Source organism: Pseudomonas arcuscaelestis, assembly GCF_016881005.1.
Taxonomy (GTDB): Bacteria; Pseudomonadota; Gammaproteobacteria; order Pseudomonadales; family Pseudomonadaceae; genus Aquipseudomonas; species Aquipseudomonas arcuscaelestis.
On the sequence record NZ_JACOPV010000021.1, the window covers coordinates 1 to 57163 of the forward strand.

Annotated in this window: 54 protein-coding genes and 2 pseudogenes (1 of these 56 cut by a window edge); 32 read left to right on the top strand and 24 right to left on the bottom strand. The window is 58.4% G+C overall.

Translation table 11 applies throughout. The features are described from left to right. Window positions 1-495: 495 nt before the first annotated feature. Together H8F21_RS26010 and H8F21_RS26015 are read left to right on the top strand one after the other, a co-directional pair. Window positions 496-1302, top strand: coding sequence for an aminoglycoside phosphotransferase family protein (locus H8F21_RS26010; RefSeq protein WP_203585639.1), 807 nt, complete (start codon window positions 496-498; stop codon window positions 1300-1302). Between the two features lie 49 nt (window positions 1303-1351). Then, the gene (locus H8F21_RS26015; RefSeq protein ID WP_203477538.1) at window positions 1352-2242 is read left to right on the top strand and encodes a formate/nitrite transporter family protein; all 891 of its coding nucleotides are present in this window, start codon (window positions 1352-1354) and stop codon (window positions 2240-2242) included. Between the two features lie 8 nt (window positions 2243-2250). Here H8F21_RS26015 and H8F21_RS26020 read toward each other — a convergent pair whose 3' ends face one another. Next, window positions 2251-3351, bottom strand: a complete 1101-nt coding sequence (locus H8F21_RS26020) for an MBL fold metallo-hydrolase (RefSeq protein ID WP_203585640.1) — start codon at window positions 3349-3351, stop codon at window positions 2251-2253. Between the two features lie 126 nt (window positions 3352-3477). Here H8F21_RS26020 and H8F21_RS26025 point away from each other — a divergent pair, with 126 nt between their 5' ends. Next, window positions 3478-4545, top strand: a complete 1068-nt coding sequence (locus H8F21_RS26025; protein WP_203477548.1) for a diguanylate cyclase — start codon at window positions 3478-3480, stop codon at window positions 4543-4545. Window positions 4546-4568: 23 nt separating this feature from the next. On the opposite strand, the gene H8F21_RS26030 is transcribed toward H8F21_RS26025, so the two are convergent. Then, on the bottom strand, window positions 4569-4892 hold the full coding sequence (locus H8F21_RS26030) for a DUF2025 family protein (protein ID WP_203477550.1): 324 nt from the start codon (window positions 4890-4892) through the stop codon (window positions 4569-4571). Between the two features lie 155 nt (window positions 4893-5047). Between H8F21_RS26030 and H8F21_RS26035 the strand changes: the two are divergent. Then, a pseudogene (locus H8F21_RS26035) lies at window positions 5048-5137 on the top strand (oxidoreductase); the annotation flags it as partial. Between the two features lie 12 nt (window positions 5138-5149). On the opposite strand, the gene H8F21_RS26040 reads toward H8F21_RS26035, so the two are convergent. From H8F21_RS26040 to H8F21_RS26060, 6 genes are all read right to left on the bottom strand, one after another. After that, window positions 5150-6007 (bottom strand): efflux RND transporter periplasmic adaptor subunit, encoded by an 858-nt coding sequence (locus H8F21_RS26040; protein WP_203543464.1) that lies wholly within the window; start codon window positions 6005-6007, stop codon window positions 5150-5152. Between the two features lie 11 nt (window positions 6008-6018). After that, the gene (locus H8F21_RS26045) at window positions 6019-6225 is read right to left on the bottom strand and encodes a DUF1656 domain-containing protein (protein ID WP_203585641.1); all 207 of its coding nucleotides are present in this window, start codon (window positions 6223-6225) and stop codon (window positions 6019-6021) included. Continuing rightward, window positions 6212-8200 carry an FUSC family protein gene (locus tag H8F21_RS26050; protein ID WP_203477554.1) on the bottom strand — a complete coding sequence of 663 codons (1989 nt, stop codon included), beginning with the start codon at window positions 8198-8200 and terminating at the stop codon, window positions 6212-6214. The genes H8F21_RS26045 and H8F21_RS26050 overlap by 14 nt, the downstream gene beginning before the upstream one ends. Window positions 8201-8379: 179 nt before the next feature. Next, window positions 8380-8496, bottom strand: a complete 117-nt coding sequence (ccoM, locus tag H8F21_RS29875; protein WP_305956107.1) for a cytochrome c oxidase subunit CcoM — start codon at window positions 8494-8496, stop codon at window positions 8380-8382. A 132-nt stretch (window positions 8497-8628) separates the two neighbouring features. Next, window positions 8629-8790, bottom strand: a complete 162-nt coding sequence (locus H8F21_RS26055; RefSeq protein ID WP_168198438.1) for a hypothetical protein — start codon at window positions 8788-8790, stop codon at window positions 8629-8631. 77 nt (window positions 8791-8867) lie between these two features. Continuing rightward, window positions 8868-9197, bottom strand: coding sequence for an aspartate-semialdehyde dehydrogenase (locus tag H8F21_RS26060; RefSeq protein WP_203477561.1), 330 nt, complete (start codon window positions 9195-9197; stop codon window positions 8868-8870). Between the two features lie 201 nt (window positions 9198-9398). Here H8F21_RS26060 and rapA point away from each other — a divergent pair, with 201 nt between their 5' ends. Both rapA and H8F21_RS26070 read left to right on the top strand, forming a co-directional pair. Then, entirely contained in the window at window positions 9399-12245 is a 2847-nt protein-coding gene (rapA, locus tag H8F21_RS26065; protein WP_203543466.1) for an RNA polymerase-associated protein RapA, read from the top strand. 226 nt (window positions 12246-12471) lie between these two features. Then, entirely contained in the window at window positions 12472-14748 is a 2277-nt protein-coding gene (locus H8F21_RS26070; RefSeq protein WP_203585642.1) for a putative bifunctional diguanylate cyclase/phosphodiesterase, read from the top strand. On the opposite strand, the gene H8F21_RS26075 is transcribed toward H8F21_RS26070, so the two are convergent. Then, entirely contained in the window at window positions 14648-15535 is an 888-nt protein-coding gene (locus tag H8F21_RS26075; RefSeq protein ID WP_203477577.1) for an NAD(P)-dependent oxidoreductase, read from the bottom strand. The two genes, H8F21_RS26070 and H8F21_RS26075, sit on opposite strands and share 101 nt — an antisense overlap. Window positions 15536-15735: 200 nt before the next feature. Between H8F21_RS26075 and H8F21_RS26080 the strand changes: the two genes are divergently transcribed. Further along, on the top strand, window positions 15736-17919 hold the full coding sequence (locus H8F21_RS26080; protein ID WP_203477580.1) for a hypothetical protein: 2184 nt from the start codon (window positions 15736-15738) through the stop codon (window positions 17917-17919). A 232-nt stretch (window positions 17920-18151) separates the two neighbouring features. On the opposite strand, the gene H8F21_RS26085 is transcribed toward H8F21_RS26080, so the two are convergent. Then, window positions 18152-18451, bottom strand: coding sequence for a DUF2288 domain-containing protein (locus H8F21_RS26085; RefSeq protein WP_203477584.1), 300 nt, complete (start codon window positions 18449-18451; stop codon window positions 18152-18154). Between the two features lie 320 nt (window positions 18452-18771). Between H8F21_RS26085 and H8F21_RS26090 the strand changes: the two genes are divergently transcribed. The 7 genes from H8F21_RS26090 (at window position 18772) to H8F21_RS26120 (ending at window position 26314) form a co-directional block, all read left to right on the top strand. Continuing rightward, the gene (locus H8F21_RS26090; RefSeq protein ID WP_203477586.1) at window positions 18772-19902 is read left to right on the top strand and encodes a branched-chain amino acid ABC transporter substrate-binding protein; all 1131 of its coding nucleotides are present in this window, start codon (window positions 18772-18774) and stop codon (window positions 19900-19902) included. Between the two features lie 225 nt (window positions 19903-20127). Beyond that, window positions 20128-21051, top strand: coding sequence for a high-affinity branched-chain amino acid ABC transporter permease LivH (livH, locus tag H8F21_RS26095; RefSeq protein WP_128324136.1), 924 nt, complete (start codon window positions 20128-20130; stop codon window positions 21049-21051). Beyond that, complete coding sequence (locus H8F21_RS26100; protein ID WP_203477587.1) at window positions 21048-22304, top strand: high-affinity branched-chain amino acid ABC transporter permease LivM; 1257 nt, start codon at window positions 21048-21050, stop codon at window positions 22302-22304. Before livH ends, H8F21_RS26100 begins: the two co-directional genes overlap by 4 nt. Next, entirely contained in the window at window positions 22301-23068 is a 768-nt protein-coding gene (livG, locus tag H8F21_RS26105) for a high-affinity branched-chain amino acid ABC transporter ATP-binding protein LivG (protein ID WP_136474912.1), read from the top strand. The genes H8F21_RS26100 and livG overlap by 4 nt, the downstream gene beginning before the upstream one ends. Next, window positions 23069-23770, top strand: coding sequence for an ABC transporter ATP-binding protein (locus H8F21_RS26110; protein WP_203477589.1), 702 nt, complete (start codon window positions 23069-23071; stop codon window positions 23768-23770). It begins immediately after the preceding gene. Window positions 23771-23922: 152 nt separating this feature from the next. Continuing rightward, complete coding sequence (locus tag H8F21_RS26115; RefSeq protein ID WP_203477591.1) at window positions 23923-24594, top strand: COG3650 family protein; 672 nt, start codon at window positions 23923-23925, stop codon at window positions 24592-24594. Between the two features lie 106 nt (window positions 24595-24700). Continuing rightward, window positions 24701-26314 carry an NAD(P)/FAD-dependent oxidoreductase gene (locus H8F21_RS26120; protein ID WP_203477593.1) on the top strand — a complete coding sequence of 538 codons (1614 nt, stop codon included), beginning with the start codon at window positions 24701-24703 and terminating at the stop codon, window positions 26312-26314. A 47-nt stretch (window positions 26315-26361) separates the two neighbouring features. Here H8F21_RS26120 and H8F21_RS26125 read toward each other — a convergent pair whose 3' ends face one another. Further along, window positions 26362-27456 carry a PLP-dependent cysteine synthase family protein gene (locus H8F21_RS26125; RefSeq protein WP_203477602.1) on the bottom strand — a complete coding sequence of 365 codons (1095 nt, stop codon included), beginning with the start codon at window positions 27454-27456 and terminating at the stop codon, window positions 26362-26364. A 220-nt stretch (window positions 27457-27676) separates the two neighbouring features. On the opposite strand from H8F21_RS26125, the gene nhaA reads away from it, so the two are divergent. Beyond that, window positions 27677-28855 (top strand): Na+/H+ antiporter NhaA, encoded by a 1179-nt coding sequence (gene nhaA, locus H8F21_RS26130; RefSeq protein ID WP_203477606.1) that lies wholly within the window; start codon window positions 27677-27679, stop codon window positions 28853-28855. Between the two features lie 68 nt (window positions 28856-28923). Here nhaA and H8F21_RS26135 read toward each other — a convergent pair whose 3' ends face one another. Next, window positions 28924-29388 (bottom strand): outer membrane lipoprotein, encoded by a 465-nt coding sequence (locus H8F21_RS26135; protein WP_136474906.1) that lies wholly within the window; start codon window positions 29386-29388, stop codon window positions 28924-28926. A 145-nt stretch (window positions 29389-29533) separates the two neighbouring features. Here H8F21_RS26135 and H8F21_RS26140 point away from each other — a divergent pair, with 145 nt between their 5' ends. Next, entirely contained in the window at window positions 29534-29770 is a 237-nt protein-coding gene (locus H8F21_RS26140; RefSeq protein ID WP_203477609.1) for a hypothetical protein, read from the top strand. Here H8F21_RS26140 and pdxH read toward each other — a convergent pair. The 5 genes from pdxH to dinG all read right to left on the bottom strand — a co-directional run bounded on the left by pdxH (window position 29767) and on the right by dinG (window position 37256). After that, a complete protein-coding gene (gene pdxH, locus H8F21_RS26145) occupies window positions 29767-30414 on the bottom strand; it encodes a pyridoxamine 5'-phosphate oxidase (RefSeq protein WP_203477621.1) in 648 nt (215 codons plus the stop codon). The genes H8F21_RS26140 and pdxH overlap by 4 nt on opposite strands. A gap of 18 nt (window positions 30415-30432) precedes the next feature. Beyond that, on the bottom strand, window positions 30433-31404 hold the full coding sequence (locus tag H8F21_RS26150) for an OmpA family protein (RefSeq protein WP_203477624.1): 972 nt from the start codon (window positions 31402-31404) through the stop codon (window positions 30433-30435). A gap of 97 nt (window positions 31405-31501) precedes the next feature. After that, a complete protein-coding gene (locus H8F21_RS26155; RefSeq protein WP_203477627.1) occupies window positions 31502-32647 on the bottom strand; it encodes a serine hydrolase domain-containing protein in 1146 nt (381 codons plus the stop codon). A 126-nt stretch (window positions 32648-32773) separates the two neighbouring features. Next, window positions 32774-35029: a beta-galactosidase gene (locus H8F21_RS26160; RefSeq protein WP_203585643.1), complete on the bottom strand. Its 2256-nt coding sequence runs from the start codon at window positions 35027-35029 to the stop codon at window positions 32774-32776. 82 nt (window positions 35030-35111) lie between these two features. After that, window positions 35112-37256, bottom strand: a complete 2145-nt coding sequence (dinG, locus tag H8F21_RS26165) for an ATP-dependent DNA helicase DinG (RefSeq protein WP_203477635.1) — start codon at window positions 37254-37256, stop codon at window positions 35112-35114. 97 nt (window positions 37257-37353) lie between these two features. Here dinG and H8F21_RS26170 point away from each other — a divergent pair, with 97 nt between their 5' ends. Then, window positions 37354-37818: a CopD family protein gene (locus H8F21_RS26170; protein ID WP_203477637.1), complete on the top strand. Its 465-nt coding sequence runs from the start codon at window positions 37354-37356 to the stop codon at window positions 37816-37818. 42 nt (window positions 37819-37860) lie between these two features. On the opposite strand, the gene H8F21_RS26175 is transcribed toward H8F21_RS26170, so the two are convergent. The 4 genes from H8F21_RS26175 to H8F21_RS26190 form a co-directional block, all read right to left on the bottom strand. Then, window positions 37861-38619, bottom strand: coding sequence for a collagen-like protein (locus H8F21_RS26175; protein WP_203477639.1), 759 nt, complete (start codon window positions 38617-38619; stop codon window positions 37861-37863). After that, the gene (locus tag H8F21_RS26180) at window positions 38612-38887 is read right to left on the bottom strand and encodes a DUF1145 domain-containing protein (protein ID WP_203477641.1); all 276 of its coding nucleotides are present in this window, start codon (window positions 38885-38887) and stop codon (window positions 38612-38614) included. Before H8F21_RS26180 ends, H8F21_RS26175 begins: the two co-directional genes overlap by 8 nt. A 94-nt stretch (window positions 38888-38981) precedes the next feature. Beyond that, window positions 38982-39689: an OmpA family protein gene (locus H8F21_RS26185; RefSeq protein WP_203477643.1), complete on the bottom strand. Its 708-nt coding sequence runs from the start codon at window positions 39687-39689 to the stop codon at window positions 38982-38984. Window positions 39690-39779: 90 nt separating this feature from the next. Further along, complete coding sequence (locus H8F21_RS26190; RefSeq protein ID WP_203477646.1) at window positions 39780-40469, bottom strand: OmpA family protein; 690 nt, start codon at window positions 40467-40469, stop codon at window positions 39780-39782. Between the two features lie 159 nt (window positions 40470-40628). Between H8F21_RS26190 and H8F21_RS26195 the strand changes: the two genes are divergently transcribed. The 7 genes from H8F21_RS26195 to H8F21_RS26225 all read left to right on the top strand — a co-directional run bounded on the left by H8F21_RS26195 (window position 40629) and on the right by H8F21_RS26225 (window position 48330). Then, entirely contained in the window at window positions 40629-41123 is a 495-nt protein-coding gene (locus H8F21_RS26195) for a DUF6231 family protein (protein ID WP_203477650.1), read from the top strand. A 4-nt stretch (window positions 41124-41127) separates the two neighbouring features. Further along, window positions 41128-41604, top strand: a complete 477-nt coding sequence (locus H8F21_RS26200; protein WP_203477658.1) for a YchJ family protein — start codon at window positions 41128-41130, stop codon at window positions 41602-41604. Window positions 41605-41609: 5 nt separating this feature from the next. Then, complete coding sequence (locus tag H8F21_RS26205; RefSeq protein WP_408004478.1) at window positions 41610-42080, top strand: LEA/WHy family protein; 471 nt, start codon at window positions 41610-41612, stop codon at window positions 42078-42080. Window positions 42081-42086: 6 nt separating this feature from the next. Further along, window positions 42087-42287 carry an SEC-C metal-binding domain-containing protein gene (locus H8F21_RS26210; RefSeq protein WP_203585644.1) on the top strand — a complete coding sequence of 67 codons (201 nt, stop codon included), beginning with the start codon at window positions 42087-42089 and terminating at the stop codon, window positions 42285-42287. A gap of 110 nt (window positions 42288-42397) precedes the next feature. Continuing rightward, window positions 42398-44839: a penicillin acylase family protein gene (locus H8F21_RS26215; protein ID WP_203477661.1), complete on the top strand. Its 2442-nt coding sequence runs from the start codon at window positions 42398-42400 to the stop codon at window positions 44837-44839. 187 nt (window positions 44840-45026) lie between these two features. Then, on the top strand, window positions 45027-47069 hold the full coding sequence (locus tag H8F21_RS26220) for a c-type cytochrome (protein ID WP_203585645.1): 2043 nt from the start codon (window positions 45027-45029) through the stop codon (window positions 47067-47069). A 145-nt stretch (window positions 47070-47214) separates the two neighbouring features. After that, entirely contained in the window at window positions 47215-48330 is a 1116-nt protein-coding gene (locus H8F21_RS26225; RefSeq protein ID WP_203477667.1) for a succinylglutamate desuccinylase/aspartoacylase family protein, read from the top strand. A 20-nt stretch (window positions 48331-48350) separates the two neighbouring features. On the opposite strand, the gene H8F21_RS26230 is transcribed toward H8F21_RS26225, so the two are convergent. Continuing rightward, window positions 48351-48584: a hypothetical protein gene (locus H8F21_RS26230; protein ID WP_203477670.1), complete on the bottom strand. Its 234-nt coding sequence runs from the start codon at window positions 48582-48584 to the stop codon at window positions 48351-48353. 104 nt (window positions 48585-48688) lie between these two features. Beyond that, window positions 48689-49255, bottom strand: a complete 567-nt coding sequence (gene dcd, locus H8F21_RS26235; RefSeq protein ID WP_028943496.1) for a dCTP deaminase — start codon at window positions 49253-49255, stop codon at window positions 48689-48691. A 351-nt stretch (window positions 49256-49606) separates the two neighbouring features. On the opposite strand from dcd, the gene H8F21_RS26240 reads away from it, so the two are divergent. Then, window positions 49607-49816 carry a cold-shock protein gene (locus H8F21_RS26240; protein WP_010221054.1) on the top strand — a complete coding sequence of 70 codons (210 nt, stop codon included), beginning with the start codon at window positions 49607-49609 and terminating at the stop codon, window positions 49814-49816. 161 nt (window positions 49817-49977) lie between these two features. On the opposite strand, the gene apbC is transcribed toward H8F21_RS26240, so the two are convergent. Beyond that, window positions 49978-51072 carry an iron-sulfur cluster carrier protein ApbC gene (gene apbC, locus H8F21_RS26245; protein ID WP_203543482.1) on the bottom strand — a complete coding sequence of 365 codons (1095 nt, stop codon included), beginning with the start codon at window positions 51070-51072 and terminating at the stop codon, window positions 49978-49980. 154 nt (window positions 51073-51226) lie between these two features. Here apbC and metG point away from each other — a divergent pair, with 154 nt between their 5' ends. From metG to nth, 7 genes and pseudogenes are all read left to right on the top strand, one after another. Beyond that, the gene (gene metG / locus H8F21_RS26250; protein WP_203477686.1) at window positions 51227-53266 is read left to right on the top strand and encodes a methionine--tRNA ligase; all 2040 of its coding nucleotides are present in this window, start codon (window positions 51227-51229) and stop codon (window positions 53264-53266) included. Between the two features lie 94 nt (window positions 53267-53360). Beyond that, window positions 53361-53942 carry an Rnf-Nqr domain containing protein gene (locus H8F21_RS26255; protein ID WP_203477689.1) on the top strand — a complete coding sequence of 194 codons (582 nt, stop codon included), beginning with the start codon at window positions 53361-53363 and terminating at the stop codon, window positions 53940-53942. Then, window positions 53939-54763, top strand: a pseudogene (gene rsxB, locus H8F21_RS26260) (electron transport complex subunit RsxB); the annotation flags it as partial. The gene H8F21_RS26255 and the pseudogene rsxB, both read left to right, overlap by 4 nt. 16 nt (window positions 54764-54779) lie before the next feature. Further along, window positions 54780-55766: an RnfABCDGE type electron transport complex subunit D gene (locus tag H8F21_RS26265; protein WP_203477706.1), complete on the top strand. Its 987-nt coding sequence runs from the start codon at window positions 54780-54782 to the stop codon at window positions 55764-55766. Next, window positions 55763-56380 carry an RnfABCDGE type electron transport complex subunit G gene (locus tag H8F21_RS26270; RefSeq protein ID WP_203477716.1) on the top strand — a complete coding sequence of 206 codons (618 nt, stop codon included), beginning with the start codon at window positions 55763-55765 and terminating at the stop codon, window positions 56378-56380. Before H8F21_RS26265 ends, H8F21_RS26270 begins: the two co-directional genes overlap by 4 nt. Next, window positions 56373-56894 carry an Rnf-Nqr domain containing protein gene (locus H8F21_RS26275; protein ID WP_203477719.1) on the top strand — a complete coding sequence of 174 codons (522 nt, stop codon included), beginning with the start codon at window positions 56373-56375 and terminating at the stop codon, window positions 56892-56894. Before H8F21_RS26270 ends, H8F21_RS26275 begins: the two co-directional genes overlap by 8 nt. 4 nt (window positions 56895-56898) lie before the next feature. Next, a protein-coding gene (gene nth / locus H8F21_RS26280) for an endonuclease III (protein WP_203477721.1) crosses the window boundary here: on the top strand, window positions 56899-57163 show its start. Its footprint extends 374 nt past the window's final position; the window shows 265 of its 639 coding nt (coding positions 1-265); the start codon lies at window positions 56899-56901; the stop codon falls past the right edge of the window.

Here is a 57163-nt window from a genome sequence, read left to right on the forward strand (position 1 = left end):
CTAATTCGAAGTCTTTCGACTTCTCGTGCAGTCACTTGTGATGCTGATAATCTTTCTGACTATCAGTCTGAGTCACAAGCACCCACACGAATTGCTTGATTCGATTGTTAAAGAGCGTTGGCTGAAGACTTTCGCTTCAACCGAGGCGCGCATTCTACGCTTTCCTCAGAGTGTGTCAAGCGTTTATTTTGAAGTTTTCAGAATTTCTCTTTCAACTTCAACCGCTTAACTCGCTGTGATCTCTCGTCAGCGGGAGGCGAATTCTACAGCGTTTCAATTCGCTGTCAACCACCTTTTTCACCGCCGCCGGTCTTTCGATCGAAGCACTTCCAGCACTACCTGAAACATCTAACTCATTGAATTTCAAGGAGTTTTCCGTTCCGACTACGCCGGAAGTGGGGCGAATTATAGACACATCCGCAGGGGCGTCAAGGACTTATTACAACTATGTTTCAGAAAGCTATATATAGGTAGGTCAAATACAGGAACCCCCGAATGTTCGAACCCTACCTACAGCGCTGGCAACTGATCGCCGATGGCGCCCCGTTACTCACACACAGCAGCCACCTATTGCCTGTGCGCTATCGCAATCAGCCCGCCATGCTCAAAGTTGCCTGTGTGACCGAAGAAATAAACGGTGGCCTGCTCATGAAGTGGTGGAACGGCCAAGGATCGGCAAAGGTGCTGGCTCATGCCGACAACGCATTGTTGCTCAAGCGAGCACAAGGCCCGGACTCGTTAATCGATTACGCAGAGCATGGACAGGACCAACAAGCCACGCGAATTCTGTGCCAGACGATCGAGCGCTTGCATGCTCATCACGGAGAACCTGAAGTGCCCCTTGTTGATCTGCAGACCTGGTTCCAAGGATTGCGGGAGGCGGCGAAGCTTCACGGCCACTTATATAGACGCAGTGCGCAGATCGCCGACCATCTGCTGGCAAGCCAGCAGGAAGAGCGCGTCCTGCACGGTGATATCCATCACAGCAATGTCCTCGACTTCGGCCCTGACGGCTGGTTGGCCATCGATCCCAAATGCCTTTATGGCGAGCGGACCTTCGACTACGCCAACCTGTTCTGTAATCCCTCCCCTGGCGTAGCGAGCCAAGTGCAGCATTTCACCAGTCGACTGCAGATTGTCTGCGAATTCGCCAAGCTGCCACGCCAACGCCTGCTGCAGTGGATAGTGGCCTGGTGCGGTTTGTCAGCCGCCTGGTTCCAGGAGGACAACATGCAAACGCAAGTCGACCAGCGCCTGGAGTTGACACAACTTGCACTCAATGTGTTGGAGGCAGGCAACTAAACAGCAGTCGCGATGCTCTGTAGAAAATGCCCCCATGCGAGACACTGTCATGAGCGAATCCGAGAGCAGCAAGACACCAGGCCTGTCGGCGGATGAAGAGCAGGAAGTCAGTCAGCACCAGCCACCTCGTGCGGCTGTTTTGCACGAAATCATCCGCTACCAGGGTGATCAGGAGCTTGAGCGCACCCTTGCAGCCTTATGGTGGTCCGCTCTGGCCGCCGGGCTGAGCATGGGACTATCGATGATGGCCATGGGGCTGTTCTACGCGCGACTACCAGAGGGCGATAGCAGCCAGGTCATTGCCAGCCTGGGTTATAGCGCAGGTTTTCTCGCGGTGATTCTGGCCCGCCAACAATTGTTCACTGAAAACACCATCACCGCCGTGCTTCCCGTGATGACCGAACCGACTCTGCGCAAACTCGGACAACTCTTGCGCCTATGGTCGGTCGTGCTGCTCGGCAATCTCGCCGGCACCATTCTGGTGGCTTACATAATGCTGCACTTACCGATCTTCGACAGTAAGACCGATGAAGCCTTTCTTGAGATCGGTCGCAAGGTAATGGAGAACGATCTACGTCAGATGTTTGCCAAAGGCATCGTCTCCGGCTGGATGATCGCCACGATGGTCTGGATGATCCCCTCCATGGAGCACGCCAAAATCTGGATCATTCTGGTAATTACCTACCTCATGGCGCTGGGCGACTTCACCCATATTGTCGTTGGCTCAGTCGAGGTGTCCTACCTGGCTTGGGCCGGCGAGGTCAGTTGGCAGGACTTCTGGCTGGATTTCGCCGCGCCGACATTGATTGGCAACATTATTGGTGGCAGCTTCATCTTTGCCCTGATCAGCCATGCTCAGGTGCGCAGCGACAGCGGCAAGCCACCTTCGCAACTACCAGCTTTAGACAAGGAAATAGCGCGTAACCACCCATCGAAATAACGCGCGCCCTACAGATCCTTCATGGCCATGACCCGCTCGCCAGCCTTGAGTGGTTGGCGCAACGGTTTGGGCAACCACCAGGCCGGGCCGCTGTGAGGCTGGTCAAGACTGATCCGCTCCCCCATCTGTGGAGTACTGAGAGGCACTTGCGCCGCATTGGCCAAGGCCAGGATGCGGTCGAACGGTTCATGCCAGCTATGAACAGAAAGATCGAAGGTTCCGTTGTGCACCGGCAACAGCCAGCGCCCGCGCAAATCCTGGTGAGCCTGCAGGCTTTGCTCAGGCTGCATATGTACGTTGGGCCACTCAAGGTTGTAGGCACCGGTTTCTATCAGGGTCACATCGAACGGACCGTACCGGTCGCCGATTTGTTTGAAGCCTTCAAAGTATCCAGTGTCGCCACTGAAAAACAGGCGCAGGTTTTCTTCCACAATGACCCAGGAAGCCCATAACCTACTGTTGCTATCGAACAGGCCTCGCCCAGAAAAATGCTGGGCTGGGGTCGCCACAAACCGAATGCCGTTTATCTGTGTTTCCTGCCACCAGTCCAGTTGCCTGACCTTCGCTGCGGGTACACCCCACTCAATCAACAGGTCGCCTACTCCCATTGGCGCAAGAAAATGCTCGGTCTTGTCGGCCAGTTGGCGTATGGCCTGCTCATCAAGGTGGTCATAGTGATCATGCGAAAGAATCACCGCGGTCAGCGCTGGTAGCTCTGCAAGCTTGAGTGGTGGCTGGTGAAATCGCTGTGGACCGGCCCATTGCACGGGTGAGGCGCGTTCAGCGAACACCGGGTCGGTAATGAAGAAGTGATCACGCAGTTTCAGTAATACAGTGGAGTGCCCCAAGCGCCATAGGCTTCGGTCTGGGGCCTCGAGCAATTGCTGACGACTCAACGGCTGAACCGGGATTTCAACGTTTGGCCGGGTTTCGGGCGGTTTGCCAAGAAACAGGAACTTGAAGCCTATGCGCAATTTTTTCAGCACGCTGTCCTGAGGCAATTGGCGCAGGTTGTGGTACCGCCCATCCTCATGCGGCGCCGGGTCACCGGCCTTTGGGGTCAAAGGGATCATGAGTAGGAGCACTCCAAGGATAAGGGCTGGTTTCATATTACCCCAGGGTGGCTGGATCACCTGTGAATTGGCTTGTAAGGCCATTTTTCGGTGGCCGCAGATTGTTCAACAATATTCACATGTTTTATGCGATAAACGGCGTCCCGGAATAGACCAGCAACCATGATGGATAACAGAAGCGGCAAGGGACTTTCATTTGTAAGAAGGATATACCTGCCGCGTATTATTGGCCTGGGCATCGGCATGCTCAGTGTCATGGCCGGTATTTCAAACCTGGACCTGCCCTCATGGGCCTGGGGCTTGCTGCTATTCAATGGTCTTGCCTGGCCACACCTTGCTTTTCAGATTGCCCGACGCGCTGCGGTTCCCTATCACGCCGAGTACCGAAATCTGCTGCTCGATTCATTGATGGGCGGGTTCTGGACGGCCGCCGTGCAGTTCAATCCGCTGCTCAGCGTGACGATTCTGGCGATGATGACGATGAACAACTTCGCCGCCGGCGGCCAGCGCTTGTTCTTCAAGGGCTTGGTTGCCCAATGCCTGGGCGCGGGACTGGCCATTGCTCTGTTTGGTGCTGGCCTGCAACTACAAACGTCTTCCCTGCAGATCTACGCGTGCCTGCCAATGCTCACCCTCTATCCGATGGCGGTGGGATGGGTCTGCTACAGCCTGGCCATGAAGCTTTCGGAACATAAACGGCGGCTCAGCGCACTGAGTCGCACCGACAGTCTGACGGGGCTGCTCAATCATGGATCGTGGAAGGATCTGCTGCAGCTCAAATTTCAGATTTGCCAGCAACAGCGCTGCCAAGCGGTGATTGCGCTGATCGACATCGACCACTTCAAGAGCATAAACGACACTTACGGACACGTTGTCGGCGACTGTGTATTAAGCCAACTGAGCAGCGAGCTCAAGCGCAACTTACGTGAAGATGACCTGGCTGGTCGATATGGCGGCGATGAGTTCTGTCTGATCCTCCCCAACACCAATATGGAGCAAGCCAGCCAGGCAATGGAGCGCCTGCGCGAGCGTGTCGGCAACTACCGTAATGCGCAGCTACCTGAACTGCGAATCAGTCTGAGCATCGGCCTGGCGACCTGCCACGAGAGACTGGCAGACGCCGAAGCCTGGCTCGATGAAGCAGATAGAGCCCTGTATACGGCCAAGAAAAGCGGACGCAACCAGGTCACTATTTCCCAGCAGGATGTCAGCACACTGAAGCTTGCGTAGGCTGACCCCACTCCCTTTTTGCCTCAGGCTTTCAGGCGTCGTTGCGCAGCAATCTCCGGCAGGTCCTGACGCCGCAGGTAAACCCGCAAGGGCTCGCTGACATTCAGTCGCTCATCAACATTCTGCGCCAGGAGAATCTCGATGAGTGCACGACTCAACGTCATGACTTCACCCTCGCCTTCCTTCCAGACAAACTCGTTACTGGGAATGATGCTGTCATCAGCTACGTCCATGCCGAACGAATCTTCACTGAAGCGCACGATGTGCTTGCCTAGCTTGCGGTGAAATCCGACAAAACCCTTGAGCTGGTCGGCGGCGGCACAGATGTCCTGTGATGTGATGTGCATGTCAAACCTCACTGAAGCATCCTTGGGATGCAGGGCGAATGGGATTGGCACGCTGGGCAATGTTGGTCGCTCTCTGACGGAGCGACTCGGAGCCCAAGGTTAATGGAAAACCTTGGCCGATGGGTATGGTTTTTCTTGCTGTTCAGTATTCGCCGGTGGCCGAGGCGATTGCCTATGCCTACCAGCAACCTCAGCATGTGTGTATTGGCGAAATCGTTCTCGCCGCCACGCGCCAGCAGCCTTGATCAGCGCTGCAACTAATCTTCGCGAACCTGCACGCTTGCCGTCATACCTGCACTGAGCGTCACTCCCTCGGGAATCTGGTCCAGCTTGATCCGCACCGGAATGCGCTGGGCCAGGCGCACCCAGTTGAAAGTCGGTTCTACTTCGGCCAGCAATTGGCTGTCAGGGTTGGCATTGCGGTCGGTAATACCACGACTGATGCTTTCGACATGGCCCTGCATCGGTTCACCGGCACTCATGAGCCAGACCTTGACCGGGTCGCCAACTCGAATACGGGGCAACTTGGTTTCTTCGAAATAAGCCTGAACATAAAAAGTCGAATCATCGATCAAGGCCATCACCGGCTGCCCGGCATTGACATAGTTGCCTTCAGCCAAGCGCAAGTTGGTGATATGGCCATCGCGCGGTGCCTTGAGCTGACTGCGGGCCAGGTTGATGGCCGCCGCCTTGACATCGGCCTGGGCCTGGCGCAGTTCACCACGGGCCACTGCGGCATTGATCTGGGCATTTTCGCGAAGCTCGGCGCTGATTGCCTGCGGCCCCAGCGCTGCGCGTCGTGAAGCTTCATGTTCTCGCAAGCGCAACTGCTGCTGGCGGGTTTCGGCCACCGCGTTGGCTTTGTCCAGTGCGGCCTCGAAGCGGTCACGATCGATCGACATGAGTAAATCCCCTGCCTCGACCTGCTGATTGTCATGCACCTTGAGCTCGCGCACCCAACCTGAAACATCTGGGGCAATGATCACTACGTCGGCGCGGATTTTGGCATCGCGGGTCCAAGGAGTAAGCATGTAGTACTGCCAAAGTTTCCAGCCGGCAAAAATCGCCACGACTACCAGGCACAAGGTTACTGCTATACGTACCAATGCACGCATGACGACTCTCCTTACAAAGGCCCCAACCCGTGGGTTATCAGGGTCAATACACACACAAACAACGCACAATCAAATAGTGCTTCATGCCATACCCAGCGCCCCAGAGGGGTCAGGCGCAACAACAAGCGCACCACACCGGTGAGTACCAGTGCCAGCACCACATAAATCAGAAACGGGCTGAGCAGAACTCCGCCCAGTGCCCACTCACGCAAGCCCATGAATTTCCTCCTGCCGACGGCACCATTTACTCCAGCTGCGTTGCAACTGCAGCACTGCACCTACCGCCAGACGCAAGGGATCGCTGGCGGGCTGGGTTTGCAAGGCATCAATAAACGCAGCGCTCGCCGCATCCAGGCGTTTGCCTCGGCCCGGTGCCGGGCCGCGAGCCAGTACGTTCTCCAGTTGTTGCATGTACTCGCGCTCAGCGGTTACCAAAGGCAGCTGTGCCACCGCTAGACAATGGCGCAGATGCAACAGTTCGTCGCCGATATCCAGGCCATGCACCCCATCATCCCAGCGAGCGCGCTCATACTCGGGCAAGGCCGAGTAATGGCGCGCCAGTTGCAACAAGCGATCGGCCATGCGGCCACCGAACCAGGTATCGGCACCGCGCAGTTCGCGGCGGGTCAACCGCACCAGATCGCTCTGGGTTGCAGCACGCAGACGACGACCGTGCCAGGCCGGATTGCGCAACACCAACAACTTGAACGCCAGCACCGCTGCACCGACGCCGATTAGCATGGCCTGGGCGCTGTTAAGGAAGGTTGCCACTTCAAAGCTCATGGCATTGAGTGGTGCCACCAATACAATGAAGTGCAGGCAGTAGGACGTCGCCGTGGCACCGATGCGTGGATTGGCCATACCCAAGGCACCAAAGAACAGGGGCACACCCATGGCCATGCACAACATGGCGAAACCGCTCCACTGCGGCAGAAGAATCTGCCCGACAACAAATGCCACAGGTATCGCCAGCACAATCCCGCGCATAAAGCTCATGCCGATCTGCGCACCGTTTTCACGACTGGCGAACAGGCTGCAAACCACACAGGTCAGTACCATGCCTCCGGGAGCGGCCGTCCAGCCGGTAGCCAGCCAGAAACTGGCCATGGCTAAAAATGCCAGGGCACTGCGTGACCCGAACAGTAGCGCCAGGGGAAAATCACGATGCGAGGCGAGACTGTCGGGTATGTCCGGCGGCGCCTTGCCCTCCTCCACCGCACACAATGCGAGTGTTGCGGCCATGGCGTTGTCCAACAGCAAGGTCAGCCGCGCCAGGCAATAGTGTTCTGCCGGGCTGATGCGTTCATCGTGCGCGGCATCCCAGATTCTTTGACGCAATAGCAGCAAACTTGCCTGGTCCGGAGCGGCCAGAGCATCGTGCACTTGATCGAGCCAGGGCTGCAGGGACTGCGCCTGCGGCTCGTCCAGTTGCTGCCACTGGCGTCGCACTGAACGAGCGATGCGCAAAAGAATAAGCAGTTTCTGACTCAGGCCGCGGATAGCCCTGGCCCGCTGGCGACCAAGCGGCCCTTCGAACCAGGCATGCTCGCGCTGGGCGTCGACCGCGACGATGCGCCCAAGAATGTCCAGCAAGCCTTTACGTGCCTGGGCTTCACCGGCCAAGGTCGCACTCGCCGCTTGCAGCCCGCTGCTCCAGGCCTGACGCGCCTGTCCGCCCAGCTGTTGCTCGACCCGCATAGGCCAGAGCAAGGCGCTGGTCACTGTGGCGCAGACAATCCCCAGGCAGATTTCGGTACACCGGGCCACTGCTTGATCGAACACCGCCAGCGGATGATTGATCGCCGGCAAGGCGATAATCGCTACGGTGTACCCCGCCAGCACAAACGAGTAAGCCCAGGCGCTGCGCAGCATGGTCGAGCAGGCGGTGCACAAGGCCAGCCAAAGTGCCAAGGCAAAAAGAAACAACCAGGGTGTCTGGGCAAACAGACCGATGAACAGTACCGACATTACAGTGCCGACCAAGGTCCCGATCAGACGCGCCAAGCCTTTCTGCAAGACCATGCCAGACAATGGCTGGGCGACAATGAAAGCGGTCATCAGCGCCCAGGCAGGTTGTTCGAGCCCCCAGCGCAAGGCAAGCCAAAGGGCCAGGCCACCCCCCAGGAGCGTTTTGATAGCAAATTGCACGGCAGGCTTATTCGGCGCAAACAGCGCCTGCAAAGTGATGGGCACGGGGCGAACCTTGGCTGACTGTTTTGTAACGATAGACAGGATGGGGTGAGAAGCTCAGACACAGATTATTAGCTAGCTAACTAATAAAAGTCCAGTGTCAGCTGAAAGGTTTATTGCGGACAAAAAAATGGGCGACCGAAGTCGCCCTAAATGCCTTGCGTGCTCATTTTCCAGAAGAATCAGCGCTGCTTGCGCTTGTTCGAGTCCTTCCAGATGAAAATTCCGAATCCGACGAAGAACATCAGCATGAGGCCGACGGTAATTACTCCAGCGATAACCACATTATCGAAGAACATCTCGGCCTCCATTTGCCTGCCCCGTTGATGTGTCTAAGGTAGCCAATGGATTGCGAAAGGAAATTGACCGAGGTCAATGGCGCCCAGAGACGGGCGCGCGAGGCGGGTACAGGCTTGACCTGCATCAAGTTTTCAACGTTTCTTCGGTTTGCCCTTGGGCTTTTTCTTGGCCTTGGCCAACGGCATGGCCTGCTCGAATGCCTGGCGCACTTCGTTCAGGCGCTTGTCATTGAGATCGTGAACACGTCGGGCGCGCTCGGCGCCAAGGTCTATCAGATTGTCATCTTGGCTCATGGTCAGACTCAGGAAGCGGACTGCGATCCAGCAATAATGAAGGCTGTTGTCTTATCTGACCAGTCGCGGGCTGAACGTCAGACTTCAATATCCACCAACAGTCCCTGGCGTGAGGGCGAATCCATCAGCGGTGCGACGGGAACAGTATTGTCGGCATTGGTTTCTTCACCCGGCAGCGCCAGGTAATGATCTTCGTCCTCGGTTGATTGACGTCGGCCTTGATGGCGACGCTGTTCTTCACGCAACAACAACGCCGACTTTTCCGGGTCACGGTGCTTCAGATCGATCGCCCCTTCGCTGGAAGCAGGTTGCGTAGGCACCACCGGTTTGATGTCAGGCGTCGGCTTGACCGGGTCCAGTTGAGAGGTAACGGGGGCAGCGCTAAGCGGAATAATGGGCGGCAGCATGGGCAAGGTCTCCTGTCGCCAATGTGTCGGCTCGCCTGAAGCGGCCTTGAGCCGGGATATTGTATTTATGGGTCAAATCACGGTTGCCACTGACTCAAAGTATAGCGACAGCGGTTTTTGTCGCTGAAATTGCTAGACTCTTTGGTCTGTACAGTCCTATCCGTTAAGATAGTCGGCTTTTCAAGGCGGGAGTCAGGCAGTATGGCGCAGCAGTATCAACCGGGGCAACGCTGGATCAGCGACAGCGAAGCCGAGCTAGGTTTAGGGACCGTTCTGGCACAGGACGGCCGCTTGTTGACCGTGCTCTACCCGGCAACTGGCGAGACTCGCCAGTACTCCTTGCGCAATGCGCCCCTGACCCGGGTGCGCTTCTCGCCCGGTGACCAGATCACCCATTTCGAAGGCTGGAAACTGACCGTACGCGAGGTCGATGATGTCGACGGCCTGCTGGTTTATCACGGTCTCGATGGACAGAACCAGGCCTGCACCCTGCCAGAAACCCAACTGTCGAACTTCATTCAGTTCCGACTGGCCAGCGATCGGCTGTTCGCCGGTCAGATCGACCCGTTGTCGTGGTTCTCGCTACGCTACAACACGCTGGAACACACCAGCCGCCAGTTGCAGTCTTCGCTGTGGGGCCTGGGTGGCACGCGCGCCCAACCCATCGCCCACCAATTGCACATTGCTCGCGAAGTTGCCGACCGGATTGCCCCACGGGTACTGCTGGCCGATGAAGTGGGCCTGGGCAAGACCATCGAGGCGGGCCTGGTGATTCATCGCCAGCTGCTCTCTGGACGTGCCAACCGTGTGTTGATTCTGGTCCCGGAGAACCTGCAGCACCAGTGGCTGGTGGAAATGCGCCGGCGCTTCAACTTGCAGGTGGCCTTGTTCGATGCCGAACGCTTTATCGAAAGCGATGCCAGCAACCCATTCGAAGATGCCCAGTTGGCACTCGTTGCCCTGGAGTGGCTCACCGAAGACGAAAAAGCCCAGGACGCATTGTTCGCCGCCGGCTGGGACCTGTTGGTAGTCGACGAGGCCCATCACCTAGTCTGGCACGAAGACAAGGTCAGCCCCGAGTATGCCCTGGTCGAGCAGTTGGCTGAGGTAATTCCGGGTGTTCTGCTGCTGACTGCAACCCCTGAGCAACTGGGACAGGACAGCCACTTTGCTCGTCTGCGCCTGCTAGATCCAAACCGTTTCCATGACTTGGTGGCCTTCCGCGCCGAGAGCGAAAACTACCGCCCGGTGGCCGAAGCAGTGCAGGAGTTGCTGGACGAAGGTCGCTTGTCGGCCAAGGCTCACGCTACCATTGAAGGCTTCCTCGGTGCCGAAGGCGAAGCACTGCTGGCGGCAGTCAGCGATGGCGATACCCAGGCCAGCGCACGACTGATTCGCGAACTGCTCGACCGTCACGGCACAGGTCGCGTGCTGTTCCGTAACACGCGCGCCGCCGTTCAGGGCTTCCCAGAACGCAATCTGCACCCCTATGCATTGCCAAACCCTGACCAATACATGGAACTGCCACTTGGCGAGCATGCCGAGTTGTACCCCGAGGTGGCATTCCAATCCCAGGCCGATACCGACGAAGAAGAGCGCTGGTGGCGCTTCGATCCACGGGTCGACTGGTTGATCGACACCCTGAAAATGCTCAAGCGGGTCAAGGTCCTGGTGATCTGCGCCCACGCCGAAACCGCCATGGACCTGGAAGACGCCCTGCGCGTTCGCTCCGGTATTCCGGCCACGGTCTTCCACGAAGGTATGAGCATCCTGGAGCGAGACCGCGCTGCTGCCTACTTCGCTGATGAAGAGTTCGGCGCCCAGGTGCTGATCTGTTCGGAAATCGGCAGTGAGGGTCGTAACTTCCAGTTCGCCCATCACCTGGTGCTGTTCGACCTGCCAGCCCACCCTGATCTGCTCGAGCAGCGTATTGGCCGTCTCGACCGTATCGGTCAGAAGCACACCATTGAACTGCATGTACCCTATCTGCAGAACAGCCCGCAAGAGCGCCTGTTCCAGTGGTATAACCAGGCACTGAATGCCTTCCTGGCCACCTGCCCGACCGGCAACGCCTTGCAGCACCAGTTCGGTCCTCGTCTGCTGCCGCTGCTCGAAAGCGGTGATGACGATGAGTGGCAAGCGCTGGTCGACGAAGCCTGTACCGAGCGCCAGCGCCTTGAGGCCGAATTGCACAGCGGTCGTGACCGCCTGCTCGAGCTCAACTCCGGGGGCGCCGGCGAAGGCCAGGCACTGGTCGAGGCAATCCTTGAGCAGGACGATCAATTTGCCCTGCCGATCTATATGGAAACCCTGTTCGACGCTTTCGGCATCGATAGCGAAGACCATTCGGAAAACGCCCTGATCCTCAAGCCGAGCGAAAAAATGCTCGACGCCAGCTTCCCGCTGGGCGACGACGAAGGCGTAACCATCACCTACGACCGCAACCAGGCACTGTCTCGCGAAGACATGCAGTTCATCACCTGGGAGCACCCTATGGTACAAGGTGGCATGGACCTGGTGCTGTCCGGCTCGATGGGCAACACGGCGGTTGCGCTGATCAAGAACAAGGCGCTCAAGCCAGGCACTGTTTTGCTCGAACTGCTGTACGTCAGTGAAGTGGTTGCGCCACGGGCGCTGCAACTCGGCCGTTACCTGCCGCCTGCCGCACTGCGCTGCCTGCTCGACACCAACGGCAACGACCTGGCTTCTCGCGTGTCTTTCGAGACCCTCAACGATCAGCTCGAGAGCGTGCCAAAAGCCAGCGCCAACAAGTTTATCCAGGCCCAGCGCGATGTGCTTACGCCGCGGATCAACAGTGGTGAAGCCAAGATCATGCCGCGTCATACCGAGCGGGTTGCTGAGGCCCAACGTCGCTTGGCGGCAGAAACCGATGAAGAACTGGCGCGTCTGACTGCTCTGCAAGCCGTCAACCCAAGCGTGCGCGACAGCGAAATCGAAACACTGCGCAAGCAACGTGAACAAGGCCTGGCGATGCTTGAAAAAGCGGCGTTGCGCCTGGAGGCGATTCGAGTATTGGTCGCAGGCTGATCTCGTCGCTATGATCACGGGGCAAGTCCACTCCCACTGATAACTCATTGGGAGCGGGCTTGCCCCGTGATGTTTTATACCCCTTCGCTATTAACCCAATGCCCAAATCGTAGAAGTCAAAGTGCCATTAATCAGGATGGGTTAATGCTCTCTTTCTATACTCCCCCAGAACAGTCTCCAGACAAGCTTTTGGGGGACGAGTGAAAACTCGACAAAGAGGCAAGCTATGGAGTGGCTGGGACTACAGATGCTCGCCGATCTTCCGGCAACCGGACAGATCATTCTGGAGTGCAACTACAATCCTTACCTTTTGGTTCTGGCTTTTCTGGTCGCGGGTGCGGGCTGCTTTGCCACATTAAGCATGGCTGAGCGCCTCAACCATGTTGAGCAGCCTGCCGCCCAACGGCAATGGCGCCTTCTAGGTGCTTGTTGTCTGGCGGGAGGTGTCTGGGCCTTGCACTTCATCAACATGCTGGCGCTACAGGCACCGATTGAAGTCCAATTCGACTTTGCTCTCACCGGTTTGTCCTTGATTGTCATGTTGTTCGCTGCATGGCTGGCAATGAACACCCTGGGCTATCGGGACTTACGTCCTCGCCATTTCTTCCAGGCTGCCATCTGTATTGGCCTGGGCATTGCCGCTATGCATTACATAGGCATGGCGGCCATGCACTCCAACGCGCAGCAGTTTTATCAGCCGGATATGTTCGTCGCATCGATTGCAATTGCAATCGTCACCAGCCTGCTGGCGTTGCTGCTCGCCCGATACTTCCGCTACGGCAGCGGTACGCTTCATCAGCTACTCAAGTACGGGGCAAGCCTGTTAATGGCCGGCGGAATCTTTGCCACCCACTTCACCGGCATGTGGGCGATGACCTTGATCATCCCCGCCGACTCGGCTGTGGCGCTACCCAATGCAGACAACAACTTGCAACTGAGCCTGACCATCGCCTTTATCACCCTGCTAATCAGTGCCAGCAGTATCAGTGCAGCCCTTTCAGATCAAAAACTACAAAGCAAAGAGCACGATCTGCGCCGGGTAAATGTGTTGCTCAGCCAACTGGATCAGGCGCGCGTCTCCTTGCAGCAAGCCGCTCATTACGATGCCCTGACCAACCTGATCAACCGTCGTGGTTTCAATCAGGTGTTTGCCGAGCGCCTGGTCGAACAGACCGTCAACGACGGCATGCTGGCGGTGATGTTTCTCGACATCGATCATTTCAAACGCATCAATGACAGTCTCGGCCACGACGCAGGCGATGAACTACTCAAGGTCATCGCTGGCTACATCAAGGCGGCAACCCGCAGCCATGATGTAGTAGCCCGGTTCGGTGGCGACGAGTTCTGCATACTGATCGCCCTGAACAGCAGAGAAGAAGCCCGGCATCTGGCGCAACGCATTATGTTGAAGATGAAAGAGCCGATCGACCTGGCCGGACGGCGCATGGTGATGACCACCAGTATCGGTATCAGCATCTTTCCGGACGACGGCCACACCAGCGAGGAGCTGCTCAAGAACGCCGACCTGGCGCTTTATCAGTCCAAGGGCTGTGGGCGCAACAGCCTTAATTTTTTCAATAACAGCCTCAAGACCCGCGCGACGCTGGAACTGCAACTCGAGGAAGAGTTGCGCACGGCGCTGTTCGAGGAACAGGGTCTGCGCATTCACTATCAACCTATTTTCGATCTGCATACCGGCCAGGTAGCCAAGCTCGAGGCCTTGGTTCGATGGCAACATCCACAGCACGGTTTGCTCAGTCCGGACCGTTTTATTGGTATCGCCGAAGCCAACGGCCTGATCGCCGAACTCGACCTCTGGGTATTGCGTCATGCCTGCAAGGACCTGGCGCTGTTGAGTCGCCATGGATACAAAGGGCTGAAAGTAACGGTCAATTGCTCGGCTTTGACCCTGGGCCATGAAGAACTGGCTGAAGAAGTCGAATGCGCCTTGCAGCAAGCTGGACTCCCTGCCTGCCAGCTGGAGCTTGAAGTCACTGAAAACGCGCTGATGGGCAATATTCAAAGCACCATCGCCCTGCTCAAGGATATCCGCGCTTTGGGTGTATCGTTGTCAATCGACGACTTCGGCACTGGCTACTCATCGCTGGCCTATCTCAAGCGTCTGCCATTGGACACCCTGAAGATCGATCGCTCGTTCATTCAGGATGTACCGCGCTGCCGACAGGACATGGAAATTGTCCAGGCAATTATCATCATGGCCCACACCCTGCACCTGCAAGTCATCACCGAGGGGGTGGAATCCATCGAGCAGTACCAGTTTCTTGCCCAACAGAGTTGCGACTTCGTCCAGGGCTACTTGCTAAGCCGCCCCGTCCCCTTGAGTAAACTGCGAACCATCCTCAATCAGCTCAACCAGCGCAACGAACAGTCGCTTGCCAGTTTCAATCCTTACGTCGGTACAGATCGATCAGCGTCGCCGGATCTTTTTGCAAATAACCCTGACTACCGTGCAAGCGCATCAGCTGTGCGGCCAGGCCGCTGAGAGGCGTTGCCGAGCCCTGTTCACGCGAGAATTTCACCGCCGTATCCAGATCCTTGAGCAAGGTGCGCACATGCCACTTGACCGGTTCGAAGCTGCTCTGAGCCATCTGCGGGGCCAGAATCTGCAGAGGTTTTGAGTCGGCGAAACCACCCGCCAGTGCCGGGGCGATCAAACTGGCGTCAACGCCAGACTGCTCGGCGAGCGCAACGACTTCGGCGATCACCAACGCATTACAGGCGACGATCATCTGATTGCAGGCCTTGGTCACTTGCCCTGCACCTACTGCCCCCATGTGCGTGACTCGCTGCCCCAGGGTCAGTAATACCGGACGCACCCGTTCAAGGTCCGCAGCATCACCGCCGACCATAATTGCCAGACTGCCAGCCTCCGCCCCTCCGGTGCCGCCGGAAACGGGCGCGTCAAGCCAGCTCATACCGCTCAACGCGGCAAGCTCGGCAGCCATTTCACGCGTCGCCGTTGGCTCCAGGCTGGAAAAATCCACCAGCAGTTGCCCTGCCTTCGCACCCTCGGCAACGCCCTCTGGCCCGAACACCACCTCACGCACAACAGCCGTATCGGCCAGACACAACAGCACCACATCTGCTGACTGACATAGCTCGGCCGGCGTGGCCACTACCTGTGCGCCTGCCTCGGCCAATGCCGCGCATTTGTCTGCCGAACGATTCCAGACAGTCAACGGATAACCCGCAGCCAACAAGCGCCGGCACATCGGCAATCCCATCAGACCAATTCCGGCAAACCCCAACGAAGGACGTGCAGTGCTCATGAACATCTCCAGACAAATTAAAGAAGTTGAACGTTTGGACGATTCAGTCTGCAGGCAAGGGGAAAAACAACCCCTGGATCTGTAGGGTATTCCCCTATCGCCCACGCTGAATGCGCACTGATAAAGTCGCGAAATTCGTCCAGTGATGGCTTTATGGCATCTACTAGAACAGCCACCCACCTTCAGGCAAATGGCGCAAAATGACCTCCAAGACTACTTCTGCCAACGCGGTTTCCGAGCTGACCTCGCCGCTTCCCGCGCTCAGCGCTACCGGGTCCAAGGAATTCTATAACCCGCGTGCGCTTAACCCGCAGCAGTACCTTTATTTCACCGAGCCCGACATTCAGCGCATTCTCGACAACCTGGACGGACTGCGCGACCTGGTGTTTCCACCGAGCATTCATGTCGAGGACGAAAGCCAGCTGCGCCTGGATCAACAGTTCCCCTCGGTTTGCCTGATTGGCTTGGGCAGGTGCGGCTCGAACATCGCTCTTGATGTCGCCGAACTTGTATACAACGCCCGCACCTTTTATCTCAATGAATTCAACAACGAAGACCGTGCGGGCAACGAGCCCAACTACAGCCCGGCACGCTGGATTCGCAACAACCTGCGCCTGGTACAGAACAAGGGCAGCAAGCCGGTGTTCCTGGTCGAACCCCTGGTGATGCTGGGTGACCTGGACAAAGACATCGCCGGGCGTATCCGTTTCTCGCGCAAGGGCGAAAAAAGCGGCTTCATTCGCGACTACAGCAAAATGAAAATCATGGACCTCTCGGAAGTCCATGCCGGGGGCGCAGGTAATGCGCCGATCCTGGGCCAATACCTGGCCAAGATCATCCTCAACAAGGAAACCCACCGTTTTTCCAGTGCCGACTGGAAGCTGATCCACTCCTATCTGATCGACTCCTGCGGGATCAAGGCCAACCAGTCACGGTTGTACTTCTACATCTTCAGTGCTGGCGGCGGAACCGGTTCGGGCATGGCGTCGGAATTTGGCCTGGCGCAGCAGTATTCCTACATGAACAAGACATTCGACACCAAGCCTGCCGACGAAAACGATGGCAAAAGTGGGCATTCGTTTGTCTTCGAGCCGATCTTCACCAGCGGCATCTGCGTCCTGCCGAATATTTCGGACCACCGCAGTGAAATGTCAGAAGCCCTGCATATCAACGCCGGACGTCTGCTCTGCAAATATCTGTCCGAAGAATGGGATTTTTCCTATAACTTTGACAACGAAGACAGCAGCGAAGCCAGCGTGATGGGGCGTATCCGCCCCTGGAACGCGATGATGCTGATCTCCAACGACATCATGCGTTACGCCGAAGAGAATGATGATGGCAACATCCAGAACATTGATGTCAATGCCATGGAAAAGCATGCCAACCAATACATTTCCCAGCAGATCTTCAATATTCTGACCGCCCAGGCGGTAACCACCGACTACGACCAGAACTACTTCCGTCGCGCTGGTATCGACATCGGTGAAACCATTCGCCTTGATGCCAACGACCTGTTCATGAGCCTGGCCGGTCCAGTGGCCATCGCCTATGCAGAGTCGGTGGTTCCGGAGCAGCCCTCCCCGAGCTCGGATAAATTCAAGGTATTCGAAAAAGAGCAGGCGCGGCTGAACATCGACGACTTGTTCTTCCGCTCCATCGACCTGCCGCACTTCAACAAAGTGACCCAGGCCATCGAGGGCATCAGCCTGCTGCCGATCGAGTCCAAGCGCTATCGTGCAGCGCTGGAGCAATACAAAGCTTCTGGCTATGACGCCGCGGCACTGCATGACCTGCACTTCTTCAAGAACTGTTCTTCGGTCGTGTCGATCGTTTCGCTGCCCAAGGACTACAAGCTCTCGTACATGGACCTGAACAGGCTCAAGACTCATCTCAACAGCTTGTTCCCCAACACCACGCTGAAGCGTTATGCCCTGGTGATCGGCGCATCGGCGAACCTCTCGCTGACCACCCTGATCGCCAAGAGCCCGTGCTTGTCGGATGATTTCCTGACCTTGATCGTAGCCTTCATCAAGCGTTGCTTTGCACGTAACCCATACCGCTTCGACGACACCCTGGATAACGCCATCCTCGAGTTCATCACCAGCGAAACGTTCGATGAGGGACGGATTGATGATTTGCTCAACGAGTTCGAAAACCCGGCGAAAATCCTTGATACCAACTGGTATGCAATCAAGCCAATGTACGAGAAAAAGTACCGCGAGCTGATCAACGACAAGAGCAAGTTTGTCTCGATCAACGACATTCGCCTGTCACGAGAATGCGTGAAGAAAGCAGTGAAATACCTGCGTGAAATCTTCCGTCATCGCATCGGCAAGACTCGGGTCATCTCGCTTAACAGCCATACCGGAAAAGTGGATCACTGATTCAGCGCTCTGTCTTCCCTGCGCGGGGCAAGCCCGCTCCTACCGAATAGGCATTTGCCGTCGGTGGCGAGCGGGCTGGCATCGTGATTTTCGCAAAGTGCTTCCAGCGGGTTGTTACCGTTAACGTTAAGCACACTCAACTGTTACCAACAGCCACCCTGTCTGAACGACCCTGCGCACCAAAATCTTCCCACTGCTTGTTTTCACGCACCAATCTGGAGCGTGCTCGGGATTATTTCTTCTCCTGAATCACGATGAACGGCGAAACCACCACTGCCCATATCTCTGGATCGCGGCGCTGAAGGTCTAGCGCCTGCTCGTTGGACACGGGGCCCACAGTGCCAGCATTGCGCCATGTGGCGAAGGTTTCGCTGCGGTTTTCGGCCATTGCCTGTGCAACTTCGATCAGGTCCAGGCTGGGCTCGACCCAAATCAGGTCACCCTTGGCCCAGAAACGCTCCAGGGCTTTCCACTCGATTACTGCGGTCTCGCCAAGCAGTTTGGCATAGAGGGTGCTTGGTTGATCAGTCATGGGTTCCTGCCAGAAATAATTCGACTACGGTAAGAGGTCGGTATTTTTGCAGAAAAACCCGGTTTCAAATAAGTAATTGATCGAAAAGGACTTGAGAGCAAAGGATGGCCACGCCAATTCGAGCATGACCAGGCCGCTTTCTTGTAAGTTTCTGTCAATTAAGCGACACGCGCCGAATTTGCCCCAGCTGGGCTGCTTTTCAAGCGACAAAGCAGCGCTCTACACTGTACCGGTACAGTTGCCAGGGTAACTTCGGAGCCATCCGGTCCTCAGCTCTGGCCGCAGGACTATAAAAATTACAACAGAATGAGTGGAGCACTATGAGTAAGGCTACTAAGCAGATTTCCAAGCTGTTTGCCGCAATGGTACTGGCCGGGGTTGCCAGCCATTCGTTTGCAGCCGATACCATCAAGATCGGCATCGCCGGCCCGAAAACCGGCCCGGTTACTCAGTACGGCGACATGCAGTTCGTTGGTGCTAAACAAGCCATCAAGGACATCAACGCCAAGGGCGGCGTCGACGGCAAGATGCTTGAAGCCAAGGAATACGATGACGCTTGCGATCCGAAACAAGCCGTAGCGGTCGCCAACAAAGTGGTCAACGATGGCGTCAAGTTCGTGGTCGGCCACCTGTGCTCCAGCTCCACCCAGCCTGCTTCCGATATCTATGAAGATGAAGGCGTGATCATGATCACCCCGGCGGCCACCAGCCCGGAAATCACCTCGCGTGGTTACAAGCTGATCTTCCGCACCATCGGCCTGGACAGCGCCCAGGGTCCTGCTGCCGGTAACTACATTGCCGACCACGTCAAACCAAAAGTGGTTGCCGTGCTGCACGACAAACAGCAATACGGTGAAGGCATTGCCACCGCTGTAAAACAGACCCTGGAAGGCAAAGGCACCAAGGTAGCCGTCTTCGAAGGCCTGAACGCGGGTGACAAAGACTTCTCCTCGATCATCCAGAAGCTCAAGCAAGCCAACGTCGACTTCGTCTACTACGGCGGCTACCACCCAGAACTGGGCCTGATCCTGCGCCAAGCTCAGGAAAAAGGCCTGAAAGCCAAGTTCATGGGCCCAGAAGGTGTTGGCAACGACTCCATCTCGCAAATCGCCCAGGGCGCTTCCGAAGGCCTGCTGGTTACCCTGCCGAAGTCCTTCGACGCTGCGCCTGAGAACAAGGCCATCGTTGACGCGATCAAAGCCGACGGCAAAGATCCAAGCGGCCCATTCGTGTTCCCGGCCTACTCCGCCGTCCAACTGATTGCCGATGGCATCAAGGCCGCCGGTACCAGCGACGACGCCGAGAAAGTGGCTGCAGAGATCCACAAAGGCACCTTCAAGACCCCGACTGGCGAGCTGTCGTACGACGACAAGGGCGACCTGAAAGACTTCAAATTCGTGGTCTACGAATGGCATTTCGGCAAACCTAAAACCGAAGTTTCCCCTCAGTAATCCCGTCTGACTACATGACTACAAGCCCACTGTGCGAGCAGTGGGCTTTGTTTTACGAGGTTCATGGGCCTGATTCCCGCGATCCGGGAGCAGGTTCACCTGAAAATCTTAAAACCGTCACCAGCGGTTCTCTGGCAGTGCCTGTGTCGAAGTGGCTCAAGACCACAAGACCGCGCCGGGATTTCCCTCCAGTGAAATGCGTATCGGGTTTTTAGGAGCGCTGTAATGCCTGAGATCTATCACTTCTTCCAACAGCTGGTTAATGGTCTGACCATTGGCAGCACCTATGCCTTGATAGCCATTGGCTACACAATGGTTTACGGCATCATTGGAATGATCAACTTCGCCCATGGCGAGGTCTACATGATCGGTTCCTACGTGGCGTTCATTGCCCTCGCCGGGCTGGCCATGATGGGAATCCATTCGCTGCCAATATTGATGACCGTCGCCTTTGTCGCCACGATCTTCGTAACCAGTGCCTATGGCTACAGTATCGAACGGGTCGCCTACCGCCCTTTGCGTAACAGCAATCGGTTGATCCCGTTGATTTCTGCCATTGGTATGTCGATTTTCCTGCAAAACACCGTATTGCTATCCCAGGACTCCAAGGACAAGTCCATCCCCAACCTGATCCCGGGGAGCATCTCCTTCGGCCCAGGCGGCGCAGAGGAAGTGCTGATCTCCTACATGCAGATCCTGGTTTTCGTTGTCACCCTGGTGGCCATGACCGGTTTGACCCTGTTCATCTCCCGCTCTCGCCTGGGTCGCGCCTGCCGCGCCTGTGCCGAAGACATCAAGATGGCCAACCTGTTGGGTATCAACACCAACAACATCATCGCCCTGACGTTCGTCATCGGTGCTGCGCTGGCGGCTGTGGCCGCGGTATTGCTGAGCATGCAGTACGGCGTGATCAACCCTAACGCCGGCTTCCTGGTGGGCTTGAAAGCCTTCACCGCGGCCGTGCTGGGTGGCATCGGCAGTATTCCGGGGGCCATGCTCGGTGGCCTGGTGCTGGGTGTGGCCGAAGCGTTTGGCGCCGACATATTCGGCGACCAGTACAAGGACGTGGTGGCATTCGGTCTCTTGGTTCTCGTGCTGTTGTTCCGTCCGACCGGCATCCTCGGCCGTCCGGAGGTTGAAAAAGTATGAACAAAAATCTTAAACAGGCGTTTTTCAGTGCCTTGCTGGTCTGGGCCGTGGCCTTCCCGGTGCTGGGCCTGAAGCTCAGCATCGACGGCATCAACCTGATTGTTCACAGCCAAGGACCGTTCACCATTACCGTGATTGCGGTGTGTTCGGTGCTGATGTTCCTGCGTGTGCTGTTCGACAAGCAATGGAGCGCGGTAACCAGTCGGCGTTCGGATCGCAAGTTGATCTCGCCGGCGATGAGCAACTTCCTGACCCTGCCCAAGACCCAACGCTGGGTAATCATGGGCCTGATCGTGGTTGCACTGGTCTGGCCGTTCTTCGGTTCGCGCGGTGCGGTCGACATTGCCACTCTGATCCTGATCTACGTTTTATTGGGCTTGGGCCTGAACATCGTGGTCGGTCTGGCTGGCCTGCTCGACCTCGGTTACGTCGGCTTCTATGCCGTGGGAGCCTATACCTACGCCCTGCTGTCGCACTACTTTGGCTGGAGCTTCTGGATCTGCCTGCCGATTGCCGGCCTGATGGCGGCTACATTCGGCTTCCTGCTCGGTTTCCCGGTATTGCGTCTACGTGGCGACTACCTGGCGATCGTGACGCTTGGCTTCGGCGAGATCATTCGCTTGTTCCTGCGTAACCTGACCAGTCTCACCGGTGGCCCCAACGGCATCAGCAACATCGAAAAACCGACCTTCTTCGGTCTGAGTTTCGAACGTCGCGCAGCTGAAGGCATGCAGACTTTCCACGAGTACTTCGGCTTGCCGTACAACTCGATCAACAAGGTGATCTTCCTCTACCTGGTTGCGTTGTTGTTGGCGCTGCTGGCGCTGTTCGTGATCAACCGGCTGCTGCGCATGCCAATCGGTCGTGCCTGGGAAGCACTGCGTGAAGACGAAATTGCCTGCCGTGCGCTGGGTCTGAACCCAACCATCATCAAGCTCTCTGCGTTCACCCTGGGTGCCTGTTTCGCAGGTTTCGCCGGTAGCTTCTTTGCCGCGCGCCAAGGCCTGGTGACGCCCGAGTCGTTCACCTTCATCGAGTCGGCCATCATCCTCGCTATCGTGGTGTTGGGCGGTATGGGGTCGCAGTTGGGCGTGATTCTCGCGGCCATCGTGATGATTCTGCTGCCAGAGCTGATGCGTGAGTTCAGCGAATACCGCATGTTGATGTTCGGTGCGCTGATGGTGCTGATGATGATCTGGCGTCCGCAAGGCCTGCTACCTATGCAACGTCCACACATGGAGCTGCGCCGATGAGCCGCGAAATTTTGCAAGTCAGCGGCCTGAGCATGCGCTTCGGCGGCTTGTTGGCGGTTAACGGCGTAGCCCTGACCGTCAAAGAAAAACAGGTCGTGGCATTGATCGGCCCCAACGGGGCAGGCAAGACCACGGTATTCAACTGCCTGACGGGTTTCTACAAGCCCAGCGCTGGCACCATTCTGCTCGACGGCCAGCCGATCCAGGGCCTGGCCGGTCATGAAATCGCGCGCAAGGGTGTAGTGCGTACGTTCCAGAACGTGCGCCTATTCAAGGACATGACCGCGCTGGAAAACCTGCTGATTGCTCAACACCGGCATTTGAATACCAACTTTTTTGCTGGTTTGTTCAAGACCCCGGCGTTTCGCCGCAGCGAACACGAGGCCAAGGACTTCGCCCAGTATTGGCTGGAGAAGGTCAACCTCACCGAGTTTGCCAACCGTACCGCCGGAACCTTGGCTTATGGCCAGCAACGACGTCTGGAGATCGCACGTTGCATGATGACCCGCCCGCGGATCCTCATGCTCGACGAACCCGCGGCCGGCCTGAACCCGAAAGAGACCGAGGATCTCAAGGCGCTGATCAGCATTCTGCGCGAAGAGCACAACGTCACCGTTCTGCTGATCGAGCACGACATGAAGCTGGTCATGAGCATTTCCGACCATATCGTCGTGATCAACCAGGGTACTCCCCTGGCCGACGGTACGCCGGATCAGATCCGCGACAACCCTGAAGTGATCAAAGCCTACCTGGGGGAAGCGTAAATGCTGCAGTTCGAAAACGTTTCCACCTTCTACGGCAAGATCCAGGCACTGCACAGCGTCAACGTCGAGATACGCCAAGGCGAGATCGTTACCCTGATCGGTGCCAACGGTGCTGGCAAGTCGACGCTGCTGATGACCCTTTGCGGTTCTCCGCAAGCCCACAGCGGCAGCATCAAGTACCTGGGCGAAGAACTGGTTGGCCAACCGTCCTCGCACATCATGCGCAAGAGCATTGCCGTGGTGCCTGAAGGTCGTCGGGTGTTTGCCCGTCTGACCGTCGAGGAAAACCTGGCCATGGGCGGTTTCTTTACCAACAAGGGTGACTACCAGGAGCAAATGGACAAGGTCCTGCACCTGTTCCCGCGCCTGAAGGAGCGCTTTGCCCAGCGCGGCGGCACCATGTCTGGCGGCGAGCAACAGATGCTCGCCATTGGACGGGCACTGATGAGCAAACCCAAGCTGCTGTTGCTGGACGAGCCATCGCTGGGCCTGGCACCCATCATCATCCAGCAGATCTTCGATATTATCGAACAACTGCGAAAGGATGGCGTGACGGTGTTCCTGGTTGAGCAGAACGCCAACCAGGCGTTGAAAGTCGCCGACCGCGCTTATGTATTGGAGAATGGTCGCGTGGTGATGCAGGGCACCGGGGAAGCACTGCTGACCGATCCAAAGGTTCGTGACGCTTACCTGGGCGGTTGATCTGTCCCAGCAATTGAAAAAAGGCCTTCGGGCCTTTTTTCATGCGCAGGCTTTTTACCGGCAAGGCGCTCATGCGGGCGAAAGCCTTGTGATCGACCTTCAGCCTGCGTAACGTGACGGCACCTTTTGGTAGAGACCCTGGAGTTTGCTCGATGCGTGCCGCCCCTTCGTTGTTGCTTGTCGCCCTGTTACCGCTGTTCGCGGGTTGCCAGATGCTGGCGGATAAACCACAGGCATCCGCTGCCAGCATGACACGCATGCAGGGTGAGCTCAGCGCCAAAGGTGGTCAGCTGCTGTTCAAGCCTTGCGCGGAAAATCGTCACTTTGCGGTATTCGATGCCGGCAACACGGGCCTGCTACAAGAAGCTGCAGCACTGGCCGACGAGCCAGGTACCCTGTTCGCCGATGTCGGCGCGAACCTTTCTGCCAGCCAGAACGAAGGCAATGACGGGCAATTGAATGTGCAACGACTGTACCGGGTCGAACACTCCAACAGTGCCTGTAGCGACCCTAACTTCAAGCGGTTGACGGTACGTGCACATGGCAACGAACCTGACTGGGACCTCAAGGCCGGGAACAAGGGCATGGTGTTGACTCGCCCAGGACAGCCGGAGCTGGCCGTCCCTTACCTCGAAGAACAACTGCCCGATGGCCGCTTCAGCCTCAGCACCGAGGCCAATGGTCAGCGTGTGGACCTCTGGGTCGCGCCGCAACGCTGCGTCGACACAATGACTGGGGCGGTGCGCCACCTCAGCGCAGAACTCCGGGTAAACGGCCAGACTATGCGCGGATGCGCCTACTACGGCGGCTCACGTAACGACTGATCATCGGCGTCTGCGTTTATCCTGCCTGCTTATGCGGCGAACAGCTTATACTTGGCGGTTTGTGTAAAGCCGACGGCCGTTCATGGCCGCGATACTGGACCCTGCCATGTTACGAATCACCGAACTGAAGCTGCCGCTTGATCATCCTGATGAAGCCCTGCGCGAGGCCATTGTGCAACGCCTGGGCATCAGCGATGAACAATTGCTGGACTTCACCCTGTTCAAGCGCAGCTACGACGCCCGCAAGAAGAACAGCGAAATGCTGTTCATCTACACCATCGACCTGACTGCCAGCAACGAAGCTGAGCTGCTGAAAAAATTCGCCGACGATCACAACGTCAACGTTGCGCCGGATGTCAGCTACAAGGTCGTTGGTCACGCTCCCGCCGACCTGCAGGAACGCCCCATTGTTGTCGGCTTTGGCCCCTGCGGCATTTTTGCCGGCCTGCTGCTGGCGCAGATGGGTTTCAAGCCGATCATCCTCGAGCGCGGCAAGGAAGTGCGCCAGCGCACCAAGGACACTTGGGGTCTGTGGCGCAAGAGCGAGCTCAATCCTGAGTCGAACGTACAGTTCGGTGAGGGCGGTGCCGGTACGTTCTCTGACGGTAAACTCTACAGTCAGATCAAAGATCCACAGCACCACGGTCGCAAGGTGCTGAACGAGTTCGTCAAGGCCGGTGCCCCGGATGAAATTCTCTACGTCAACAAACCCCACATCGGTACGTTCCGCCTGACTGGTATGGTCGAGAACATGCGCCACGAGATCCATGCGCTTGGCGGTGAAGTGCGCTTCGAGCAGAAAGTTACCGATCTGCTGATGGAAGACGGTCAACTCAATGGTGTGGTTCTGGCCAGCGGAGAACAGTTGCAGTCCCGGCACGTCGTCCTGGCCTTGGGTCACAGTGCTCGTGATACGTTCCGCATGCTACATGCCCGCGGCGTATTCATGGAGGCCAAGCCGTTCTCCATCGGTTTCCGGATCGAACACCCGCAATCGTTGATCGACCAGGCGCGCCTGGGCAAGTACGCCGGACACCCTAAACTTGGCGCAGCAGATTACAAACTGGTGCACCACGCCAAGAACGGACGCTCGGTCTACAGCTTCTGCATGTGCCCAGGCGGCACAGTGGTTGCGGCCACCAGCGAACCAGGCCGGGTCGTCACCAATGGCATGAGCCAGTACTCGCGTAACGAGCGCAACGCCAACTCCGGTATCGTCGTCGGTATCACTCCAGAGCAGGATTACCCCGGTGGTCCGCTGGCAGGTATCGAGTTGCAAGAAAAATTGGAGTCGCTCGCCTATGTGCTGGGCGGTAGCAACTACCAGGCGCCAGCCCAGTTGGTGGGTGACTTTGTCGCGGGCAAGCCCTCCACTGCCCTGGGCAGTGTCGAGCCTTCGTACAAGCCTGGGGTCAACCTTGGCGATCTGGCACCAAGCCTGCCTGACTTTGCCATCGAAGCTATTCGTGAAGCCTTGCCGGCATTCGATCGCCAGATCAAAGGCTACAACCTTCATGACGCCGTGCTGACCGGGATTGAAACCCGTACTTCTTCGCCGCTGCGCATTACCCGCGATGCCAGCATGCAGAGCCTCAACCTCAAGGGCCTGTTCCCGGCAGGTGAAGGCGCTGGCTATGCCGGTGGGATTCTGTCGGCGGGCGTCGACGGTATTCGTATCGCCGAAGCCGTGGCGCGGAGCATGCTCGGTTTAGAAGCCTGATGTAGCTGACGCGGAGCAAGTCGACCGGACTTGCTCCGCGATGCGCTTCAGATCCCTGCGCGCAGCACTGACTCCGGCAGCGGATGTCCCTTCTCGACACAGGCCTTGACCGTCTCTATCAACGCCTGCAACTGGTAGCCCTGCCCTAACAGCCAGTCCTGGTCGTAATAGCTGGTCGCATAGCGATCACCACCATCGCAAAGAATCGCCACGATCGAACCTGCCTCCCCGGCTGTGCGCATCTGCTGTGCTGCCATCAGCGCACCGATCAAATTGGTGCCACTGGAAGCACCTACCCGGCGGCCCAGGCGTTCAGCCAGGTAATGCATGGCAGCCAGGGACAATGCATCCGGCACTTTTACCATCGCGTCGATCACTTGCGCCAGAAATGACGCCTCGACCCGTGGTCGACCAATTCCCTCGATTCGCGAACCACAGTCCAGGCGCAGCGTGCGGTCGCCGGTCTGGTAGCTGTCGAAGAACACAGAGCGCTCGGCATCGGCACACAGCACGCGCGTTGTGTGCTGGCGATAGCGAACGTAACGGCCCAGGGTGGCGGTCGTTCCGCCTGTGCCCGGACTTGAGATCAGCCAGGTCGGTTCCGGATGCCGCTCGAAGCGCATCTGGGTAAAGATCGATTCGGCAATGTTGTTGTTCGCTCGCCAGTCAGTCGCGCGCTCGGCATAGGTGAACTGGTCCATGAAATGACCACCGGTTTCACGCGCCAGGCGCTCGGACTCAGCATAGAGTTGGGTCGGATCCTCCACCAGATGGCTGCGACCACCGTAGAAGGCAATTTGCGCGATTTTCTCTTGTGAGGTGCTGGCAGGCACCACGGCAATGAACGGCACCCCGAGCAGCCCCGCAAAATAGGCTTCGGAGATTGCCGTCGAACCGCTGGAAGCCTCGATCACCGGAGCCCCCGGCCGTAGCCAGCCATTGCACAGGGCATACAGAAACAATGACCGAGCCAATCGATGCTTGAGACTGCCCGTGGGGTGACTGGATTCGTCCTTGAAGTACAGTTCAACGTCGGGGAAGCCCGGTAAAGGCAACGGGATCAGATGTGTGTCAGCGCTGCGTTGAAAGTCGGCCTCGATGATGCGGATCGCTTCACGTGCCCACTGGCGGTGATCGTTCATGGTCCAGTCCCGGAAAATAGCTGTTCAGGTGACCATGTTAAGAAAGTCCCTACATCTATGACAGGTACAGCCAGGCAAAATAATCCCGGCCAACTGCTAGGCTGCTCAAGCCAGAGATGGTCAAATCTTATAACAAAAAAGAATATAATTTTTGTTTTAATGCATATCCTCACAGGGTAGGGTGTGCCCCTGTTCAGAACCCTCAGGATGGAGAGCGCCCTTGCTGCGTAGCACTTTCACACGTTTTTTTCAGTTGGAAGCTGCCAGCGGTCTATTACTGATTGCTGCAGCCGCCCTGGCCTTGATCATCAACAATTCGCCCTTGTCGTATCTGTACAACGGCCTGCTTGATGTGCCCGTGGTCGCCCAGATCGGCGCCCTGAAAATCGCCAAACCCCTGCTGTTATGGATCAACGACGGCTTGATGGCCCTGTTTTTCCTGCTGGTTGGCCTGGAGGTCAAGCGCGAGGTCATCGATGGCCACCTGTCCAAGCCTTCACAAATTGTCCTGCCCGGTGCGGCGGCTATTGGCGGCATGGTCATTCCGGCACTGATCTACTGGTTTTTGAACAAGGACGACCCTGCTGCCGTTGCCGGATGGGCCATCCCAACCGCCACCGACATCGCCTTTGCCCTGGGTGTGCTGGCGTTGTTGGGCAAGCGTGTGCCGGTGTCGCTCAAGCTGTTCCTGATGACCTTGGCAATCATCGACGACCTGGGCGCAATCATTGTCATTGCCCTGTTCTACTCCGGTGAACTGTCCAGTCTGTCACTGATGCTGGCCGGGGCCTGCCTGCTTGCATTGATAGCCATGAATCGCCTGGGTGTGGTCAAGCTCGGGCCGTACATGGTCATCGGCCTTATCCTCTGGGTGTGCGTACTCAAAAGCGGCGTCCATGCCACACTGGCAGGGGTAACCCTGGCCCTGTGTATTCCGTTGCGCACCCGTAATGCAGAGGCCTCGCCATTGCTGAGCCTTGAGCATGCCCTGCACCCCTGGGTGGCCTACGGCATCCTGCCATTGTTTGCCTTCGCCAACGCCGGAGTCTCGCTGGCGGGGGTAACACTGGAGAGCTTCACCCACTACGTACCGATGGGCATTGCTGCCGGCTTGCTGATCGGCAAGACCGTGGGGGTATTCGGACTCACCTGGATCGCAGTCAAACTTGGCTTCGCGGCGCTGCCAAGCGGGGCCAATTGGGGCCAGGTGCTGGGCGTTGCCATCCTCTGTGGCATTGGCTTTACCATGAGCCTGTTCGTCGGCTCGCTGGCATTCGTCCCAGGTAGCAGTGAATACGCAGGCATGGATCGCATGGGTATCCTCACCGGCTCCATTGTGGCGGCCCTGATTGGTTATACGGTCACCGCCTTGGCGAGTCGCAAGGCAGCCGCTAGTTAATTAAGCCCAGGCAATAAAAACCCCGACCGGCACTGCCAAGTCGGGGTTTTTTATTTGCTGCACAAGTATCAGTGTGAAACTCGGCTAGTACCGTCAACGGTCATGATACGAACACGATCACCCACGCGGAAAATCTCGTTTTCCTGAACGGCCTGCACATAGGCGCGCATGCTGCCGTCGTCCTCACGAACAGTGATTTCTACGCCCTGAGTACGGGTGAGTCCTTCTTCAGCAGCGGAGCCTGCCAGACCACCGGCTACCGCACCAATGACCGCGGCAACGATGCTGCCACGGCCACCACCGATGGCACTGCCCGCTACACCACCGACAACGGCGCCAGCGCCACCACCGATCGGGGTCTTGGTACCCTCGATTTTCACTGGACGCAACGACTCGATGGTTCCCATGCGTACGGTTTGCACCCGGCGAGCTTCGTCGCGAGAGTAGGAGTCGCCGGTCAGGCTGGAAGCACAGCCCGTAAGCAGAAGCGACATCGTGGTGAAGCTGGCAGCCAGCAAAACAGATTTACGCATAGGATAATCTCCGAAAGACAGGTGTTCATTAGACTCCGCGCATTGACGACTGTCACGACTGATGCGGAGTAAAATTGATTCCATTCAGCTTCCATACAGCCTGTGTCATCGATGCAGTCTGAAAACGTTAAACGCAAGGATAGACATGGATTACTTCATCGTCGTCATTACGACTGTGGCAGGACTGTACTTTCACTGGTGGTTGTATGTACGAATCCGCCGCTGGATGGACCGCGACCTGGCGCTCTCAATGGCCGGAACGGACGAAAGCAAAAAAGCCTACATGCTTGAATGTCTGGACAACGCCAAAGCACAAAAGGTCAAACGTGCAGACCTGGCGGCCTGGCTGGAACGCGAGGCCGCCGGGTACCGGGGAAATTAAGGCGCCAGGCGCTCGCGCAACCAAGCACTTTGCTGCAGGCGATAATTGAGCCGGTCATGCAAACGACTGGCTCGACCCTGCCAGAATTCGATGCGCTCTGGCAGCAAGCGATAGCCACCCCAGTGCTCAGGACAGTGAGGTTGGGTGTCGCTGAATCGCTGCTCGGTGGCTTTTACCAGCCCTTCAAGTTCGGCACGATCTGCAATCACTCGGCTCTGCGGTGACGCCCAGGCGCCGAGGCGGCTGCCCAGCGGACGAACCTGGTAATAATCGTCTGATTCCTGGGCACTGACTTTAACCACCTTGCCCTCGATACGTACCTGACGCTCAAGCGCCGGCCAGAAAAAGGTCATGGCCGCACGGGGATTGGCCTGCAGCTGTTGCCCTTTGGCGCTGTCGTAATTGGTGAAAAAGGTAAAGCCCTTGTCATCCAAACCCTTGAGCAACAGGATTCGGCAATGTGGCTGGCCGTCGGCGTCTACCGTAGCCAGGGTCATGGCATTGGCTTCTACCGGTGGTTGCTCGGTTTTTACCGCATCATCGAACCATTGGCGAAACAACGCAAAAGGCTCGATCGGGGCCAGGGCTTCCGCCAGGCCGTCACGGGTATAGTCGCGGCGCATATCTGCCAGGGTTTGAGTCATTGCTGCGTTCCTTGACGATCAGTTGGTCTTCGCAGGGCTGGTATTGGCGGCCACCTTCTTGGCAGCAGGCGCAGGCTTCTTGGCCGCGGCTTTGGCTGCTGGGGCTTTCTTTTTAGCCGTTGTGGCTTTGGCTGGAGCGGCTTTCTTGGTGGCGCTGGCCTTTTTCACTGGCGCCTTGGCAGCCGGCTTTACCGCTGCCTTGACCGGGGCCTTGGCATCTTGCACGGCAACCAGCTCAGCTGGGCTCGGCGTAGGTTGTTTGTACTTGGCAACCAGGGCAATCATGGTGTTTTGCGGCGTCAGGACCAGTTCAACTCGACGGTTGAGCGAACGACCTTCCACGCTGTCGTTGGCCGCGCGCGGCATTTCCGAACCCATGCCACGCAAGTTCAGGCGATCACGCTCAAGACCACTGAGGCGAAAGATTGCGGCAACGGACTGGGCACGCTCTTGACTGAGCTTCTGGTTACCGGCCGCAGCACCGCTGGTATCGGCATGCCCGAGCACCAGTACAGCTGTCTGCTTGTCGGTTTCTACCGCTTTGGCCACCCGAGTAATAGGGCCGAGGGTAACAGGCAGGAGCATGGCCGGGCGATCTGGGTTGTAGGAGCTGTCTACCGGCACGGTCACTACCAGCACATCTTCGCGGCGCTCAAGTTCGAACTTACTGTCTTTGATGGCTTCGCGCAGACGCGGCTCATAGCTGTCCAACCAGGCTTGAGTGGCCTTGTGGTCAATTTTCGGCACAGCCGCAGCCTTGGACGTGTCGCTGTCTGCGAACGGCCACCACCAGCGGCTGCTGCTTTCCGACTTGGCATCTGCCTTGGCAACTTTTCCGGCGACCACCTCCTTCACTTCCTGTTGGGCAACCTTGTCCGAACCGAAGGGCCACCAGTCGATCCCGCTGTCTGCTGAGCCTTGTTGTGAGTGCTGTGCGCAACCGGTCATAGCCAGACACAGGGCGATAGCTAAGGTTTTATGTGAAGACATCAGTGATACACCATGAAAATGAAAGAGATTCTACCAATGCGAACAGCATTGGAATTCAGAATAGTCAAAGGGTTCAGGCTGCACCGGGGTTAACCGATCAAAGGCACTCTGCCAGGACCCGCACCAGTTTTTGCGCACGCGGATCCATCAACACATAGGGGCCGAGGGTATTGGTGACAAAACCAAAGGCCACATCGTACTCCGGATCGGCAAAGCCAACCGATCCACCAGCCCCTGGGTGACCAAAGGCCTTGCTGCCCAGACCGAAGGTAGCGTTGGCCACTGTCGGCTGGTCGAGCATGCAGCCCAGGCCAAAGCGGGTCTGGGTCAAGAGCGTCTTGTCCTGGCCCAGACTGTGTTCGCGGGTCAGTTCATCCAGCAGTTGCGACTCCAACAGGCTGCCATCAAGCACGCCTGCATAAAAACCGGCAAGGCTGCGGGCGTTGCCGTGGCCGTTGGCAGCCGGCTGTTGCATCCGTCGCCATTCGGGCTTGTTGGTGCTGGTGAGCATGCCAGGTGGATTGGTAAATGCGCGGGTGGACAGTGCCTGCGGCTCGCGCATTGTCACCTGGAGCAAGCGCTGGGCTGCTTCGTCGCCCATATTGCCCTTGCCGCGGGCAAGATGCGCGACCCGAGGGAAATTCTCGTCGGCCATGCCCAGGTGAAAATCAAGCCCCAACGGGCGTGCAGTACGGGCAACAATGGACGCGCCCGGACTGCGACCGTCAGCACGACGAATCAACTCACCAATCAGCCACCCGTAGGTGATAGCCGCATAGCCGTGCGCCGTGCCAGGTGTCCACCACGGTGCTTCGGCTGCCAGCGCCTGCACCATGGTTTGCCAATCATAGAGCGCTTCTGCGGGCATCAGTTCGCGCAGCGCAGGCAGGCCGGCACGATGGCTGAGTAATTGGCGCAGGGTTATCGCCTGTTTGTCGGCCTGGGCAAACTCCGGCCAGTAACGCGCGACAGGGACATCGAGGTCCAGCTTGCCCTCGCCCACCAATTGCAAGGCAGTCACAGCCGTAAACATCTTGGTGCAGGAGAACAGGTTGACGATAGTGTCACTGTGCCAGGCCTCGGCGCCATCCTTGTCGGCGGTGCCCGACCACAGATCAACCACGGTCTCGCCACCAACTTGAATACACAGGGCAGCGCCGCGCTCCTGGGGATCGTCAAACAGCGCGGCAAAGGCTTCGCGCACGGCTTCAAACTTAAGCTCGTAATGACCTTGAATCTGCACCCAGCCGCTCCCCGCACTCATCGCAATCGAAAATGGCGTGCATTGTTTCAGCCTCTGAGGGTTTTGGGAACAGACAGCGGTCTGGCGACCAAGGCAACAACCCTGCACCAGACCGCCAAACCCTTGCTACGGGGCCTTTGCAGCCTTCTCGGCAATCGGCGCCTTGGCGATCTGCTCCTGCGCTTGCAAGTTGCTCTTGCGCACACTGTCGACAAAGCCCTGGAACGGTACATCGGTTATTCCCACAAGCCCGAAATGACCATTCTCCCCATCCAGCAAGCGACCGCTGGCCGGCTGATCCAGGTATTGGAACCAGTGCACCCCGACAATCGAGGGCTCGCTCAACGCCGCCTTGACGAATGCGTCATAGGCCGGGCCTCGACCTTCTTCCCTGGCGACCTCCATCGGCCCTGGCCAGAACGGGCCACGATCGCGCGACCCAAACTGGAACTCCGACACCAGTACCGGCTTGTCCAGTGCGTTGAGCTGACTGAAGTCGTAACCATCCTGCGGTTTGGGTGTGTAGAAGTTGAAGCTCAGAACATCACAGAACTCGGCGCAGGCTGCCACCGCCTCCGGCGTGCTCACCGCAAAGCGACCGCCGAGCAGCAGATGATTGGGCGCATGCCATTTGAGCGAGTCAGCAATGGTTTTGAAGTAGGTTTGCGCAAAGACCTTCTGAAAATGCTTGAAGTCGGCCTCGATTTCAGGATGCTCCGCGCTAGGCAACGGTGGCTCGAAACCTGGGTCTTCCATCAGTTCCCAGGCAGGCAGATCGATACCCCAGGCCTTGGACAACCCCGCCTGGTTACGGTATTTGTCGCGCAACTGTTTGAGGAAGGCACGTTTGGCCGGTACGTCTGTGGTCAAGCGCAAAGTGCCGTAAGCCAGGGCGTAACGTGCCTTGGGATCGTCTCCCGGCGCGGCCCAGGCCAGTTCATTGTCGGCAAAGTAACCAATTAACCAGGGATCATCCCGGTGATCACGAGCAGCGATGGCCACGGCACGCTCGGTGGCCATGGCGAAGCGAGGATCGAAGGGGTCGGGCATACGGCCCCACCAATCGGCGCCGGTGCTGATGCTGGTGTAGTCCCCGCCAATGGACAACGGCAAGGTGTAGGGCAAGCGATTGGCCTGCCCCAACTCGGGTTCGCTCCAGTTGCCCAAGGTGTTGAAACCCCAAGCTTGCAGTCGGTCGAGGGTATGTCCCTGCCAGCGCTGATGGTCGAGGACTGGTGCAGGACACTCTACCGCCGCAGCGCTACTGGTCGCGGCAGCCGGGGTGCAGGCTTTGCCATGACTGCGCTCCAGATTGGCAGCATAGAAGTCGAACCAGCGTCCCTGATTGAAGTTGCGACCGCTGGACGAGCCGTTGCCGTCGTTGTTGTTACCCTCTCCGTAGAACTGCGCCAGTGGTTCACCGGCTTGTGGAAGCGCGCTGAACATCGCCTCACGCCCGGACACATAGGTACGGCCACCATCCGCGGCAACGGCATTGACCCCAAGCGAGTAGAACGGATGACCTTCAGGGGTTACCAGGTACCAGCGGCCGTCACGTTTTTCGGTACGGAAGAAGCCTTTGGCGTCGAAGCTCGGGCCGCTGCTCACGCCACCGAACTTGTCCCGTGGTAACTGACTACGCTCGGCCAACCAGCCTTTGAGGTGCTGTTGCTCCCGCGCCGCGCCCGCCTTGAGTTGGTCATCATTGACGATTTTCTCCGGCCAGCGGCTGCGGGTGGACTGGCCATATACATCGATCAACCCGGTATACACGGCCTTCTGTAACTGGTCGTCATCCTGGATGCCGACGCGCTCGATCAGCAGGCTCTGGGCAACATTGGGCTTATTCATCGATAAGCTCACCGATACCACCTGATTCAAGTCCAACTCGCCACTGCTGCTGGTGAGAATCCAACGCTGACCCTCGTGGGTCCAGGGCATGGGTGGCCCGGCACGCATACCCTGGCTCAATGGCGAAGCGGCTACGAGTGGCACCAGTACGGTCTGCGCCGGGCCGGCCGGAAGATCAATGCGGCTGGTCAGGGTTTGACCGTTGCTGCTCAACACTGTGACATCCACGGTCAGCGGCCAGTCCATACCGCTCTGCAGGCGCAGGGTCAGGGCTGTGGCTGCTGACCAATTCCAAGCACCGGTTTGCGGGCTCAGACGCAGCGTTGGCCGCTGCACCGGGTTGAATACTACGCGACGCAATACCTCGCCCTCAGCCGTCTGCTCTGCATTGTATTGCGGCAAGCTGGCATCTTCAGTCACCACATTGACCACCGCGGCCGGGCGCACGAAGCTGAACAGCGTCTGCTGCCCAGCCAGCAGCGAAGAGCTGAACAACAGTGCGAAGACAGCAGGCAAGGTACGACGAATCATAGGGCTGAAACTCTCCTTTAGGGCCCATGCGGGCCTTGAACTGAGTCATAGACAACGCCCCGAAGCATAGATCCCCGGGGGTTTAGGAAATTTCCCGTCGAAACGGTGGCAGAGCGTTGAGAATAGCCTTGCCATAGCGCTGGGTGACCACACGTCGATCCAGCAATGTGATGGTGCCGCGATCTTCTTCGGTTCGCAGCAGGCGACCGCAGGCCTGAATCAGGCGCAACGAGGCGTCCGGTACGGCGATTTCCATGAACGGGTTGCCGCCACGGGCCTCGATCCATTCGGCCAAAGCCGCCTCGACCGGGTCATCGGGAACCGCAAAGGGGATTTTGGCGATGACCACATGCTCACAGTAGGCCCCCGGCAAATCGACGCCCTCGGCAAAGCTCGCCAAGCCGAACAGCACGCTGGCGTCACCACCATCGACCCGTGCCTTGTGCTTGTTCAAGGTTTCCTGCTTGGACAGATTGCCCTGAATGAACACCTGCTTGCGCCAATCTCGATCCAGTCCGTCGAATACGTCCTGCATTTGCTTGCGCGAGGAAAACAACACCAGCGAGCCTCGCGAACCTTCGACCAGGTCCGGCAAGTCGCGAATGATAGCCGCCGTGTGGGCCACGGCATCCCTGGGGTCGGCACGCAAGTCTGGCACGCGCAGCACCCCTGCATCGACATGGTGGAATGGACTGGGAACAACACTGGTCACAGCGGTCTTGGGCAGGCCGGCGCGCATGCGGAAACGATCGAACTTACCTAATGCGGTCAGCGTTGCCGAGGTAACCAGCGCGCCGTGGGCAACGCTCCACAAGTTACGACGCAACATTTCGGCCGCCAGAATCGGGCTGGCATTGACCTCAATGTCGAACAAGGCCCCGCTTTCCGCCAGGGTCAGCCAGCGAGCCATGGGCGGGCTGTCTTCAGGATCTTCAGCGGTAAAGGCGGTCCACAACTCCCAATTGCCCTGGGCGCGCATCAACAGGCTGCCGAACAGTGGGTACCATTCTTCAGCTTGATGACTGGCGATGCCGATACTCTTTTCAGCATCCATGCCTTCCTTGAGCAACTCGGTCAGGCGAGTGAACAGGTCGGTCAGGCGGGAAAAGCCCTTTTTCAGTTCGATGCCCATTTCGCGCATATGCTCCGGCACCACGCCGGCGACGAAGCGATGTCGAGGCCGCTCGCGGCCTTCTGTATCTTCACCAGGACGGAAATCGGCCACCTGCTCGCAGGCGCTGAACATGAACTGCTGCTGCGCCTTGATCTCGCGGGCCAGCTCAGGCACTTGCTCGATCAATTTACCCAGATCACCCGGCAGCGGGTGTTGGGCCAACAGTTTGGCCAGGTTCTTGGCGGTTTGCTCAAGCCAGTCGGCGGTAGAACGCAGGCGGGTGTAATGGGCAAAATGACCAATAGCCTTGTCGGGCAGGTGATGGCCCTCGTCGAACACATAGATGGTGTCTCGCGGATCAGGCAGCACCGCTCCACCGCCCAACGCCAGGTCCGCCAGGACCATGTCGTGGTTGGTGACGATCACATCGACCTTGCCCATGCCTTCACGTGCTTTATAGAACGTGCATTGGCCAAAATTCGGGCAGTGGCGGCCGGTGCACTGGCTATGGTCAGTAGTCAGGCGCGCCCAGTCCTGGTCTTCCAGGGCCTGGGGCCAGCTGTCTCGGTCACCATCCCAGCGATTACCGGCAAGTTTTTCGATCATGCTGGTGAACAGCTTCTGGCTGACCTCGTCCACCTCGATCTTGAAACCATCTTCCTCGAACAACTGGGCGGTAGCCGATTGCGCGTGGCCTTCCTGCAACAGCAGGTCGAGCTTGGACAGGCACAGGTAGCGGCCGCGCCCCTTGGCCAAGGCAAAGCTGAAGTTCAGTCCGCTGTTGCGCATCAGATCGGGCAGATCCTTGAAGACGATCTGCTCCTGCAGGGCCACTGTCGCAGTAGCAATTACCAAGCGCTTTCCAGCAGCCTTGGCTGCCGGAATGGAGGCCAGGCTGTAGGCGACCGTCTTGCCGGTACCAGTACCGGCCTCGACCGCCACCACAGCGGGCTCGCCGGAACGTCGACCTTCATCGTCGCATTCGATATCGCCAAGCACCTTGGCGACTTCGGCGATCATCAGGCGCTGGCCGTAGCGTGGCTTGAGGCTCTTGGCTTCGAGAAAACGCGAATAGGCGCCCTGAATCGTGGTTTTGAGTTCGTTGCTGATCATGGTGTCGGGGCGCCCGAAGGGCTGGATAAATTTTCAGTGTTTCGATTGGGTCGCTATCATACCCCGCTATTGCCCCTTGCGCCGAATGGAGATCCTGATGACTGCCTTTTCCCTTCCTTATAGCCTGCACGTTCTGGCCGCCCTGGTATGGGTGGGTGGGATGTTCTTCGCCTGGCTGATCCTGCGCCCAGCGGCGGTTTCAGCCCTGCAGGGGCCCGAGCGCCTGCGCCTGTGGGTTGAAGTGTTTCAACGTTTTTTTGGATGGGTCTGGGTGGCAATCGCAGCGCTGGCGATCAGCGGCGTGGGTATGTTGCACATGCGCTTTGGTGGATTTGACGCAGCCCCGCGCTACGTGCAGGTGATGATGGGCGGCTCGATTGTGATGATTGCGCTGTTCATTCGCGTCAACACATTGCTGTTCCCGCAATTGCGCAAGGCGGTGCAGGCGCAGGACTGGCCAACCGGTGCGCAAGTCCTGGGAAAAATTCGTCGCTTGGTGGGTATCAACCTGTTGGTCGGTATCGCGGTGGTGCTGGTTGCAACTACGCGTCTGGCGATATGACGTTGTCTTGCGATGGGCTACGCAGCCCATCGCAAGCGTGAACTACAGGCGCTGCAGAATCAGCTCGCCGGCATTGCCGGCCAACCCTGGCTGGCCAGCCGTTCCTGGCTTACCGGGTGCACCTGCAGCCGTGCGATACACCAGGCAGCCTTTACTCGCCCCTCCAGCCCCCGCCTTGCCAGCAGAACCGGCCAAGCCAGGGGCGCCGCCATCAAGCTGGACCTTGATGCGCTCTGCCGGAAAATCTGCGGGCAATACCAGGTGCACGCGACCACCGGCCGCGCCATCCTGACCGTTACCGCCATTGTCGCCATTAGCCCCCCGGCTTGCCTGACCCCAGGTACAGCCGCCAGGTTTGCCATTGGCGCCGTCAAGCCCGACGAAACCCGGCGCACCGGTCCCACCGCGGGCATCGATTGCCAGCAACGACGCCTGCACGGCATGCAATTGCAAATCCAGGTCGCGCCCGGCCATCGCCGCGCGTTCATAGGTGCCGGGAGCACCGCGTGCCGCAATCTGGCTCCCCTCACCCAACTGCGCCCGCGTCACTTCCAGGCGCAAGGTACTTTGCGCAGGGGCAACGGCAATGCGTGCCTCCTGGCCCAAACGCAGGTCGTCCACTTTCAACTCGACCAGGCTGGCCGGCAACAACAGCGTCGCCGCATCAGCCACTTCCAGGCGCTGCAGATGCACAACACTGGACTTGTTCGGCAAACGCAATACCGAATGCGGTGCAACACTGATCGACTCAGCCAGCACCAAAGGGCTGAACAGCGCTGCAAGCAAAACCAACTTACGCATGGGGAGTCTCCTGACGTGGCGCCGGAATCGAAAGAACATGAAAGATACCGACCAGCAGGATCTGCAAGCGGTCAAACCAGCGGTGGCTACGCCCGCGAAGGCGGCCATTGAAAAAAAGCACTTCCAGCAGGTGCAGTCCAAGCAAGCCTGCGCCGGCCAGACCGATCAAACGATTGAAGGGGTATTCCTGGGGAATTAGCAAATTCACCAGCACAACCCACCAGAACACCACCGTCAAAGCCTTGCCCAGCGCCAGAAAGCCTTTCATATGCGCCCCTGCTGTTATTGTTCGTTGGCGATGCCAATTGCATGGCATCGCCTACCACAGTAACGGCTGGCAGGACCCTGCACCAGAGGCTTGATCAATTGAGGTGCAGTTCTACCCGACGGTTCTGCGCCCGCCCGGCTTCGGTTTCATTATCGGCAATCGGCTCGCTTTCGCCGCGGCCCTGGCTGGTGAGCTTGGACGGCGCCACACCTTGGTTGATCAGGTACTCGGCAACGCTATTGGCACGCTGCTCGGAAAGCGTCTGGTTATAGACGTCGGAGCCTTGGCTATCGGTATGACCGATAACCTTGATGCTGACCACACTGGGCGCGTTGAGTTTGTCGACCAGGGTTTGCAATTGGCTATGGGCACCGGTGGTCAGTTCGGCAGAATTGTAGGCAAACATCACCGAGCCTTGATCATTAAGGGTGATGATTTCAGGCTCAACCACTTTCTCGGCAACCGGATACTGCGGCAACGGGCAACCGGTATGACTTACCGGTGTATTGGCAGGGGTGTCCGGGCAACGATCGCGGCGATCGAAGACACCATCTTCATCCTCATCACCATCCTGGGCATAACAGATCAGTCCGCCAGCAATAACCCCGGCAGCACCGGCACCGGCCGCCCAGGCAGAACTTTCGATAGCCCCCAGTCCACCACCCACTAAACCACCGAGCAGGCTGCAGATTGGCCAGGTCCTTTGATTGAGTGGTGCGCTGCCATCGCTGTGGGTGGCGCAACCGGAGAGCAGGCTTGCAGTTACCAACACTGGCACTGCGGCCTTGGAGAGAACACTCATGGGAATAGCTCCTGTGTCACCGGCGTCTGCCGGTCACACAGGAGTAAAGACCGGCCTGCAACACTTCTCAAGGCGCAGGCCGTATGTGGGTCAACGCTCGATACGAATCTCGACGCGGCGGTTCATTGCGCGACCTTCTGCGGTGGCATTATCCGCTTCCGGACGGGACTCACCGGCCCCCTGGACCGAAACGAAGCTGGCTTGCGGCACACCGCTGCTAACCAGGTAGTCGGTAACCGACTGGGCACGCTGTTCCGAAAGTTTCTGGTTATAGGCGTCACGGCCGACGCTGTCGGTGTGGCCGGTTACGCTCAACCGGGCTGTAGGGGCTTCATTTTTCAGGCGGGTTGCGATGGTATTGAGGCGCTCCTTGTCCGCCGCTGTCAGCCTGGCCGAATCGAACTCGAAGCGAACATCGCGAATGACGATGACCTCTTCCTTGACCACCACCACTTCTTCGACCACAACAGGCTCGGGTGGGCAGCCATTGGCATCGACTTGCACGCCAGGCGGGGTACCTGGGCACTTGTCGCGGCTGTCGGGTACACCATCACCGTCTTCATCCCCATCGCCGTGGGCCCAGCAATAGCCAGCCGCCATACCGGCGCCAAGCAACGCGCCCCAGCCGGCCCAGCTGGAGCTTTCTATAGCGCCCAATGCGGCGCCGCCTACACCCCCGACGGCAGCACACTTCGGCCAGTCGGTCTTTTGCAAACCTGCGCAACCAGTCAACACGCTGGTTAGCAGAACCAGAGGTAATGCTGTGCGTACTATGCTCATTTTGTTGCATCTCCTAGGGGGAATCGGTTTAAACCGATGCTCTGGGAGTAAAGACCGCCCAAACCATCTCCGCCAGCAATAAGCCATGACGCGGCCGTCAGCCACTATGCCTGACAGCCGCGGACCGTTAGTCTTGACGCATCTGACCGAGGATTCCCGATGATTGACGGATTTTCCCAGCGTACGCCACAACAAGCACTGGCAGCGCTGCTTGAACGCCATCCACCGCAACGCCTGTTGCTGGTTGGCACGCGTTTCCCAGCTTTGGAGGCCTTCGTCCAGGCACACCCGCAGGTGGACATTGCCCAGGCTGAACCGGGCCTTCTGCCAAAGGAACTGGCAGCCCAGCGCTTTGACCTCGCCCTGCTGGTCGATTGCCTTGAGCATTTGCCCAAACGCGATGGTCTGCAGTTATTGGGGGGCATCCGCAATCTGAACGCCAGCCGGGTGGCCGTGCTGGCCGACATGAACGCCTGTGGCTGGCAGGAAACCGATTTTTTCGCCCTGGCCATGCAGGTCAACGAAAAGTTTCAACGTGATGATCAGGTTCTGAGCCTGTTCACCTATGATCTACGTGAATATAAACAGGTCCCGGACTGGCTAAACGCCAAGTTCTGGGCCAACCCGCAAAATTTTGGCAAGTACTGGTGGTGAAACAATGAGTGTCTCGGTTTGTCCCTGCGGCAGCGGTAACTTGCTCGACGCCTGTTGCGGACACTATCACGCCGGGCATCCGGCTCCCGATGCACAGGCTTTGATGCGATCACGCTACAGCGCTTATGTATTGGGACTCATCGATTATCTGATCAAAACCACCCTGCCGGCCCAGCAAGCGGGCCTTGACCGCGCCGCGATTGCCGCGTGGAGCGCACAGAGCACCTGGCTGGGCCTTGAGGTAGAGAGCGCCGAAGTATTCGGCGGCCAGCCTGAGCATGCTTTCGTCACCTTCACCGCTCGCTGGCATGACCATGACGGTGAACACAGCCATCGCGAACGTTCAGCCTTCGTGCAACACGGCGGACAGTGGTACTTCATCGATCCGACAGTAGGACTCAAAGCGGGTCGTAACGACGCCTGCCCTTGCGCCAGCGGGCAGAAATTCAAGAAATGCTGCGCCAGTTACATAGGGAGCTGAATTCGATGACCCGTCTGTTGCTGTTGAGCTTTCTGCTACTGCAACTGACGGGCTGCGCCAGTTGGATTGGCGGCGACTACCGAGACCCCGAAGTCCACCTGGTAAAGGTCGAAGCGGTCAAGGTGCGTCTGCTGGAGCAAGAGTTCGTCCTGCATGTGCGGGTCGATAATCCGAATGATGGGCGCCTGTTCATTCGCAATCTTACCTATGCCGTGCGCCTGAATGACCTGCTTTTGGCCGAGGGCGAATCCAGCCTGTGGCGCAGCGTCGGTGGCCATGCCCGGCGAACTTTCAAGATTCCGGTGCGTACCAATCTTTGGCAGCAGGTCAAACCCCTGGCCAAAATGCTCAAGAAAACCGATGGTCCGTTGCGTTACCGCCTCGATGGCGAACTTAACAGTGGATTAATCTTCACCCGCGAAATGCACTTGTCGCGCAGTGGTGAGATAATTCCCGGCGATCTTTTACCGGAGTAACCCGCAATGACCCAACAGCCTCATGTCCATGGCCCAGACTGCAACCACGATCATGATCATCACGACCATGACCACGGCCATGTTCACGGCCCTAACTGCAATCAGGGCCATCAGGAGCCGGTGCGCAACGCCTTGAAAGACGTTGGCCGCAACGATCCGTGCCCATGCGGCAGCAACAAGAAGTTCAAGAAGTGCCACGGAGCCTGATAGTGGCCTTTGAGCAGCCCGGAAAATAAAGGCTGCGCCCCGCTTGCATGGCGTGGTCGGGCTCACTAACGTAGCGCCTTTTAGACGCCACGCCCTGCAGGAGCCCGATCATGGCCGCGCCAGCCTCCCCCTCTTTCCCACCCCGGCTCGGCGTAGCCGCTGCGATGCTGGCTTTAGCTGCCCTGAGTGGCTGCCAAATGGGCGGCCATCGCGATAGCGTGCCACCTACCAGCGGTGTGCAACCGCTAAAAGGACTGGCCCAAAACGTATCGGTGCGACGCAACGCCCAAGGCATGCCACTGATCGAAAGCAGCAACTTCCACGATGCCCTGTTCGCCTTGGGTTATGTGCATGCCGGAGACCGCATCGGCCAAATGGTCGGCATGCGTTTGTTGGCGCAAGGCCGACTGGCCGAAATAGCCGGCCCCGAAGTTCTGGAAGTCGACCGTTTGATGCGCGCAGCAAACTTGAAGAAGACTGCCAATCAGCTCTATGCCGACGCCTCGCCACGCCTGAAGCGCTTTTTCGAAGTGTATGCCCGTGGCGTCAACGCCTACATGTTCCGCTACCGCGACAAACTGCCAGCGCCACTGGCACAAACGGGATACCGTGCGCAGTATTGGCAACCTGAAGACTCGGCGCTGATTTTCTGTCTGTACAACTTCAGCCAGTCGGTCAATCTGCAAGAAGAGCTGGCCGCCCTGACCCTGGCACAGAAAGTCGGCAACGACAAACTGCCGTGGCTGTTGCCAAGCTATCCTGACGAACCCCTGCCAACAGCCGAAGCCGACAAGCTCAAAGGCCTCAGCCTTGGTAGCCAACTGGCCTGGCTGGCGCCGCTCAACGCTGCCAGCGAACAATTGGCCGGGCTGAATTTGCTCGGTGCTGCCGGCTCCAGTAATTGGGCCATAGCGCCACACCGCAGCCGTAGCGGCAAGAGCTTGCTGGCCAGCGACAACCTGGGTGCCTGGGCCATGACCCCGGTGCAGATCCGATCACCCAAGTACCAGGCCGCCGGGGTCTCGATTGCCGGCTTGCCGCTGCTGCTCGCGGGGTACAACGGCAAGCTGGCCTGGAGCGCCAGCGCCGTCATGGCCGACAATCAGGACCTGTATTTCGAACGGCTCAAGCGTGAAGGCAGCCGTCTGCTGTACCAGGCCGATGGCAAGTGGCTCCCGGCGTTGGCGCGCAACGAAACCTTCTTCATCAGGGGCCAGCGTCCCCAGCGCGAGACGCTCTACGACACTCGTCACGGTACTTTGCTCGGACAGCCGCAGAATACAAGCCTGGGCCTGGCATTGCAGTTGCCCCAGTTCAAGGGCGACCAGAGCCTGGACGCCTTCTTCAACCTGTCACGAGCGCAGAACGTCGAGCGGGCTTTCGATAACACTCGCGAAATCGGGGCAGCAGCACTGAATTTCGTCTTCGCCGACGCGAGCAATATCGGCTGGCAGGTCAGCGGACGTTTCCCTAACCGTCGCGAGGGTCAGGGGCTACTGCCTTCACCGGGCTGGGATGGGCGCTATGACTGGGATGGTTATGCCGATCCCATGCTCCACCCATACGATCAAGACCCGCAACAAGGATGGCTGGGCAATGCCAATCAGCGTAGCGTCCCCAAAGGCTACGGGATGCAGCTTTCCAACAGCTGGTACTACCCGGAGCGGGCCGAGCGCCTGGGGCAACTGGCCGCCAATGGCAAACATGACAGCCGCAGCCTGATCACCATGCAAAATGACCAGACCACGTTGTTTGCCAGCAAGCTCAAGCAGATGTTCGAAGCGCCGGGCATGGCCCAGCCCTTGAAACAAGCAATCGATGCCTTGCCAGTTGATCAACGCAGCAAGGCACGCGAGGCCTACACCCGCTTGATGGCTTTCGACGGAAGGCTGAGCACCACCTCTGCCGACGCTGCACTGTACGAACTGTTTCTGCAGGAAAGCGCGAAAGCGACCTTCCTAGATGAGCTCGGCCCGGAGAATTCAGCGACCTGGCGGGCCTTCGTCAACAATGCACGGTTGTCCTATTCAGCCCAGGCGGACCATTTGCTTGGTCGTGAAGACAGCCCGTTCTGGGACGACCTGCGCACGGCGCAGAAAGAAGATAAACCCGCGATCCTTGCCCGCAGCCTGGCCGCGGCCATCAGCGCCGGTGAGACCCAATTGGGCGGCGACCGTCGCGCCTGGCAATGGGGCAAGCTGCACCAGTACCGCTGGCCTGCGCCAACCTTCCATGGCCTCGGTGACGCGATCAGCCGCAGCCCTCAAGCCACAGGTGGCGATCACAGTACCTTGAACCTGGCGCCATATGCCTGGGGCAGGGATTTCAACGCCCAGTTGGCCCCTTCCCTGCGCATGGTGGTGGACTTCGGCCAGAGCGAACCATTGCAGTTGCAGAGCAGCAGCGGGCAGTCCGGCAACCCGGCCAGCGCGCACTTTGCCGATGGCCTGGATGCCTGGTTCAAGGGGCGTTACATGACCCTGCCGCTGCAATCGCAGAACTTCGATCGCGCCTACGCCAGCAAACGCCTGACCCTGGTACCGGGCAAGTAACCTGCCAATGCCCGCAGCCGGTGCAATGCCGGCTGCGCTGATCCATATCAACTGCCTTTGCCAACAATTGCTCTACAACGAAGCCAGGACAAGTTTCGTCCCCAATACTGCCTGATGAATCATAAAAACGATTGCACACCTGCGCTCTAGGGGACCACCCCAGGCCAGGTGACTAAAGGAATAAGCAATGGCATCCGTACTCTCCCGTTTGGCCCTGTGCGCCTCGACGCTCCTGCTGTTACCCGCCCTTCACGCTGCCGAGCCAGCAACCGCGCTCCCCCCTTCCGACAACACACTGCTCGAACGTGGCAAATACGTTGCTCAACTGGGCGACTGCATTGCTTGTCACACCGCCCCGGATGGCCCGCTCATGGCCGGCGGGCTGCAACTGCAGACGCCCATGGGCACAATCTATTCAAGCAACATCACCCCAGACCCAGACACCGGGATTGGTCGCTACAGTTTCGAGCAGTTCGACAAAGCCATGCGCGAAGGGGTGAGTGCCGATGGCACCCACCTATACCCGGCAATGCCCTACCCCTCCTATGCAAAAATGACAGAAGAGGATATGCGCGCGCTGTATGCCTACCTGCAATCAGTAGCACCCATCAATCAGGCTAACCAGGCCGCCGACATGAGCTGGCCGTTCAATATGCGCTGGGGGTTGGCATTGTGGAATTGGGCCTTTGTCGACGATCAGCCGTTCGAGCCAGACCCCGACCGCTCGCCGCTCATCAATCGAGGCGCCTACCTGGTACAGGGCCTGGGCCACTGTGGCGCCTGCCATACACCGCGCGGCATTGCCTTCCAGGAAAAGGCCATGAGCGATGCAGGCAGCAGCGGCAAGCACTTTCTTGCCGGTGAAACCGTGGAGCACTGGCGCGCTCTGAGCCTGCGCAACTTGTGGACGGTGCCCGATACCGTGCAATTGCTCAAGACCGGACAAAACCGTTTCGCCACGGTTTCAGGGAACATGGCCGATGTGATTCACCACAGCACCCAGCATTTCAGCGACGCTGACCTCACGGCCATTGCCAGCTACCTGAAGTCCTTGCCACCTGGTGAAAACGACTTGCCGATGCCGGCCGTCGCCCTGGCACCGACCACCGCCCCCACCGATCTGTTCAGCAGCCGAGGTGGGCTGGGTTACACCCAATTCTGCAGCGATTGCCACCGTACCGACGGCGCTGGCGTGCCGGGCATGTTTCCGCCATTGGCGGGCAACCCGAGCATTGCCTCCAGCGACCCGACGTCGCTTTTGCACATCACGCTGACCGGCTGGAAAACCGCGCAGACCGCCACTCATTCGCGGGTCTATACCATGCCCGGGTTTGCCCGACTGTCGGATCAGGAGATCGCCGAGATCCTCAGTTTCGTTCGCAACCGTTGGGGCAACCAAGGTTCTGCAATTTCCCAGGAGCAAGTGAAAAAGCTGCGTGGCCAGCTCAATCCACAAACAACCGATTCAACGGCATTCGAAACCCCGCGCCTGGCCGATCTGCTGGCCGCACCAAATGCCGACCAAGTTGTTCGTGGTATGCGACTACACCTGCAGACCAAGGAGTTGCTGCCGGACAATGTCGGCAATGCACTAAATTGCACCAGTTGCCACCTCAACGCTGGCACCGTGGCTGACGGCTCGCCATTTGTCGGGGTATCCGCATTTTTCCCTGGCTATGCGCCGCGGGCCGGAAAGATCATCACGCTCGAAGAACGCATCAACGGCTGCTTCCGCCGCTCGATGAATGGCAAGCCAATTCCCCCGCAATCGGCCGATATGCAGGCCATGGTCGCCTATTTCGATTGGATGAAAAACAATACCCAACCAGGGGACAAGGTAGCTGGACGGGGAGTTGGCAAGATAGACCCGGCAATCAAGCCCGATCTGGCCAACGGCGAGCTGGTGTACGCCAAACAGTGCGCCGTGTGCCATGGCACCAACGGCGAGGGGTTGGCACGCGAAGATGGCAGCATGGTCTTTCCACCGCTCTGGGGTGAGCAGTCCTTTAACATCGGTGCCGGCATGGCCCGCACCTACACTGCCGCGGCGTTCGTCAAACGCAACATGCCCATCGGCTTTCATGAGCGCTTCCCGCTTGGCCAGGGCGGCTTGAGTGATCAGGAAGCAGTGGATGTTGCGGCGTGGTTCTCGCAACAGCCGCGGCCGGACTTCCCGGACAAAGTCAACGACTGGCCAAACGGCGGCAAGCCGGTGGACGCCAGGTACTGACGTGCGTGTCTGCAAGTCCCACCAGTGGGGGTGGGGCTTGTCCTGCGACAAGCGCCGAAGGCCTGCATGATCAGCAAGTTTATGCTTATATCATCATGCCGCCGGCGCTGACTGGCTCCTTCCGGACCGACTCACTAGGACTGACATGCACCACTCGACCCACGACATTCTGGCACCGGTTCCTGGTATCGCCCGCCAGATCCACAGCTTTCACTTCGGCCCCCGTGGTGCCGGCAAAATCTACATTCAGGCCTCGCTGCACGCTGACGAACTGCCAGGCATGCTGGTGGCCTGGCATCTCAAACAACGCTTGGGCGAGCTCGAAGCCCAGGGCCTGCTGCAGCGTGAAATCGTTCTGGTGCCGATTGCCAACCCAGTGGGCCTGGAACAGGTTTTGCTGGATGTACCGCTGGGGCGCTTCGAATTGCAGAGTGGCGAGAACTTCAACCGCAACTTTGTCGACCTTAGCGACTCCATCGGCGATCAGATCGAAGCACATTTGACCCAGGACCCTGCGCATAACGTTGCCTTGATTCGCGAATGCCTGCGTCGCCTGCTGGACGCCCAACCTGCGCACACCCCGCTGCAGTCGCAACGGTTGACGCTGCAGCGACTGGCTTGCGATGCGGAGATGGTGCTGGACCTGCATTGCGATTTCGACGCGGTCGTCCATTTGTACACCACCCCGGAAGCCTGGTCGCAAGTCGAGCCGCTGTCGCGCTATCTAGGCGCCCAGGCCAGTCTTCTGGCTACCGATTCCGGTGGTCAGTCGTTCGACGAGTGTTTCACTCTGGTTTGGTGGCAACTGCAGCAGCGCTTCGGCAAGCAATTCCCGATACCGCAGGGCAGCTTTTCAGTCACCGTCGAGTTGCGCGGCCAGGGAGATGTCAGCCACCCGCTGGCAGAAAAGGATTGCGCAGCAATTCTGGCCTATCTGACCCGTTATGGGGCGATAGCCGGTGAGCCCACAAGTCTGCCGGAGCTGAGCTATGCCGCCACGCCACTGGCAGGTGTAGAGCCAGTAGCCACGCCACTAGGGGGACTATTGGTGTTCCACGCACAACCCGGACAATACCTGGAGGCAGGGCAGTTGATTGCGCAGGTTATCGACCCACTCAATGATCGAGTGACACCGGTACGCAACGTGCAGCCAGGCCTGCTCTACGCCCGCTCTCTACGCCGCATGGCAACCACCGGCATGGTCATCGCCCACGTGGCGGGCAACCAGGCCTACCGCAGTGGTTACCTGTTATCGCCGTGACGTTGTTGGGCTGAGCGGCCTTACGCTACAGGCGCGGGAGGCGCTTCGTCTGGAAGCGTCGGCTCACCCGGCTCCATTGGCTGGTTTTCGCCGGGTTGCGGCTGGTCGGGCGTATCCGGATCGGGCTGACCGGGCACACCGCCCGCGTGCACGCTATACGGATGCGGATGGGCCAGCAGCGACCAGGCCATTACACCGATGTGGTTGGGCTGCAACACGGCCAGCTTGGCACTGATGGTCGGGTCGAGTTTCATGGGCAACTCCTTGGCTTGGTAACGTTCGCCAGGCCTGTTGCCTGGCGAAACAGTTCACCTAATAGGAGTCTGCCAGAGAAAAACAATTCCCTGGTTTTATCGGATCAAGTGCGTGGCAGCGTGACACCGCGTTGCCCCTGGTACTTGCCGCCGCGATCCTTGTACGAGACTTCGCACTCTTCATCGGACTCCAGGAACAGCATCTGCGCCACACCCTCGTTGGCGTAAATCTTTGCCGGCAAGGTCGTGGTGTTGGAGAACTCGAGCGTCACGTGACCTTCCCACTCGGGCTCGAGCGGGGTGACGTTGACGATGATCCCGCAACGGGCATAGGTGCTCTTGCCCAGGCAAATGGTCAGCACATTGCGCGGAATACGGAAGTACTCCACGGTGCGGGCCAGGGCAAAGGAGTTCGGCGGAATGATGCAGACATCACTTTTGACGTCGACAAAGCTGCCGGCATCGAAATTTTTCGGATCGACGGTCGCCGAGTTGATGTTGGTGAAGACCTTGAACTCGTCGGCGCAGCGTACATCGTAGCCGTAGCTGGAGACACCGAAGGAGATCAGGCGGTTGTCGCTCTCACCGCGCACCTGGCGCTCGACGAACGGCTCGATCATGCCGTGTTCCTGCGCCATGCGGCGAATCCACTTGTCCGATTTGATGCTCATGGCGGGTGTCCTGAAGTAACGAGGTGAAGAAATTCTGTGGCGCATCTTACCGGGCCTGACGCCTGGTTCAAAGTTCCGTGCAGCGTCAGAGGTCGAATCCCCCGTGCGCCGGGGCTTTCAGCGGGGCGTGCAGCACCGTCAGTCATGATTTGCGCGAAAGCTTAACAAGACCATTGGCACGTTCTGGAAAAAGGGTTAAGGTGACGCCACTGTGCTGCACGTGTCACTGAGAATATCTACCTGATGCAAGATCTCGATCAACCCATCTTCATGATTTTTCTGCCTCTTTGCACTCAGTCTCGACCAGGGCAATTCCTGAGTTGTAGTTAACTTCGTCCAAGGAGACAGACAATGTCCAATCGCCAAACCGGTACCGTTAAGTGGTTCAACGATGAAAAAGGCTTCGGCTTCATCACCCCACAATCCGGTGACGACCTGTTCGTACACTTCAAAGCCATCAAGGCTGACGGCTTCAAGAGCCTGAAAGAAGGCCAAGCGGTCTCTTTCATCGCTACCCGCGGTCAGAAAGGCATGCAGGCTGAAGAAGTAGAAGTTATCTAACTTCCGCTTTACAGCTTGAAAAAACCCCGCCCTTAACAGGCGGGGTTTTTTTATGCCTGCGATTCAAGCTGTCGCCACATAGAACACACACCCACTACGCCAGCGCGGCAGCCCATTACAGGCCACCGCCAGGGCCCATTACAGAGCCCTCTACAACCGTATCAGTCTTCGCTGATGGTAATGTTCGGCATCGCTGGCGCTGCGGCTTCCTGCAACACAATGCGCGCTCCCACCTGACGAGCCAGTTCCTGGTAAACCATGGCAATCTGGCTTTCCGGCTCGGCAATGGCAGTCGGCTTACCACTGTCGGCCTGTTCACGAATCAGCATAGACAGCGGCAGCGAAGCCAGAAGCTCCACCCCATATTGCTCAGCCAGCTTCTCTCCACCACCCTCACCAAACAGATGCTCGGCATGGCCACAGTTGGAACAGATATGCACGGCCATGTTCTCGACCACACCCAACACCGGGATATTGACCTTGCGGAACATTTCAACGCCTTTCTTGGCGTCGATCAGGGCGAGGTCTTGCGGCGTGGTTACGATCACCGAGCCTGCAACCGGAACCTTCTGCGCCAGCGTCAGCTGAATGTCACCGGTGCCGGGTGGCATGTCGATCACCAGGTAGTCGAGATTGTCCCACGCAGTCTGCGTTACCAATTGCAGCAATGCTCCCGAAACCATTGGTCCACGCCAGACCATCGGGGTGTTGTCGTCGGTCAGAAACGCCATGGACATAACTTCGACGCCGTGAGCCTTGAGCGGAACAAACCACTTCTGGTCGCGGATCTGCGGACGCGTGCGCTCAGGAATGCCAAACATCACGCCCTGGCTGGGGCCATAGATATCGGCATCGAGGATACCCACCCGGGCCCCCTCGCGGGCCAGCGCCAGGGCGAGGTTGGCGGCGGTGGTGGACTTGCCCACTCCACCCTTGCCCGAGGCAACGGCAATGATGTTCTTGACGTTGGCAAGGCCCGGGATCTGTGCCTGGGCTTTATGCTCGGCAATCACACAATTGATCTCGACCTTAGCCGAGACAACCCCGTCGACCCCCTCGATGGCGGTTTGCAGGACTTGCGCCCAACCGTTCTTGAACAGGCCGGCAGCATAGCCCAGTTGCAACTGGACACTGACCCGCTCGCCCTGGATATCGATCGCTTGCACACAGCCGGCACTAACCGGGTCCAGGTTCAAATAAGGGTCGGTGTACTGGCGAAGAACGGCTTCGACGGCTGCGCGAGTGACGGCACTCATGGAGACTCCCGTTATAAAGACTGAGTAAAACAGACCACTATGCTAACCCGCTAAACATCTACAGATACGTCCATGGGGTGAAATAAATTTCCCGGCGTTTTATAGTGGCCGATCACCGTTTCATCTCAAGTAGCCAAAAAAGTAGCCGAGCCCCATGTCCGAGCAACGTAAGATTCTCGTAACCAGCGCCCTACCCTATGCCAACGGGTCGATCCACCTTGGTCACATGCTCGAGTACATCCAGACAGACATGTGGGTGCGCTTCCAGAAGCACCGTGGCAACCAGTGCACTTATGTCTGCGCCGACGATGCGCACGGCTCTGCAATCATGCTGCGCGCCGAAAAGGAAGGCATCACTCCCGAGCAACTGATTGCGGCTGTCCAGGCTGAGCACGCTGGGGACTTCGCCGACTTCCTGGTGGATTTCGACAACTTCCATTCGACCCACGCCGAAGAAAACCGCGAACTGTCGAACCAGATCTACCTCAAGCTGCGTGATGCCGGGCACATCGCTACCCGGTCGATTACCCAGTACTTCGACCCGGACAAAAAAATGTTCCTGGCCGATCGTTTCATCAAAGGCACCTGCCCCAAGTGCGCCACTGAAGACCAGTACGGCGACAACTGTGAAAAATGCGGCGCCACCTATGCCCCGACCGAACTGAAGAACCCCAAGTCGGCCATATCCGGTGCCACCCCGGTACTCAAGGATTCCCAGCATTTCTTCTTCAAGCTGCCCGATTTCCAGGCAATGCTCGAACAGTGGACCCGCAGCGGTACGCTGCAGGACGCCGTAGCCAACAAGATCGCCGAGTGGCTGGATGCCGGCCTGCAGGAATGGGACATCTCCCGTGACGCACCCTATTTCGGCTTTGAAATTCCGGACGAGCCAGGCAAGTACTTCTATGTATGGCTAGACGCACCTATCGGTTACATGGCGAGTTTCAAGAACCTTTGCGCCCGTCGTCCAGAGCTGGATTTCGACGCGTATTGGAACAAGGACTCCACCGCCGAGCTGTATCATTTCATCGGCAAGGACATCGTCAATTTCCACGCATTGTTCTGGCCAGCCATGCTCGAAGGCGCCGGTTTGCGCAAGCCGACCGGGATCAACGTGCACGGCTACCTGACCGTGAACGGCTCGAAAATGTCCAAATCCCGCGGCACCTTCATCAAGGCCCGCACCTATCTGGATCACCTGGCACCGGAATACCTGCGTTACTACTACGCCTCCAAGCTGGGCCGTGGCGTCGATGACCTGGACCTGAACCTGGAAGACTTCGTACAAAAGGTCAACTCCGACCTGGTCGGCAAAGTCGTCAACATTGCCAGCCGTTGTGCCGGGTTCATTCAAAAGGGTAACGACGGCGTGATGGTGCAAGGCGATGCAGCGCCGGAGCTCACCGAAGCCTTCCTGGCCGCAGCGCCAAGTATTGCCGACGCTTATGAAGCACGTGATTTCGCCCGCGCCATGCGTGAAATCATGGGCCTGGCTGACCGCGCCAACGCCTGGATTGCCGACAAGGCGCCGTGGTCGCTGGCCAAGCAGGAAGGCAAGCAGGACGAAGTACAGGCGATCTGCGCCCAGGGCATCAACCTGTTCCGCCAACTGGTCATCTTCCTCAAGCCGGTATTGCCGCTGCTGGCTGCCGATGCAGAAGCGTTCCTCAACGTCGCTCCGTTGACCTGGGACGACCACCTGACGCGCCTGGACAACCACCAGTTGAATCCATTCAAGGCGCTGATGAACCGTATCGACCCGGTCAAGGTAGAAGCCATGACTGCCGCCAGCAAGGAAGACCTGGCCGCCAGCCAGACATCTGTAGCAACGGGCAACGGCGAACTGAGCAAAGACCCGCTGTCGGCAGAGATCGACTTCGACACCTTTGCAGCAGTCGACCTGCGCGTGGCCCTGATCCTCAAGGCTGAAGCCGTTGAAGGCGCCGACAAGCTCTTGCGCCTGACCCTGGACATCGGTGACGAGCAACGCAACGTCTTCTCGGGCATCAAGTCGGCCTATCCAGACCCTGCCAAGCTCGAAGGACGCTTGACCATGATGATTGCCAACCTCAAACCGCGCAAAATGCGTTTTGGCATTTCCGAAGGCATGGTCATGGCCGCAGGCCCTGGCGGCGAAGAAATCTACCTGCTCAGCCCTGATAGTGGCGCCAAACCTGGCCAGCGCATCAAATAAGCAAGCCCCCAGCCCCGGACCAATACGTCCGGGGCGTTCTAATCCTCGCGTCATTGCCGGATAATGGCGAACAGCCCTGGCATTGTGCATCTCCATGAGCGAATTCATTCTGGCCCTGATCAGCGCCGCGCTGGTCAACAACCTGATCCTGCATCAGGGATTGGCCATCGACCCTGCGCTTCAATTATCGGCTGACCAAACGCGTCGCCGAGTGCACGCCCTGGGACTGGCCACCTTGGCGTTGCTGGTGCTTACCAGCAATATCGGGCAGTTGCTGTACCACTACCTCCTGCAACCTTTGCAACTGGGCTACCTGCGCGTCTTCATTCTGCTCCCCCTGTGCGTGTTAGTGGTCGAGCCTCTGCTGGGCGGACTGTCTCGCATGCTACCGACACTGCCCTTCAGTGGACTCATGCCTCTGCTCCTGGGCAATGTGGCACTGCTAGGCTTGAGCCTGCAGGTGACCCAGGGCAACTATGGCGCGCTGCAGGCTCTGGCTTTGAGCCTAGGTGGCGGGCTGGGTTTCTGGCTTGCCCTGAGTTTGTTCGTAGACTTGCGCGAGCGCAGCGACAACGACGCCATCGCACCAAGTTTTCGCGGACTGCCAGTGGAGCTGATAGGAGCTGGCGTGATGGCCTTGGCGTTTCTCGGTTTCAACGGATTATTTACCTCATGAGTCTGATTCAACGCATCGACGCCTTACTGCCGCAGACCCAATGCGGCAAGTGTGGCCACCCTGGATGCCTGCCTTATGCAAAGGGCATGGCCGAGGGCGAGGCGATCAACAAGTGTCCACCTGGTGGCGGCGAAACCATTGCCGCGTTAGCCAACCTTCTTCAGGTACCGATCACCGCCCTGGACCCTGAGCGCGGCAGTGCCCCGCCCCAGGTGGCCTATATCCGCGAGGCGGAATGTATTGGCTGCACCAAGTGCATACAGGCCTGCCCAGTAGACGCCATTGTCGGCGCAGCAAAATTGATGCACACCGTTATCAGCGCCGAGTGTACTGGCTGCGACTTGTGCGTGGCTCCCTGCCCGGTTGACTGTATCGACCTGCTGCCCTTGAGCACAGACGGCGGCATCATCGCGGTCGTCGGCGGCATGGCCTACGACCCGAAGGCGCTGGCGGCACGCAACAGCAAGCGCAACCACGCCCGGCGCCGCTTCGAGCTGCGCAACAGTCGCTTGCAAAGCGAAGAAGAGCGAAAACAAGCCGAGCGCGCCGCTCGCACTCGACCTGCCACCACCAGCACCAGCGCTGCACAGAGCACTGTCAACGTCGACCCGATCAAAGCGGCCATCGAACGGGTCAAGGCACAGAAGGCGGCCGCTGCTGATGCGGCGCTGAAAAAAGCCAAGATTGCGGCGGCAATGAGTCGAGCGCAATTGAACAAGGCCAGAAGCGCCTTCGGTGAGGAACCGAGCGATGTGCAACTGGCTCAATTAACGGAGTTGGAGCTGGAGGCCGAACAAGCCCAGGCGACATTAATGGCTTTGCTGGCGGCTAACTCCAATGCCAGTCACTGATACTAGTGAGCGCCTGCGCAGTACCATGATGCTGGTGCTGTTGGCATGCCTGCCAGGGGTGCTGACGCTGCTCTGGCAGCATGGCTGGGGCACGCTGTTCAATTTGATACTGTGTGCAGGCAGCACCCTTGCCAGCGAAGCACTGCTGCTGAAGCTGCAACAGCGCCCGGTGCTGGCCGCGCTCAATGACGGTAGCGCATTGGTCAGCGCGACCCTGCTTGCAGTTGCCTTGCCCGCCTACGCCCCCTGGTGGGTGCCGGTCGTCGCTAGCGCAAGTGCCATTGCCCTGGGCAAGCATCTGTATGGAGGCGTCGGCAAGAACCCCTTCAACCCTGCCATGCTCGGCTATGCAGTAGCGCTGCTGACCTTTCCTCAACACATGACCCAATGGCCGGGCGCGCAATTGCTCGACGCTGCAACAAGCCTTCAGCATGTATTCGGCCTGAGCGGCAACGCACAAGCCGATGCCTGGAGCCAAGCAACGATACTTGACGGCTTGCGCAACAATCGCAGTTTGACCATCGACGAATTGTTCAGCAGCCATCCAGGGTTTGGCCATCTAGGTGGCAGAGGCAGCGAATGGGTCAACCTCGCCTTTCTGCTGGGTGGCTTGCTGTTGCTACAACGCAAGGTCTTCAGCTGGCATGCCCCGGCGGGCTTGCTGGCAAGTCTATTCATCGTCAGTCTGCTTTGCTGGAATGGAGCTGGCTCGGACTCCAACGGCTCTCCATTGCTCCACCTGTTCAGCGGCTCGACAATGCTGGCGGCGTTTTTTATCGCCACCGAACCCGTTTCCGGGCCCAGGTCCCCGCAAGCACGCCTGCTGTTTGGTCTTGGCATGGGGATTCTGATCTACTTGATTCGCACCTGGGGTAGCTATCCGGACGGTACGGCTTTCGCGGTGCTATTGATGAACCTTTGTGTACCGACACTGGAGCGCTGGGCCGATCGACGCAATGCGGTGGCGCCATGAACAGTTCTTCGTTTCGTACAGCCGCGTTGCTGACGCTGGTTGCTGCAGTGAGCCTTGCTAGCAGCATACTCTGGCAGCACTTCAGCGCGTCAGATGTGAGCAAAGCCGAGCAGAAACTCCAAGCGCAAACCTGGCTCAGTGTTCTGCCAGAGGGAAGCTACGACAACCAACCATTACAGTTTCCACTGGTATTGAGTAGCCCCTCTCTCGACCACAGCCAGCTATTGGCAGGATATCGCGCCACGCTTGGCGCAAAGCTTAGCGCCGTGGTGCTGCACAGCCAGGTCCAAGGTTACGCTGGCAAGCTCGAGTTGTTGATCGCTATCGATCCTCAGGGACGTCTTATTGCCAGCAAGGTACTTCGCCAGCAGGAGACCCCTGGTCTAGGCGGCAAGCTGGTCGAACCGGGCAATCAGTGGCTGCAAGGTTTCAACGGCGCCAATCGCCAAAGCACTGCGGACGCCGCCTGGGCACTTAAACGCGACCATGGGCAGTTCGATCAATTGGCAGGTGCTACGGTGACTTCACGCGCAGTGATTCACGCAATTCATGACGCCCTGCGCTACTTCGACGACCATCGTCCGCAGTTGCTGGAGGAAGGCCGCGATGAATAGGCATTGGTTGACCGCGGTGAGCCTGGCGCCGTTGCTGGGGGTCACGCAGACGCTGCTCGACGCCTGCGCGATTGCTGGCATAAGCGTATTGCTGATTGCCTTGCATCAACTGGCCATGGGTGCGTTGCGGCGCGGGCTCCCAGACCGCAGCAGATTGCTGGCGAGCGTGTTGTTGGCAGCCACACTCGTTACCTGCCTGGACCTGAGCCTGCGTGCCTGGGCCTTGCCCTTACACCAGGCCTTGACCCCCTATCCAATGTTGATCGCCGTACAATGCCTGATATTCGAGCACGCCCGCACCGACAGCCGGCGCTGGCAGGAAACCGCCAGGTTGCTCGGTGGACTCATCATCCTCTGTATAACCTTGGGAGCTACTCGAGAGTTGGCAGGATGGGCTGGATTGCACCTGGCGGCGCTGCTACCCGGTGCGCTGTTTCTGTTGGGCTTGATACTGGCCCTGTACAACAGGGTTTGCCTCTCGCGAACCCCCTCACGTCGTCAAGGAAAGCTTTGACCCCATGAATGCCGCCAAACGCCTGGAAATATTTCGCAGGCTGCACGAAGACAACCCGGAACCGAAGACAGAGCTGGCCTATTCCTCGCCCTTCGAATTGCTGATCGCAGTGATTCTTTCAGCCCAGGCTACCGATGTCAGTGTGAACAAGGCGACAGCAAAGCTCTACCCAGTCGCCAACACCCCCGAGGCCATTCATGCCCTGGGTGTCGATGGCCTTTCGCAGTACATCAAGACCATCGGCCTGTACAACAGCAAGGCCCGCAATG

Coding starts and splice junctions, on each gene's coding strand:
- H8F21_RS26020 (WP_203585640.1), bottom strand. CDS start 3,351: ATGAAACCAGCCCTTATCCTTGGAGTGCTCCTACTCATGATCCCTTTG.
- H8F21_RS26150 (WP_203477624.1), bottom strand. CDS start 31,404: ATGTCTTCACATAAAACCTTAGCTATCGCCCTGTGTCTGGCTATGACC.
- H8F21_RS26185 (WP_203477643.1), bottom strand. CDS start 39,689: ATGAGTGTTCTCTCCAAGGCCGCAGTGCCAGTGTTGGTAACTGCAAGC.
- H8F21_RS26205 (WP_408004478.1), top strand. CDS start 41,610: ATGACCCGTCTGTTGCTGTTGAGCTTTCTGCTACTGCAACTGACGGGC.
- H8F21_RS26215 (WP_203477661.1), top strand. CDS start 42,398: ATGGCCGCGCCAGCCTCCCCCTCTTTCCCACCCCGGCTCGGCGTAGCC.
- H8F21_RS26090 (WP_203477586.1), top strand. CDS start 18,772: ATGAGTAAGGCTACTAAGCAGATTTCCAAGCTGTTTGCCGCAATGGTA.
- H8F21_RS26120 (WP_203477593.1), top strand. CDS start 24,701: ATGTTACGAATCACCGAACTGAAGCTGCCGCTTGATCATCCTGATGAA.
- H8F21_RS26135 (WP_136474906.1), bottom strand. CDS start 29,388: ATGCGTAAATCTGTTTTGCTGGCTGCCAGCTTCACCACGATGTCGCTT.
- rapA (WP_203543466.1), top strand. CDS start 9,399: ATGGCGCAGCAGTATCAACCGGGGCAACGCTGGATCAGCGACAGCGAA.
- H8F21_RS26230 (WP_203477670.1), bottom strand. CDS start 48,584: ATGAAACTCGACCCGACCATCAGTGCCAAGCTGGCCGTGTTGCAGCCC.
- H8F21_RS26125 (WP_203477602.1), bottom strand. CDS start 27,456: ATGAACGATCACCGCCAGTGGGCACGTGAAGCGATCCGCATCATCGAG.
- H8F21_RS26085 (WP_203477584.1), bottom strand. CDS start 18,451: ATGACTGATCAACCAAGCACCCTCTATGCCAAACTGCTTGGCGAGACC.
- H8F21_RS26030 (WP_203477550.1), bottom strand. CDS start 4,892: ATGCACATCACATCACAGGACATCTGTGCCGCCGCCGACCAGCTCAAG.
- H8F21_RS26070 (WP_203585642.1), top strand. CDS start 12,472: ATGGAGTGGCTGGGACTACAGATGCTCGCCGATCTTCCGGCAACCGGA.
- H8F21_RS26075 (WP_203477577.1), bottom strand. CDS start 15,535: ATGAGCACTGCACGTCCTTCGTTGGGGTTTGCCGGAATTGGTCTGATG.
- H8F21_RS26255 (WP_203477689.1), top strand. CDS start 53,361: ATGAGCGAATTCATTCTGGCCCTGATCAGCGCCGCGCTGGTCAACAAC.
- ccoM (WP_305956107.1), bottom strand. CDS start 8,496: ATGTTCTTCGATAATGTGGTTATCGCTGGAGTAATTACCGTCGGCCTC.
- H8F21_RS26055 (WP_168198438.1), bottom strand. CDS start 8,790: ATGAGCCAAGATGACAATCTGATAGACCTTGGCGCCGAGCGCGCCCGA.
- H8F21_RS26200 (WP_203477658.1), top strand. CDS start 41,128: ATGAGTGTCTCGGTTTGTCCCTGCGGCAGCGGTAACTTGCTCGACGCC.
- H8F21_RS26240 (WP_010221054.1), top strand. CDS start 49,607: ATGTCCAATCGCCAAACCGGTACCGTTAAGTGGTTCAACGATGAAAAA.
- livH (WP_128324136.1), top strand. CDS start 20,128: ATGCCTGAGATCTATCACTTCTTCCAACAGCTGGTTAATGGTCTGACC.
- H8F21_RS26110 (WP_203477589.1), top strand. CDS start 23,069: ATGCTGCAGTTCGAAAACGTTTCCACCTTCTACGGCAAGATCCAGGCA.
- livG (WP_136474912.1), top strand. CDS start 22,301: ATGAGCCGCGAAATTTTGCAAGTCAGCGGCCTGAGCATGCGCTTCGGC.
- H8F21_RS26180 (WP_203477641.1), bottom strand. CDS start 38,887: ATGAAAGGCTTTCTGGCGCTGGGCAAGGCTTTGACGGTGGTGTTCTGG.
- H8F21_RS26275 (WP_203477719.1), top strand. CDS start 56,373: ATGAATAGGCATTGGTTGACCGCGGTGAGCCTGGCGCCGTTGCTGGGG.
- H8F21_RS26225 (WP_203477667.1), top strand. CDS start 47,215: ATGCACCACTCGACCCACGACATTCTGGCACCGGTTCCTGGTATCGCC.
- H8F21_RS26060 (WP_203477561.1), bottom strand. CDS start 9,197: ATGCTGCCGCCCATTATTCCGCTTAGCGCTGCCCCCGTTACCTCTCAA.
- H8F21_RS26190 (WP_203477646.1), bottom strand. CDS start 40,469: ATGAGCATAGTACGCACAGCATTACCTCTGGTTCTGCTAACCAGCGTG.
- H8F21_RS26010 (WP_203585639.1), top strand. CDS start 496: ATGTTCGAACCCTACCTACAGCGCTGGCAACTGATCGCCGATGGCGCC.
- H8F21_RS26115 (WP_203477591.1), top strand. CDS start 23,923: ATGCGTGCCGCCCCTTCGTTGTTGCTTGTCGCCCTGTTACCGCTGTTC.
- H8F21_RS26140 (WP_203477609.1), top strand. CDS start 29,534: ATGGATTACTTCATCGTCGTCATTACGACTGTGGCAGGACTGTACTTT.
- dcd (WP_028943496.1), bottom strand. CDS start 49,255: ATGAGCATCAAATCGGACAAGTGGATTCGCCGCATGGCGCAGGAACAC.
- H8F21_RS26210 (WP_203585644.1), top strand. CDS start 42,087: ATGACCCAACAGCCTCATGTCCATGGCCCAGACTGCAACCACGATCAT.
- H8F21_RS26265 (WP_203477706.1), top strand. CDS start 54,780: ATGCCAGTCACTGATACTAGTGAGCGCCTGCGCAGTACCATGATGCTG.
- metG (WP_203477686.1), top strand. CDS start 51,227: ATGTCCGAGCAACGTAAGATTCTCGTAACCAGCGCCCTACCCTATGCC.
- H8F21_RS26025 (WP_203477548.1), top strand. CDS start 3,478: ATGATGGATAACAGAAGCGGCAAGGGACTTTCATTTGTAAGAAGGATA.
- H8F21_RS26175 (WP_203477639.1), bottom strand. CDS start 38,619: ATGCGTAAGTTGGTTTTGCTTGCAGCGCTGTTCAGCCCTTTGGTGCTG.
- H8F21_RS26160 (WP_203585643.1), bottom strand. CDS start 35,029: ATGATTCGTCGTACCTTGCCTGCTGTCTTCGCACTGTTGTTCAGCTCT.
- pdxH (WP_203477621.1), bottom strand. CDS start 30,414: ATGACTCAAACCCTGGCAGATATGCGCCGCGACTATACCCGTGACGGC.
- dinG (WP_203477635.1), bottom strand. CDS start 37,256: ATGATCAGCAACGAACTCAAAACCACGATTCAGGGCGCCTATTCGCGT.
- H8F21_RS26015 (WP_203477538.1), top strand. CDS start 1,352: ATGAGCGAATCCGAGAGCAGCAAGACACCAGGCCTGTCGGCGGATGAA.
- H8F21_RS26220 (WP_203585645.1), top strand. CDS start 45,027: ATGGCATCCGTACTCTCCCGTTTGGCCCTGTGCGCCTCGACGCTCCTG.
- H8F21_RS26100 (WP_203477587.1), top strand. CDS start 21,048: ATGAACAAAAATCTTAAACAGGCGTTTTTCAGTGCCTTGCTGGTCTGG.
- H8F21_RS26170 (WP_203477637.1), top strand. CDS start 37,354: ATGACTGCCTTTTCCCTTCCTTATAGCCTGCACGTTCTGGCCGCCCTG.
- apbC (WP_203543482.1), bottom strand. CDS start 51,072: ATGAGTGCCGTCACTCGCGCAGCCGTCGAAGCCGTTCTTCGCCAGTAC.
- H8F21_RS26270 (WP_203477716.1), top strand. CDS start 55,763: ATGAACAGTTCTTCGTTTCGTACAGCCGCGTTGCTGACGCTGGTTGCT.
- H8F21_RS26080 (WP_203477580.1), top strand. CDS start 15,736: ATGACCTCCAAGACTACTTCTGCCAACGCGGTTTCCGAGCTGACCTCG.
- H8F21_RS26040 (WP_203543464.1), bottom strand. CDS start 6,007: ATGCGTGCATTGGTACGTATAGCAGTAACCTTGTGCCTGGTAGTCGTG.
- H8F21_RS26045 (WP_203585641.1), bottom strand. CDS start 6,225: ATGGGCTTGCGTGAGTGGGCACTGGGCGGAGTTCTGCTCAGCCCGTTT.
- H8F21_RS26195 (WP_203477650.1), top strand. CDS start 40,629: ATGATTGACGGATTTTCCCAGCGTACGCCACAACAAGCACTGGCAGCG.